This is a genomic window from Sphingopyxis sp. (genome assembly GCF_016463645.1).
Lineage (GTDB): Bacteria > Pseudomonadota > Alphaproteobacteria > Sphingomonadales > Sphingomonadaceae > Sphingopyxis.
The window spans coordinates 8441-65201 of sequence record NZ_JAEMQX010000001.1 but is presented as its reverse complement, the minus strand read 5'-3'; the positions used below and the strand labels follow the sequence as shown (position 1 = coordinate 65201).

The 56761-nt window shown below is 60.7% G+C and carries 51 protein-coding genes, 4 pseudogenes and 1 other annotated feature (1 of these 56 only partly in view); of the genes and pseudogenes, 25 read left to right on the top strand and 30 right to left on the bottom strand.

What is annotated here, in order from left to right; genetic code table 11:
• On the top strand, positions 1-236 hold the 3' portion of the coding sequence (locus tag JHC57_RS00300) for a hypothetical protein (RefSeq protein WP_215353384.1). It extends 211 nt beyond the left edge of the window; the window shows 236 of its 447 coding nt (coding positions 212-447); its start codon lies off the left edge, out of view; it ends in the stop codon at positions 234-236.
• Here JHC57_RS00300 and JHC57_RS00295 read toward each other — a convergent pair.
• Together JHC57_RS00295 and JHC57_RS00290 are read right to left on the bottom strand one after the other, a co-directional pair.
• Entirely contained in the window at positions 233-3967 is a 3735-nt protein-coding gene (locus JHC57_RS00295; RefSeq protein WP_294027739.1) for a conjugal transfer protein TraG N-terminal domain-containing protein, read from the bottom strand. The two genes, JHC57_RS00300 and JHC57_RS00295, sit on opposite strands and share 4 nt — an antisense overlap.
• 5 nt (positions 3968-3972) lie before the next feature.
• A complete protein-coding gene (locus JHC57_RS00290) occupies positions 3973-5385 on the bottom strand; it encodes a conjugal transfer protein TraH (RefSeq protein ID WP_294027737.1) in 1413 nt (470 codons plus the stop codon).
• A 99-nt stretch (positions 5386-5484) separates the two neighbouring features.
• On the opposite strand from JHC57_RS00290, the gene JHC57_RS00285 reads away from it, so the two are divergent.
• Complete coding sequence (locus JHC57_RS00285) at positions 5485-6651, top strand: ATP-binding protein (RefSeq protein ID WP_294027735.1); 1167 nt, start codon at positions 5485-5487, stop codon at positions 6649-6651.
• 11 nt (positions 6652-6662) lie between these two features.
• On the opposite strand, the gene JHC57_RS00280 is transcribed toward JHC57_RS00285, so the two are convergent.
• The 7 genes from JHC57_RS00280 to JHC57_RS00250 form a co-directional block, all read right to left on the bottom strand.
• A complete protein-coding gene (locus tag JHC57_RS00280; RefSeq protein WP_062770264.1) occupies positions 6663-7247 on the bottom strand; it encodes a hypothetical protein in 585 nt (194 codons plus the stop codon).
• A complete protein-coding gene (locus JHC57_RS00275) occupies positions 7244-8131 on the bottom strand; it encodes a conjugal transfer protein TraF (RefSeq protein ID WP_215353381.1) in 888 nt (295 codons plus the stop codon). Before JHC57_RS00275 ends, JHC57_RS00280 begins: the two co-directional genes overlap by 4 nt.
• Positions 8131-8730, bottom strand: a complete 600-nt coding sequence (locus JHC57_RS00270; RefSeq protein WP_062770252.1) for a S26 family signal peptidase — start codon at positions 8728-8730, stop codon at positions 8131-8133. The genes JHC57_RS00275 and JHC57_RS00270 overlap by 1 nt, the downstream gene beginning before the upstream one ends.
• On the bottom strand, positions 8702-9433 hold the full coding sequence (locus JHC57_RS00265) for a type-F conjugative transfer system pilin assembly protein TrbC (RefSeq protein WP_294027729.1): 732 nt from the start codon (positions 9431-9433) through the stop codon (positions 8702-8704). The genes JHC57_RS00270 and JHC57_RS00265 overlap by 29 nt, the downstream gene beginning before the upstream one ends.
• Positions 9434-9566: 133 nt before the next feature.
• The gene (gene traN, locus JHC57_RS00260; RefSeq protein WP_062770246.1) at positions 9567-10682 is read right to left on the bottom strand and encodes a conjugal transfer protein TraN; all 1116 of its coding nucleotides are present in this window, start codon (positions 10680-10682) and stop codon (positions 9567-9569) included.
• Positions 10679-12622, bottom strand: a complete 1944-nt coding sequence (locus tag JHC57_RS00255; protein WP_294027726.1) for a hypothetical protein — start codon at positions 12620-12622, stop codon at positions 10679-10681. The genes traN and JHC57_RS00255 overlap by 4 nt, the downstream gene beginning before the upstream one ends.
• Positions 12623-12964: 342 nt before the next feature.
• Entirely contained in the window at positions 12965-14044 is a 1080-nt protein-coding gene (locus JHC57_RS00250; protein WP_082813418.1) for a TraU family protein, read from the bottom strand.
• Positions 14045-14304: 260 nt separating this feature from the next.
• Here JHC57_RS00250 and JHC57_RS00245 point away from each other — a divergent pair, with 260 nt between their 5' ends.
• The gene (locus JHC57_RS00245; protein WP_062770243.1) at positions 14305-14901 is read left to right on the top strand and encodes an SRPBCC domain-containing protein; all 597 of its coding nucleotides are present in this window, start codon (positions 14305-14307) and stop codon (positions 14899-14901) included.
• A 217-nt stretch (positions 14902-15118) separates the two neighbouring features.
• On the opposite strand, the gene JHC57_RS00240 is transcribed toward JHC57_RS00245, so the two are convergent.
• The 12 genes from JHC57_RS00240 to JHC57_RS00185 form a co-directional block, all read right to left on the bottom strand.
• Positions 15119-15721, bottom strand: a complete 603-nt coding sequence (locus JHC57_RS00240; protein ID WP_062770330.1) for a hypothetical protein — start codon at positions 15719-15721, stop codon at positions 15119-15121.
• Positions 15722-15758: 37 nt separating this feature from the next.
• Positions 15759-15995 carry a hypothetical protein gene (locus JHC57_RS00235; RefSeq protein WP_162928323.1) on the bottom strand — a complete coding sequence of 79 codons (237 nt, stop codon included), beginning with the start codon at positions 15993-15995 and terminating at the stop codon, positions 15759-15761.
• On the bottom strand, positions 15992-16321 hold the full coding sequence (locus tag JHC57_RS00230) for a hypothetical protein (protein WP_062770237.1): 330 nt from the start codon (positions 16319-16321) through the stop codon (positions 15992-15994). Before JHC57_RS00230 ends, JHC57_RS00235 begins: the two co-directional genes overlap by 4 nt.
• Positions 16318-18852 carry a TraC family protein gene (locus JHC57_RS00225; protein ID WP_062770234.1) on the bottom strand — a complete coding sequence of 845 codons (2535 nt, stop codon included), beginning with the start codon at positions 18850-18852 and terminating at the stop codon, positions 16318-16320. The genes JHC57_RS00230 and JHC57_RS00225 overlap by 4 nt, the downstream gene beginning before the upstream one ends.
• Positions 18849-19457, bottom strand: coding sequence for a TraV family lipoprotein (locus JHC57_RS00220; protein ID WP_246553339.1), 609 nt, complete (start codon positions 19455-19457; stop codon positions 18849-18851). Before JHC57_RS00220 ends, JHC57_RS00225 begins: the two co-directional genes overlap by 4 nt.
• Positions 19458-19781: 324 nt before the next feature.
• Positions 19782-20522, bottom strand: coding sequence for a site-specific DNA-methyltransferase (locus JHC57_RS00215; RefSeq protein ID WP_294027722.1), 741 nt, complete (start codon positions 20520-20522; stop codon positions 19782-19784).
• Position 20523: 1 nt separating this feature from the next.
• Positions 20524-21825 (bottom strand): TraB/VirB10 family protein, encoded by a 1302-nt coding sequence (locus JHC57_RS00210; protein ID WP_082813416.1) that lies wholly within the window; start codon positions 21823-21825, stop codon positions 20524-20526.
• The gene (locus tag JHC57_RS00205) at positions 21822-22586 is read right to left on the bottom strand and encodes a type-F conjugative transfer system secretin TraK (protein WP_062770228.1); all 765 of its coding nucleotides are present in this window, start codon (positions 22584-22586) and stop codon (positions 21822-21824) included. Before JHC57_RS00205 ends, JHC57_RS00210 begins: the two co-directional genes overlap by 4 nt.
• Positions 22570-23205 (bottom strand): TraE/TraK family type IV conjugative transfer system protein, encoded by a 636-nt coding sequence (locus tag JHC57_RS00200; RefSeq protein WP_062770225.1) that lies wholly within the window; start codon positions 23203-23205, stop codon positions 22570-22572. Before JHC57_RS00200 ends, JHC57_RS00205 begins: the two co-directional genes overlap by 17 nt.
• An 8-nt stretch (positions 23206-23213) precedes the next feature.
• Positions 23214-23480, bottom strand: a complete 267-nt coding sequence (locus JHC57_RS00195; protein ID WP_054588706.1) for a type IV conjugative transfer system protein TraL — start codon at positions 23478-23480, stop codon at positions 23214-23216.
• Positions 23481-23615: 135 nt separating this feature from the next.
• Positions 23616-23930, bottom strand: coding sequence for a hypothetical protein (locus tag JHC57_RS00190; protein WP_062770222.1), 315 nt, complete (start codon positions 23928-23930; stop codon positions 23616-23618).
• Between the two features lie 184 nt (positions 23931-24114).
• Positions 24115-24798, bottom strand: a complete 684-nt coding sequence (locus tag JHC57_RS00185; protein WP_246553357.1) for a DsbC family protein — start codon at positions 24796-24798, stop codon at positions 24115-24117.
• Between the two features lie 473 nt (positions 24799-25271).
• Between JHC57_RS00185 and JHC57_RS00180 the strand changes: the two genes are divergently transcribed.
• Positions 25272-25637 (top strand): helix-turn-helix domain-containing protein, encoded by a 366-nt coding sequence (locus JHC57_RS00180; RefSeq protein WP_120694225.1) that lies wholly within the window; start codon positions 25272-25274, stop codon positions 25635-25637.
• 103 nt (positions 25638-25740) lie between these two features.
• Positions 25741-26968 (top strand): annotated as a pseudogene (locus JHC57_RS00175) (IS3 family transposase).
• Positions 26021-26135: a sequence feature (AL1L pseudoknot), on the top strand. (Overlaps the previous pseudogene by 115 nt.)
• 323 nt (positions 26969-27291) lie before the next feature.
• On the opposite strand, the gene JHC57_RS00170 reads toward JHC57_RS00175, so the two are convergent.
• A protein-coding gene (locus JHC57_RS00170) for an IS3 family transposase (protein WP_095387322.1) occupies positions 27292-28463 on the bottom strand; the annotation gives its coding sequence in 2 pieces (ribosomal slippage) (positions 27292-28199 and positions 28199-28463; 1173 coding nt in all).
• A 332-nt stretch (positions 28464-28795) separates the two neighbouring features.
• Here JHC57_RS00170 and JHC57_RS00165 point away from each other — a divergent pair.
• The 3 genes from JHC57_RS00165 (at position 28796) to JHC57_RS00155 (ending at position 31262) form a co-directional block, all read left to right on the top strand.
• Entirely contained in the window at positions 28796-29236 is a 441-nt protein-coding gene (locus JHC57_RS00165; protein ID WP_294027844.1) for a transposase, read from the top strand.
• Positions 29233-29586: an IS66 family insertion sequence element accessory protein TnpB gene (tnpB, locus tag JHC57_RS00160; protein ID WP_294027707.1), complete on the top strand. Its 354-nt coding sequence runs from the start codon at positions 29233-29235 to the stop codon at positions 29584-29586. Before JHC57_RS00165 ends, tnpB begins: the two co-directional genes overlap by 4 nt.
• 131 nt (positions 29587-29717) lie before the next feature.
• A complete protein-coding gene (locus JHC57_RS00155) occupies positions 29718-31262 on the top strand; it encodes an IS66 family transposase (protein WP_294027842.1) in 1545 nt (514 codons plus the stop codon).
• A gap of 3 nt (positions 31263-31265) precedes the next feature.
• On the opposite strand, the gene JHC57_RS22480 is transcribed toward JHC57_RS00155, so the two are convergent.
• Positions 31266-31676, bottom strand: a complete 411-nt coding sequence (locus tag JHC57_RS22480; RefSeq protein ID WP_366928518.1) for a GFA family protein — start codon at positions 31674-31676, stop codon at positions 31266-31268.
• A gap of 38 nt (positions 31677-31714) precedes the next feature.
• Between JHC57_RS22480 and JHC57_RS00150 the strand changes: the two genes are divergently transcribed.
• The 3 genes from JHC57_RS00150 (at position 31715) to JHC57_RS00140 (ending at position 34541) form a co-directional block, all read left to right on the top strand.
• A complete protein-coding gene (locus tag JHC57_RS00150; protein WP_294027705.1) occupies positions 31715-32110 on the top strand; it encodes a MarR family transcriptional regulator in 396 nt (131 codons plus the stop codon).
• Entirely contained in the window at positions 32107-33693 is a 1587-nt protein-coding gene (locus JHC57_RS00145) for an AarF/UbiB family protein (RefSeq protein WP_067182342.1), read from the top strand. Before JHC57_RS00150 ends, JHC57_RS00145 begins: the two co-directional genes overlap by 4 nt.
• A 77-nt stretch (positions 33694-33770) precedes the next feature.
• Complete coding sequence (locus JHC57_RS00140) at positions 33771-34541, top strand: NUDIX hydrolase (RefSeq protein WP_067182344.1); 771 nt, start codon at positions 33771-33773, stop codon at positions 34539-34541.
• A 338-nt stretch (positions 34542-34879) separates the two neighbouring features.
• On the opposite strand, the gene JHC57_RS00135 is transcribed toward JHC57_RS00140, so the two are convergent.
• Positions 34880-35131 (bottom strand): hypothetical protein, encoded by a 252-nt coding sequence (locus JHC57_RS00135; protein ID WP_067182347.1) that lies wholly within the window; start codon positions 35129-35131, stop codon positions 34880-34882.
• A gap of 371 nt (positions 35132-35502) precedes the next feature.
• Between JHC57_RS00135 and JHC57_RS00130 the strand changes: the two genes are divergently transcribed.
• The 5 genes from JHC57_RS00130 (at position 35503) to JHC57_RS00110 (ending at position 39775) form a co-directional block, all read left to right on the top strand.
• Positions 35503-36576, top strand: a complete 1074-nt coding sequence (locus tag JHC57_RS00130; RefSeq protein WP_067182350.1) for an NADPH:quinone oxidoreductase family protein — start codon at positions 35503-35505, stop codon at positions 36574-36576.
• Between the two features lie 123 nt (positions 36577-36699).
• Positions 36700-36984, top strand: a complete 285-nt coding sequence (locus JHC57_RS00125) for a hypothetical protein (protein WP_067182352.1) — start codon at positions 36700-36702, stop codon at positions 36982-36984.
• 57 nt (positions 36985-37041) lie between these two features.
• Positions 37042-37860 (top strand): protocatechuate 3,4-dioxygenase, encoded by an 819-nt coding sequence (locus tag JHC57_RS00120; RefSeq protein ID WP_067182354.1) that lies wholly within the window; start codon positions 37042-37044, stop codon positions 37858-37860.
• Between the two features lie 31 nt (positions 37861-37891).
• Complete coding sequence (locus tag JHC57_RS00115) at positions 37892-39211, top strand: SRPBCC family protein (protein WP_067182357.1); 1320 nt, start codon at positions 37892-37894, stop codon at positions 39209-39211.
• An 18-nt stretch (positions 39212-39229) separates the two neighbouring features.
• Positions 39230-39775 carry a 3-phenylpropionate/cinnamic acid dioxygenase subunit beta gene (locus JHC57_RS00110; RefSeq protein WP_082737145.1) on the top strand — a complete coding sequence of 182 codons (546 nt, stop codon included), beginning with the start codon at positions 39230-39232 and terminating at the stop codon, positions 39773-39775.
• A gap of 547 nt (positions 39776-40322) precedes the next feature.
• Here the strand turns inward: JHC57_RS00110 and dmpG are convergent.
• The 3 genes from dmpG to JHC57_RS00095 all read right to left on the bottom strand — a co-directional run bounded on the left by dmpG (position 40323) and on the right by JHC57_RS00095 (position 43150).
• Positions 40323-41363, bottom strand: coding sequence for a 4-hydroxy-2-oxovalerate aldolase (gene dmpG, locus JHC57_RS00105; protein WP_067186976.1), 1041 nt, complete (start codon positions 41361-41363; stop codon positions 40323-40325).
• Positions 41363-42280, bottom strand: a complete 918-nt coding sequence (locus tag JHC57_RS00100) for an acetaldehyde dehydrogenase (acetylating) (RefSeq protein WP_067182363.1) — start codon at positions 42278-42280, stop codon at positions 41363-41365. The genes dmpG and JHC57_RS00100 overlap by 1 nt, the downstream gene beginning before the upstream one ends.
• A gap of 78 nt (positions 42281-42358) precedes the next feature.
• A complete protein-coding gene (locus tag JHC57_RS00095) occupies positions 42359-43150 on the bottom strand; it encodes a fumarylacetoacetate hydrolase family protein (RefSeq protein WP_067186977.1) in 792 nt (263 codons plus the stop codon).
• 241 nt (positions 43151-43391) lie between these two features.
• Here JHC57_RS00095 and JHC57_RS00090 point away from each other — a divergent pair, with 241 nt between their 5' ends.
• A complete protein-coding gene (locus tag JHC57_RS00090) occupies positions 43392-44189 on the top strand; it encodes an IclR family transcriptional regulator (RefSeq protein WP_067182365.1) in 798 nt (265 codons plus the stop codon).
• A gap of 10 nt (positions 44190-44199) precedes the next feature.
• Here JHC57_RS00090 and JHC57_RS00085 read toward each other — a convergent pair whose 3' ends face one another.
• Entirely contained in the window at positions 44200-44988 is a 789-nt protein-coding gene (locus tag JHC57_RS00085) for an SDR family NAD(P)-dependent oxidoreductase (protein ID WP_082737146.1), read from the bottom strand.
• A gap of 130 nt (positions 44989-45118) precedes the next feature.
• Between JHC57_RS00085 and JHC57_RS00080 the strand changes: the two genes are divergently transcribed.
• From JHC57_RS00080 to JHC57_RS00055, 6 genes and pseudogenes are all read left to right on the top strand, one after another.
• Positions 45119-45961: an alpha/beta hydrolase gene (locus tag JHC57_RS00080; protein WP_067182368.1), complete on the top strand. Its 843-nt coding sequence runs from the start codon at positions 45119-45121 to the stop codon at positions 45959-45961.
• Between the two features lie 65 nt (positions 45962-46026).
• Positions 46027-47619 (top strand): AMP-binding protein, encoded by a 1593-nt coding sequence (locus JHC57_RS00075; protein ID WP_067182370.1) that lies wholly within the window; start codon positions 46027-46029, stop codon positions 47617-47619.
• Between the two features lie 47 nt (positions 47620-47666).
• On the top strand, positions 47667-49853 hold the full coding sequence (locus JHC57_RS00070; RefSeq protein ID WP_170935377.1) for a TonB-dependent receptor: 2187 nt from the start codon (positions 47667-47669) through the stop codon (positions 49851-49853).
• A gap of 306 nt (positions 49854-50159) precedes the next feature.
• Positions 50160-51410: an NAD(P)/FAD-dependent oxidoreductase gene (locus tag JHC57_RS00065; RefSeq protein WP_067186978.1), complete on the top strand. Its 1251-nt coding sequence runs from the start codon at positions 50160-50162 to the stop codon at positions 51408-51410.
• Between the two features lie 389 nt (positions 51411-51799).
• Positions 51800-52082 (top strand): annotated as a pseudogene (locus tag JHC57_RS00060) (DDE-type integrase/transposase/recombinase); the annotation flags it as partial.
• Between the two features lie 903 nt (positions 52083-52985).
• Positions 52986-53615: a TetR/AcrR family transcriptional regulator gene (locus JHC57_RS00055; RefSeq protein WP_082737149.1), complete on the top strand. Its 630-nt coding sequence runs from the start codon at positions 52986-52988 to the stop codon at positions 53613-53615.
• A gap of 181 nt (positions 53616-53796) precedes the next feature.
• Here the strand turns inward: JHC57_RS00055 and JHC57_RS00050 are convergent.
• Both JHC57_RS00050 and JHC57_RS00045 read right to left on the bottom strand, forming a co-directional pair.
• Positions 53797-54968, bottom strand: a protein-coding gene (locus JHC57_RS00050; RefSeq protein ID WP_294027687.1) for an IS3-like element ISSpma3 family transposase whose coding sequence is annotated in 2 segments (ribosomal slippage) — positions 53797-54716 and positions 54716-54968 — 1173 coding nt in all. Because the reading frame shifts where the segments join, the coding sequence is not laid out codon by codon here.
• Between the two features lie 126 nt (positions 54969-55094).
• Positions 55095-55271 carry a transposase gene (locus JHC57_RS00045; RefSeq protein ID WP_228766238.1) on the bottom strand — a complete coding sequence of 59 codons (177 nt, stop codon included), beginning with the start codon at positions 55269-55271 and terminating at the stop codon, positions 55095-55097.
• Between the two features lie 545 nt (positions 55272-55816).
• Between JHC57_RS00045 and JHC57_RS00040 the strand changes: the two are divergent.
• Positions 55817-56330, top strand: a pseudogene (locus JHC57_RS00040) (transposase); the annotation flags it as partial.
• A 42-nt stretch (positions 56331-56372) separates the two neighbouring features.
• Positions 56373-56576, top strand: a pseudogene (locus JHC57_RS00035) (IS481 family transposase); the annotation flags it as partial.
• Between the last annotated feature and the right edge of the window lie 185 nt (positions 56577-56761).

The window sequence follows — 56761 nt, the reverse complement described above, 5'->3', positions numbered from 1 at the left end:
TCACGGCGCTGCTCGTACTGGGGTTCGGATTCGTGCGCGCGTGGCTCGATAGGCCTTTCGCCGGCGACCCGCTCTCGGATGAGGAAATCGAGGAACTCGAACGTATCAAGATCGAGCAGGAAACTCTGCGGTATCCCCCAGACCATTTGCGTCCCGTAGGCGATATCTACGATCCGTTCTCGGGCACGATCTATATCGGCAATCCGCTCAGTCCCAACAACGGCTCGCGAATCTAGCGCTTCTTGTCGCTGTTATCTCCGTCGAATGGACCGTTGGCGAGATCAGTCGAGAACCGGCCTTTGCTCAAGATCGATGACTGCTCATACGACGTCATCGGGGCCGTGATGTCCGCAGTACCTCGCGCGGAATCGGCCTGACCAAGATAGCGATTCCGTAGCCCTTCCTGTCCAAGCACTTGTCGGTTCAACTCGCGGGTGAACGTCGCTTCGGGAGTTTCTGACCGCGCGGCGGCGCGTTCTGCTGCGGAAATCGCCCCGCGAACTTCATAGTTGACGATATCAAGGGAAGCTTGGGCGTTTTCACTGCTGATCCCGACGTCGCGGCTGGAAAACCCGAGGCTTCCGCCGACATTTCCCGAAGTCGCGGTTTGCGATCGTGAACCGCCTTTTTGCTTACCGCCACGGGAAGCATAATCGCTGCTTTGCGCGCTGCCGCCGATGTTGCCGCCGACAGTCGTTCCCATGGTGATCTGATCCTGTGCCGAGCGCGATATCGAACGCTGCCAACCCGTCTGCGCCATGATTGCCGACACATCGCGCTGCAGCGTATCGGCCACCTGCGGATTAAGCCGCCACTCGCCATTGCGATCCATCTCGAACCCGCCTTTGAGCCAGTTCGCCATCATGGCCTGACCCTGTTCGCTGCTCAGCATATTCTCGATCGTGTCGGGTCCGGCCTGCTTGCCGGCCTCATATTTGGTGCTGGTGTCGCTGCGCGCCGATTGCGAGAATCCCGTGCTGCTCGACACCAGCAGATCATTGTCCGCGAAACTGAACCGTGCGCGGCCGCCTTCGGCGATGGCGCCATATTGGCTGTCGTTGATGAGTCCTGCCGCCCGGAGCTGGCGCGCGACGTCGGGCGATACATTGAGATTGAGGTCGCCATTCTGCGCCATCGCGAGCTCGCGCTTGGTCATGTTGATGCCCTCGCTGCGCAGTAGGCCCTGCATGCGCGTCAGCCGCTCATTGTCGACGATACGCGTCAGCCGCTCGTTGCGTGCGCGATCGGCGATGCCCGCCGCGCCGCCCTCGGCCATGTCGACCTGGTTGCCCGCCGTGCGGCTGAGCGCCCCGATGAAAGCATCGAGCTGCGCCGCGCCGCGGGTCGACATGCCGGCAGCCGCAGCGCCTTCGGCAAATCCGAAATTATCACTCTGCCGCCGCTGCTCGCCGATCCGCGCGGCGCCGCGCACGCCCGAATGACCAATTTCGCGTTGGGCATCCAGCTTGCCCGACCGCTCGGCAAAATCATAGCCAGCCGCTTCGCGGGTGCGGCCATAGACGCTGGTACCCTCGCGCCCCGCCTGTTCGGTCGCGCCGTCGGCCGTGCCGAGCTGGACCGAGGCGTTGTAGGTTTCGAGGGCGCGCATGACCTGCGCCTCGTTGCGGCCCGTGGCGCGGGAGAGGGAGGAGATGGCGGACGAGCGCGCTTCGCCCGAGAGGGTGTTGATGAAGGAGATGCGGCGCGCGGTTTCGTCGACGGGAAGGCCGAGCATCGCTGCGGCATTGCGCTGGCCTTCATTGCTGCCGGTCCGATACGCCTGCTCGGTCGCGACATTGCGCCGCTCGACGGCCGCGACATTATCGCCGGCATAGTCGCGCCGCCCTTCCATCGCGCCGACATTGACCTCAGCCCCGGTCAGATCGTTCCGCAGCATCTGCTCCTGGTCGAAAGTGTTGGCGATGAGCTTCGCGAAGGTCGGATCGGCCGACGCCTGCGCGATCACCGTCGAGGCCTTGAGCTCGGCATCCTTCCCCGCATAGCCGTTGCGCTCGAAGTGCCGCTGCGCGCCCTGGAACATCATGTCATAGGCGCGGGTGTCGCCGAATGCTTTCCACTGGACCATGTTCTGTGCGAAGCGCGCAAAGGCGCGCTCGCCCGCCTGTCCCTCGCCGAAATAGCTCGTGCCGAGCCCGCGCAGCGCGTCCTTCTCGGCAAAATTATGGATCGCCGCCGTCGTCGCATTGGCGCGCACGGCCGCGGCGGTCGCGGGATGAGTGAGGTCGCGGCCGACGAGTGCGGGCGCGAGCCCGCCAAGATCGCGTGCGGCATCGGTCGCGCCGAGTGCGAAGCCCGTCGTTCCGCCTACCCCGGGGGTCCGATCGGCGAGATAGCCGCCGGCGGCGCCGAAGGCGCGGTTGCTGCCGAGCGTCGAGCGCTCCCCGAAATCCCCGAAACTCGATGTGGCGCTGCGCCGTGCCATCGTGCCGGTCGCGGACGATTGCGCCTCGAGCGCCTGCGCGCGGCCTTCGTGCGTCATGATCGAGGTCGCCGCCGCGGTGCCCTGGCCCTGGACGCCGAGCGCGCCGCTGGTGAAGGAGGTGAACACGTTTCCGGAGAATCGGAACACGGTGAACACGAACGCGCCGGCGAGCCCGGCGGCGGCGGTGCGGAACGACCCGAAGATCGCGAGCGCCTTCATCGCCGAGCCGGGGGCGAGCATCCAGGCATTGGCGGCGACATGGTTCGAACGCATCTCGGCAAGCACGTCCATCGCGCGGCCGAGGGTCAGCTGATAGATGCCGGCGTCGATCACCCCCCACATGGCGACGAACACGAAGAGGCCGAGCGCGAAGCTCGCGACGCGCAGGTTGATCGGGGTCAAGATAAAGAGGAGGGCGATCGGCATCATGAACAGCATGATGCCGAAGACGGTCGCGCGGATCGTCGGCATCCATTCGTTCGCGGTCGACATGGTGGCAAGCCCGCTCGAGACGACGGCGCGGTTCGCCATGACGCGCGCCGCGGTCGCGGGGCTGTCTTCGAAGAGCACGTCGCCGACGGCGTTACCGAGGTTGATGTTGGTCATCAGTTGCTGGAGCGTGAGCGGGGTGCCGAGCATCTTGTCGCCGAGCGCGCCAAGGTTCGAGCGGCAGCGCTGGAGCTGGGCGGCGTTCGATATGTCATAGCCGGTGCGTTCGCACACCTGCCGGCTATAATCCTCGAAAAGCGCCGGATCGGAGAGGCGGTCCGAGATATGCGTCCATGCCTCGGTGCAGCTCACCGTGGTGCCGCCCTTGTCGGAGGCGGTGAACACCGTGCTGAAGGTCGCCGGCCCCGCCATCGCGGCGAACGCCTGCGGCAGGTCGGTGGTGGTCCTAAACAGCTGATCGTCGTCGATGCCATAGGCGGGCGACACGCGCGCGACCGGGTAGCATTGGCGGACATAGTCCTTGATCGTCGCGTCGAGAAAGCTGTCGGTCATCGGCCCGCGCGGGGATACGGCATTGAGAAAGAGATCGAAGCTGTGCCCGCCGGCGCCGAACTCGAGCTTGGCATTGGGATCGAGCGTATTGTCGTCGATCGTCTCGGCGATCGCGCGTTCCATCATGTTGGTGACGCCGGCCACGAGCACGATCAGGTTCGGCACGTCGCCGACCGGCTGATAGGCATTGCGGACACGGTCGTAGACATGGACCGTTCCCGTCGTCGCGACGAGGCCGACGAAGAGGCCGATGCCGACGAGCGTCTGGAAGCCGAAGGCGACGATGCCCATGCCGTTGCCGCGCACGCTCGCGAGGAGCGCGCCGAGCGCGATGCCGGCGACGGCGATGATCACCACCAGCGTCTCGTAGCGCGGGTCGGCGAAAATCATCGAGACAAGGCGGAACGCGTCGACCGTCTCGTTGAACCCGTCATAGGTGTGGAAGCTCGTCTCGAGCGCCAGCGCGGGAGCGGGAACGAGCGCGAAGGCGGCGGCGAGCGTGGAAGGGAAGGGCGCGCGCATGGCGGTCAGCGGTTGGCCGCGGCGCCCGCGGCATCACGAGCATCGCGGTCGCGCTGGCGGACGAGACCGGCGTAATTGGCGGAGAGGTTCGCCTGGTTCAGCGCGGCCATATAGGATTGGCGCATCTGGGCGCGCTGGCGCAGCACCTCTTCGCGCAGCCCGTGGAGCTGCTCGATCCCCTTGGTGAGGATGCGCGTCTGGCAGATGTTGGAATTTCCCGCATCGGCCGCGCCCGCCGCCGCGGCGCCGCGCTCGGCGTTCGACAGCGCGAAGTCGAGGCTGCGGGTGAGGTCGTTGAGCATCTGGTAGGCGAGGGTCAGCGCGACGAGTTCGTCGGTGTCGCCAATCACGCTATCCTCGACGCCTTCGCGGACGCCCCACTCAAGCATGCGGTAGATCGGAAGCGTCTTCACATTGGCGACGAACTGGCGTTCCTCGGCCGTGAGCGCGGCCCGGGTGCGGATCTTCGTCGCGATCGCCTGCATCCGCTCGCGCGCGAGGATCAGCGCGCCGCGGCCCGGTCCGTCGACGCCGCAATCGGCGCCGGTCGGCGGCACGTTCAGCGCGCGGCGCCGGACGCGTCCGGTCAGGAAATCCTCGACGCCCTCGGTCTCCTGGCGCGGGCAGGCGGGGATCGCCGAGAAGAGCGGCACCTTGTCGGTCGCATCCCAGCGCATATAGACGTCGCCGACCCGGGCGCGCATGACCCCGGTCCATTCGCTCGCGCCGACCCGCGCGGCGGCATGGGCGAGGAGCGAGCCGGTGCGGAAGATGTCGGTGACCTCGCGCGGGCAGTTGGCGAGCGCGTCGCGCAGGTCTTCCGTCGGATTGTTCTGGTTCGCCTGGATCTTCTCGCGGCTCTGCTGATAGCTTTTCGCATAGCCTTCCTTGATCGACTTGTAGCCGGTCATCTCCTCGATGATCCCTGACATATTGTCGTCGCCCTTGGCGATCTGGACCATGCGGTTGGCGAGGCGGCAGTCGTTGACTTGGATCGAGTTCAGATAGTTGGTCGCCGCCTCCATCTTTGAGATGATGTTGCCCATCTTCTCGTCGAGGGTTTCGAGGAGATATTGGAAGGCGACGGCGGGCGCGGCCTGCAGGATGCTTTCCAGCTTCTGGACGAGATACTCGGGATCGAGGAAGGACATGCCGCCGAGGAACATGTCGATCCCGCCGCAGCCGGCGCGCACTTTCGGCAACGTCACGCTCATGAGGTAATCGTTGTGGACGTCGACGCGGCCCGAGAAGCCGCCCGCGGTCACATAGCCGCGCGCCTGATCCTCGAAGCTGCCGGGCGAGGTGTAGGTCACATTGTCGAACCAATGCTCGGCCCAGCTTTGGGCATGAGCCGGCGCGGCCATTCCCATAGCTGATAGCGTAGTGAGCGCAGCGATCATCTGGCGGGATTTTGGCATGACTTGCTCCTTTCAATCCTCTCGGGCCGGGTTCGCCATGATCAGCATGTTATGCAAATTAACCTTGCAAAACTGGAATAGAACTCCATAAATGCAAGGATGATTGATCGCCGTATCTCGACGGAACTGGCGGAAAGGTTGGCCGAAGTGCCAGCTGTTGCGCTCATCGGCCCAAGACAGGTCGGCAAGACCACGCTCGCGGTTGAAATCGGCGAATCCAGACCCTCGATCTACCTCGACCTCGAGTCCGATGCGGATCGCGCCAAGCTGGCGGAACCCGAACTTTATCTTGCCGGACATGCGGACAAGCTGGTCATCCTCGACGAAGTCCATCGTTTGCCGGGACTGTTCCAGATCTTGCGCGGGCTGATCGACGCCGGTCGGCGTAGAGGCCAAAGGACAGGCCGCTTCCTGCTCCTCGGCTCGGCATCGATCGATCTTCTGCGCCAGTCGGGAGAGAGTCTCGCCGGACGTATCAGCTACCTCGAAATGCGTCCGCTCGACGGGCTTGAAGTCGGCGATGATCAAATTGACCGGCTTTGGGTACGCGGCGGATTTCCCGATAGCTTCCTTGCGGCGAGCGATCGGGCAAGCCAGCGATGGCGGCAGGATTTTATCCGCACCTATCTCGAACGCGATATTCCAATGTTCGGTCCCCGCATCGCGGCCGAGACACTCCGCCGTTTCTGGACGATGCTCGCACATCATCAATCCGGCCTTCTCAATGCGGCCGAATTTGCCCGGAGCCTCGGCGTCGACGGCAAGACGGTCGCTGGATATCTCGATCTTCTGGTCGATCTTCTCTTGGTCCGACGTCTCGAGCCGTGGCACAGCAACGCAGGCAAGCGTCTCGTCAAATCGCCGCGCATTTATGTCCGCGACAGCGGACTCGTTCACACACTGCTTGGGCTTTCGTCCTACGAAGATATTCTCGGCCATCCCATCGCGGGGGCAAGTTGGGAAGGTTTCGTCATCGAAACGCTGATCGCCGCTGCCCCGGAGGGGACGAAAGCCAATTTCTATCGGACGGCGGCGGGCGCGGAAATCGATTTGCTGCTGACGCTTCCTGGCGGCGAGCTTTGGGCAATCGAGATTAAGAGGAGCCTGCAACCCAAGCTTGAACGCGGCTTTCATCATGCCTGCGACGATCTCTCGCCCGCGAAGCGATTGCTGATCTATCCCGGCCGCGAGCGCTACCCGCTTGCCGATGGCGTCGAAGTGATGCCGGTTGTGGTCGCCGGTCATGCACTTCTCGCGGAGGTATAGGCGGGCAGTGTTCATGGCTTGGCACTGCGCTGCGATGGCGCTCCCGGACTGTTCCCGACGATCCCCGTAAACTTGGAAAGCGCACGCACGCCGACAGCGGGTTTCACCCCAGTCAGCATCTTGGCGGACAGATAAAGATTGCGCGCGAGGTTCGGACTATGGTCGGTGCCGACCGCGATCGGGATGATACGGTTCGCGTCCTTCACCGGGCGTACCCAGGCTACGGGATGCCCGACCCAGGGGAGGCCGACCCGACCCGAGCGCAGCATCGCTTCGTCGGCGCCGAGCGCCCGAACCCGCCAGCCATAACGGCGTCCGAGGTCTTGGAGCTTCGGCCAGAGGTCGGCGCAGGGGAGGCAGCCCGGCGCCGTGCTCATCTCGACGATGAAGGCGCCGCCCGCGCCGCGCAACTCCTCGGCGAAGTTAGGCGGAAAGGACCGCGTTACCGGAACGCGCGCGAGCCAGACGTTCATCTCGGCCGCGCTCGCAACCGGGTGGATCGCGGCGCGCGCCGCCTGCTCGCGCGAAGGGGACTGCGCGAGCGCCGGCAAGGCGAGGCCGACGCAGAGCAGCGAGAGGAGGGCGCGCGCCTTCATGGCCGAGGTTCGAGGCTCGAGGTGACGAGATCGCCGCCGAGTGCGCGGGGATCGGTCGCAGAGACCGGCCCCGCCGACAGGGCATCGAAGAAGCCGTCCTCTTCGCCCGCGCCGGTCAGGAATTGCTCGGGCCGGATATCGCCGAGCAGCAGCCGCACCGCCTGGTAAGCGGTCTGCGAAAGGTTCGGATAGGATTCGACGCCGCTCGCGATCACCATGCGCTGGGCGCTGCCGCGGCGGATCACCATCGTCGTCGGCGTGATCTCGACCCCGAACCGCGTGGCGAGTTCGGGCCGCTGGTCGATGTCCATCAGCGTGACCTGCCAACCGGTTTCCTCGCGGAAGCGCTCGATGATCGGCCACTGCACGCGGCAGTATCCGCAGCTCGAGCGCGAGAACATCACGAGCGCGAACTGCCCGGCCTGGCCGCGAAGATAGTGCCGCCGGACCTGCTCCTTCTCGGCCCCCATCGTGGCACGCGCGTCCCCGACCATCGGGTTGGCGGACTTGGCGCTGAGTTCGGGGTGATGAAGCATCGCGACCTGGGTGACGCCGGCGAAGGCGCGGGCCTTTCGCCTCGCAAAGTCCTGCAAGCGCCAGAAATCGGCGACGGCATCGATCGTGAGCACGGTCGCGGCATAGTCGCGCTGCGCCTCGATCAGCTTGCGGATCTTCGGCGGCGTTAGGCGCGCAAGCTCTGCCATCGGCGGAATCCGGGGCTTCGCCAGCGCTTCGGGGTCCGCATCGTCATCCTTAGGCGGCGGGGCCTGATACCACCAATAGCCTTGCTTGGGTTCGGGCTGAGCCGTGCGGGAAAGCTGAGCCGCAGCGGGCACCGCAACGCCGACGGCCAGCGCGACGAGCGAGAGCAGGGAAGCGCGCATCACAACAACTTCTCCATCCGCTTGAGCTCGCCGATCGGCACCGGGCCATAATAGCGGCTGTCGAACCCGCTCGGATGGTGCGAGCCGACATAGATGGTGCCGGGCAGGATCAGCCCGTTGTCGGGACGCCAATGCTCGAGCCGCTGGCCGTTTCGCCCGAACGGTTTGCTGATACCGAGCAGCTTGCCTTCGCAGAAATACCAGCCGTCGAGCGCATTGGGTTCGAAGGTCGAAGGCTTCTCGATCAGGCTGATGCGCTCGCCGGGAAAGCAGAGCGCGAACTTGGTGACATTGACAGGTTTTGGTCCCGCGAGCGGATGCGAGAGCGTGAACATGACGAGGTCGCCTTTCGCGATCGGCCCCGGCGCGGCGCGCACGGCCCAGGCGTCGATCGACGGCGACATGACCCAAGTGACCTGTGCCATCGCCCAGCAGGCGAAAAGGCCCGAGGGAATGACGATCGCGCAGGCCTTCCATAGCCGGTTCGGGCGCGCGGGCTGCCCAAGCCCTTCACTGCCGAGCGCGACCGCCGCGCGGCGCGGCAGTCCTTTCAGCGCGATGGCAAGTCGCTTACCGAGCTTCCAGGCGTGACTGAGCATCGCGCACCTCCTCCTTTCCGCCGAGGCGGGCAATTTCTTCGAGCAGGCCGGAGAGCGCCGCGTCACCGTAAACGACATGGGAAGCGCGCGGACTCTCGTCCTCGCGCTCGCAATAGGGGAGCGCCGGATCGCCCGGGATCATCGCGAGCGCAGGCACGCGGGCGACGCCGTGCTGGCGGAAGACCAGCGGGTCGACGATCACCTGGATGTCGCGCATCACGCAGGCCGGGCCTTCGCAGCCCGGATCGAGCCGCAGCATCTCGGCGGTGAGCTTCGCCATCGGCGCCACCTTGGTCATCCCGCCCGGCATGCCGCGAAATGCGATCACGCCGCGCGCCTTCTCAACCTGCGCGGCATAGGTTCTGAGCGTTGCCGTCGGCATCGACGAGGAGACGAACAGCACGGGCACCCAGCCCTTGGTCGCTTGCGCCGGCCCCGCATCGGCGATGGCCTTCATGTCGGGCGCTTCGAGGCCGAGCGCCTGGCCGAGCCGCTTCGCCATCGCCTCGCGCTCGGCAGCGAAGCGATCCTTGCCGGCCTTGAGCGCGTCGCGCGCACGTGATTCCATTGCCGGAGACTTGGAGTGGCCGCGCAGGGCTTCGAAGGCGCGGCGGCGCTCGGCTTCGGTCGGCTCCGGCAGCTCCGATGGAGCGTGGACAGACTCGACTTTTGGCCGCGAGATTGCGCCGCGCAGCCGTTCCATCGCGGCATTGCCTTCGCGTTCGATCTCACTGCGCGCCGACGAGGGCTCTTCGGTCCCCGGCGACACCTGCGCTGTCCCGGCGCTGGGCATCCCCGCCCATCCGGCGAGCGCGATCAGCGCGGCAAGGCGCGGCCTAGCGGCCGATGGCCTGCGTATAGGCATCGATGCGATCCTTCATGTCGATCTGGATGTCGGCTTGCGCGCGGGCCTCGATCTCGTTGTAATATTCGGACAGGTCCATCCGGCTGAAGTCGAGCGCCTGGAATTCCTCGGGCGTGAACCCCCGGCAGTTCGGCGTCTTCACCGGCCCCCAGCCATCGGCAAAGGACTTGAGTTGCGGACGGCCCTGTTCCTGGATGATGCGGCCGAGCTTGGTGTTGAAGCAGCAATGGCTGCGCGATTTCTGGACGCAGATGCCGAGGATCTTCGACGAGCAATAGCTGCCGATCTCGACGCACATGCCCGAGCCGCGCAGCATGCCGACTTCCATATCTTGCTGGTCGCAGGAGGTGAGCAGGAAATCGATCATCACGTTGATCGCGAGGCTGATCGCGATCGAGGTCGGATCGATGCCGACGATGATCGCATTGGCGCCCGCGCTCGCCGCCTGGCTCGCTGTCGCCCCGGCTTGGAAGGCGGCATAGGCGGCCTTGGCGCCGGTGAACACGCCCTTGGCGATCGCGATCTTGGTCTGGGTCGATGCGAGCGACGAGCCCATGCCGTCCTTGACGATCTTGCCCTTGTCCTTGCAGCAGCTCTGGAAGCCGGTCTTGAGCCCGGCGGGGCGGCAGCGCAGCGCGCGGCCCGCGAAGATCTCGATATTGCCGAGGCAATTGCCATCGGCATCGACCGGCCCATCGGCGGGCGCGCCGGGATCGTCGATAACGGGCTCATCCTCGATCGGGTTCGCGGCGGTATCGATACAGCTATGCGGCGAGCAGGCCGGAACGCCGCCGCTCGTCGGCGTCTCGCAGCCATATTGGGGTCCAAGCGGGCACGACCAGCCGCCGCCGGGCTCGGCTGCGCACCAGGCGCGCTCGAGCGGACATTGCCATCCGCCGTTTGCTGTTCCGGTGCAGCTTGCTGTTTCGCCGGGGCCGTCGGCCTCGCCGCTGCCGTCGAGATCGGCGGCGCAAATCTGCTGGGCGTGCGCTGGCGCGGCCGCGAGCGCGCTGCCGATAGCCAGCCCCAGGACTAGCAAAAGGATCAGCGCGGCCCGGTGCGGCCAAGGGATGTCGCGCCAGCTCATCGCGCCGTCGCCGTGCAGGCGAGATCGGCGCCGGCGAGCCGGACCGTCTGCATCACCACCACCGCTTCGGGGAAATCGTCGAGACAGCCGCAGGGGCTGACGATCGTCTCGCCGGGACCCGCCGGGCAGACATTGTCGGCGCGGCAGACATGATAGAAGGTGTCGAACCCGGTCGGGTTCGTCTGCCTGGCGCCGACGACGCCATCGGGCGCGGCGTCTGCGTTCGCCTTGGGCGCCCGCGTCTTGCAGATCGCCTCGCAGGCGGGCACCGAGCCGCGGTCGGGGAGCGCGAACGGCCGCGTCAACGACGCCATGCCGCCGTCGGCGGTGCGCACGCGGTCGGCGAGCATCGTCTCGGTCGAATGGTCGATGATCCACGCGCCGCGCCTGAGATCGGGCTCGGGCATGGAGCCCGTGTCGACGACGCATTTATAGCTGCGCTCGCGGCGGAAGAAGTCGCGGGTGAGTTGGATGGTGCACGACCCGGTGCCGAACAGGCGGGTTTGGGTGAGGGGTCTCAGGCCGGTGCTGATGCCATTGCGGAAGGTCTGGACGCCGTCGACATTTTCGCTGTCGAGGCGGCACTTCGTATCGCCGCCTGTGCCCGCGCACAGGTCGACGAGCCGCTCGCTGGGCTCGCAGCCGGGCGAGACGCGGATCTCGACATCGACGAGACCCCATTGGGTCGTGAGCGGCGCGCCGCCGCCCCCGCCCCGCACGCGCGCCGATACGGTTGCGGGACCTGCCCGGAGGTCGGCCGTGAAATCATAAGGCGTATAGTTGCGCGCCGCGCCGCCGTCGGTGCGGCAATCGCCAGAAGGCAATCCAGTGGTCAGCCAGGGGCGCGGTCCGGCCGAGCTGACGATGCGGCCGTTGACGCGGCCCTGGACCCAGTCGTCGGCGCCCATCTCGACGATCTGTGCGGATATAAGCTTCGCGGGGTCGCTGACTTCGAAGCGCGCGGTGAAGATTGGCGGCGATCCGCTGCAATCGCCGTCGCCGATGATGCGATAGCGGCGACATCCCTCGCCGCAGTCGCGAACCGAATAAATGGAGCCCGACGCGGAGACGATATCGTCGTAACCGAGCGGCAGGAAGGTCACTTCGCGCTCGATCGTGCAGGCCCGGACCTGCTCGGCACGGCCCGTGCCGGCAGGTGAGCCAGCGAGCGACTGGAACAGGCTGTTCGACCGCGATGCGGCAAAAGCGTCGCCCTGGATTGCGGTCGGGTTCGCGCGATAGGCCGTCTGGGGCAGGGCGGGATCGGGGCTGCACGCGGTCGATTGCGCGCCGACATATTGAATGACGGGACCGTTCACCCGTGCGTCGGCGACACCGTTGCGCGGATCGTGGCTCGACAGCGCGCCGACCGCACCGCCGCCAAGATCTTTCAGCACCGACGGCAGATTGCCCATGACGAGGTTCGCGCCGCAACTGTTGTTGACGCAATAGCAGCCGGCGAGCGCAGGCATCTCGACTTCGGCGAGCTTGAGGTCGCCGCTGCTGTCGACATCCCATTGGAAGCTGCGGCAGTCGCTCCAGCTCCCGGGGCGGCAGGAGATCACGCCGTTGGCGCAAATCCCCGACACCGGCACGGGCAAGGTCGTCACGCTATCGAATTGGCCGTCGATATCCTTGTCGCGCGCGATGCGGACGGTAGTGATATCGCCGCCCGCGCCAGGCTGGATCAGGATTTCAAGGAAGTTCGCCGTCTTCTGGCAGGCGAGGTTCGGCGTGAAGCTCTTGCTCTTGTCGACCGTCGCGATGGACTGCCCGGCGAGGCCGGGGCTGATGTAATTTTCGAGGATGGCTTCGCTGTCGCTGCTCTTGGAGCGCGACGCCTCGGCCGCGGTGCGCGCACGGTCCTCGATCGTCTGGGCCAGCGCCACGCCGGGGAGCGCGGCCGAGATAGGCAACAGGGCAAGAAACCGCGGGGTCACGAGCGATTCCCGTCGATGGTGCGCGAGCCATGGGCCACGCGAAACAGGTCTCCCGCCCGGAAATCATCGCATCCGGGCGGGAGGAGCCGAAACGCCGCCTGGCCTTCGAAGACGGTGAGCACGGCCTTCACCTGCGAACGCAGCGGGGTTGAGGCACAGCTTTCCGCCGTCCGAGGTTCGGTGGCCGCCTCGGCTGAAGGTGGAGCGGCGCCCAAGGAGAGGGGGCAGGGCGCCGCCCCCGCCTCGCGCGCCTGCCGGCAGCCACCAGGGCTGTGGCGGGCAGACCGGGCCGATTCCGGGCTGCGCGCAAGGCGATCGGTATGCGCCGGAACCGGCGCCGCATCAGGGCGTCGAGATGCCAGCACAGCAAATCGCTTTCTCGAAGAGCATGAACTGGGCGTTGTCCTTGCCGGGCGCATGCTTGCCCGAGGTCCAGAGTGCGCCCGGGCGGCCGATGTTGACGCACTTGCCGCCCTTCACCGGCTCCATCAGTTGGAGCTTGTATCGGCTCTTGGTCCAGATGGGCTGCGGCTTGAACGAGCAGCCGTCCGCCGAATGAATAGTGAGCGCGCCCATGCGGCCCATCATGAAGGTGCCGCGCGCGGCCAGCCCTGCCCAGGCCTCGACCCGGTCGCCCATGTGGATGTCGCCGGCGACTGGATAGGTCGAGCCCCAGCTTCCCATGCACCAGAAGAGCGGATCGACGACCTTGCCGGCGGCGGCGGCCGCGCTGTCTGCCATGCAAGCGAGACCCGCCGCGGGGTTACCGAAGAGGATGCCTTCGGGCTGGATGATCGCACCCAATGTTCCCGACTGCCAGGTCGGCATAACCTCGGTCATCAGCGCAACGTCGAACCCGTCATCTTCGAGGCAAGGAAGGTCCGTGAACATGTCGAGCATCTTCCAGACCGGCGCCTGGTAATAATGCATCTGTGCAAACAGCTTGGTCGTGTTGGTGCCATCCGAGATCGACGACTGACTGCCCTGCAGGCGCCCGCCGGTCGGCATGATGTCCAGCCCAAGCGCCATCATGCAGCCGGGCTCGGTCACGACGTCGATCATCCGGTTGGGCGTCCAGAAGCTCACCTTCACGCCGAACCAGAAACTCGCGCCCTTGCGGCAGGCGCAAAGCGGCCTGGAGGCCGACTGGGCGTCGAGCGCCTTGTCGAGCTTGTCATAGCTGCCGACGCGCACGCCGCCGATCGTGATCGGGAAGATGCAGTTCCAGCGTACCTTGGTGATCGGGTTGAAGATCGCGTCCGAGGGGCATTTGGAGGCGTGGACGGGCGCTGCAGGTAACGCGATTCCGGCGAGGAGCGCGGCGGCAAGCGCGGCGAACTTCAACCGTCTCGCCCGCTTCGCGCTCGCGCCGCGCGGCTCGGTGCCGGACGGCGCGTCGAAAGGGACGGAGCGAGCGAGCATAGAATCTCCGTTGCGCCGCTCGGGGCGCGTGAAGGTCAGCGAAAGATGGAAAGGCGGTGTTCGATCCTGCGATCTGCCGGTATCTCGGCCCTATCCGCGGGCAGGAATGCAGGTCTGAACGCCCCGCAACAACGGGTGGGGCGCGAACGTGCCGACGAGAGGCGCGGCTGTTCCGCATTTGCCGGCGGAGGCTTCGGGAATCCCCGCGAACTATCCGGACTAATGACGAGTGACGATCCGCTCGAACTGGCGCCTCAGCGGTGATCACCCAGCGCGCATCGATCGTCGGCGGCCTGGAAGCCGCGTCGCTCTGGTTAGTATTTCACGAGATTGGCGTGCCGGCGCAGGAATGTCTTGTTCTCGCGGCTGTCGTCGCAATAGGTGGGAAGGTCATGACCTTCCCGGCGACTCACAAGAACTCCCGCGTCATCCTCGCGAAGCCGCGCGCGATATTTCGCACGATGCTCGACCCTGAGACGATTCCGGCGTGGCGCCTGCCGAGCGGCGTGACGGCCCAGATCGAACATTTCGACTCTCGCCCGGGCGGGGCTTACCGCATCGCATTTCAGCAATCGCGGGAGGGGCCAGAGGAGAGCGAATCGAGCAAGGTTGCCGGTGTCGTCGACGGCAGGTTCGCGGAAATTCTTCCCGACGAGCGGATCGTCGAGAGCGTCCGCTTCGACATCGCAAACCCTCCCTCGCAGGGAGAATTGTCGATCACGACCATACTCGAGCAAGTCAAAGACGGGACAAAGGTTACGATAGCGGCGGCGGATGTTCCGTCCGGGATCAGCGAAGGCGATTGTCGCGCCGGGATGGATATGATGCTCAAGAAGCTCGCCAACTTCGTCGAATAACGATCAAAAAAATGACACCCACCCGGCCGAAGCCGAATGGGTGTCAAGATGAAGATCCCTGTCCTCGTTGCCGAGGGAGAGCTCTCCTGGGTCGCAGTGCCGGGTTATGCGCTCTGTTCGATTCGGGATTGGATGAAAGCGCCAAAAGGCCAGGACGCGAAAGATTGTTCCGCTCTGGGCAGCGAGCAATGGCCAATCGTTGCGAAGGGCGCGCGGTCTATTTAATCGGACGTCGACGTTCGATCTCGAACTCCTGCAGTTCGAGCTTCTGCCCAACCTGCTCCACGATGACGGGCGCGACGGTCAGTCCGAGCCGATCCCTGATACGCTCTTCGAGGATGAAAAGCGGTCGTCCCACCTTCTCACCGAGCGCGATCGGATCGGTCGATGCTGTCTCTCCCCCGGCCAGCAATATCCAGTCGATCGGACGGGCTTGCATGATCGCCCAGCCAATATCACGCGGATGCACGACCACGAGCCGCTGCGGCAACGATACATAGGCAAGGGGATTGAAGGTGTAGCCCTTCGGGTAGAGCAGCTTGCCATCGGGCAAGCGAATTTCGAAATCGAGCGTATGAAAGGGGATGACGGTGCGCCGCCGATCCACCGCCGCGACGCCGAGGGCCGCGGATTTCATAGCGCTCCAGCCTTCTCGTGGCCCGAACCGCTCGGCGATACTCGGCGGCTGCCGCGCCGCGCGCGCCTCAATCTCGGCGAGGGCGTCGGGCTCGGCAATCGGCCAGGTCCGGCCAATGATCGACGTCTGACCATGCGCTGACGCGCCTATGAAGACGGCGGCGGCGACAAGCCCTATCGACATCCCGAACTGCAAGGCCGCGAGCCGGATACGCTGGGCGTCATGGTCCACCGCGATTTCTCCACCTGTCCTTCGGATCGACCGCGCTTTCGCCGATGACCGCGCCGATGAAGCAGCCTAGGGTCAGCAGACCGAGGAGGATGATCAGCGACCGAGGGGAAGGCATGTTCGCAGGCGCAACCAGCAGGATTGCGGCCTGCACCACGCCGAAGAGGAGCCCTGAGACCACGAGCCGGATCACGCCGGGCGACGGCGCATTGGAGAAGATGCCGTTCACCGCTGCCGACGCCCGCGCCACCGGATCATCAACCCGCTCGCGACGTTCGACAGCCAGATCAGCAGCATCCCGCTTGCGAAGCAGGCGATGCCGACCGTCACGGATGCCTGGACGACGATGTCCGTCGGCTGTTCGACAAGCAGGCCGGCGATCAGCACCAGTCCCGACATCATCACCGTCTCGATCGCGACAAGGCGGAAGCGCCAATAGAAGGCACGACGCTCGGCCTCCGCCGCGACAGCTGCCTCGAAGCGCATGCGGTCGGACGGCAGCATGGCGGCCAGATCGAGCCGAAGCTGGTCCGCGTTAGCCGCGCGCCGCGTCATGGCAGGTGCTCATGCGCGGTGGCTGGCAACGACCGCTCGCCGAGAATCTCGCGCGGGTCCACGCCCGCCAGTTCGCACACGGCTTCGAGCGGCGAACGACCGCTGCGTACCAGCGCCTCGAAAGCCGCCACATCCTCGGGCGCCGACGTGTTGATCCAGTACGAGAAGGGATCGACAACGATGCGAGCGATGCCGAGCCCGAGCGGACTGTCGATGAAGACCTCGCTGTAGTTCGGCTTGTTGTTGCGAACCGACTTCAGGAGGTCGAGAACGAACCCCGAATAATCGAGGATCTTGTTTTCGACCGCCTTGTCGTAGGTCGATCCCTGCAACAGGAACCGGGTGGCGGCATTTTCGAGGATCACCTGGCCGATGCCCCCGAACAGCAGAAGGTCGTTCATGCTCTGGAGAATGATACCGAAACTGCCCCGATATTTGCGCGCGCGGCGATAGCCCTGGGCGATGGCTTCGGCGAGGCGGGACAAATCCTGGCCCGGGTTGTTGGGCATGAACTGCGCGGTTTCGTCGCAGATCACGAATCGCGGGCGATCGCGGGCCGAGAGGTAGAGCTCTTGCGTCACCGCGTTGATCACGACCATCACGACCACGTTGAACAGGTCGGGTATGGCTTTCAGGCGTTCGAGTTCGAGCACGACGAACTCGTCCGAGCTGATGTCGAAGGTCGACGGCCCATTGAAGAAATGCCCATAGGCTCCGTCCGACCCAAAATCGCGCAGGTTGAATGCGAGTTCGCGGGCGACTGGCTTCAGATGGTCGACGCGGTCGAGGTCGGCTGCGGCAAATTGCGGATAGGCGCCGAGCCACGCACGGACGGAATCGATGCCTTCGTCGGCATGGCCCTCGTCGATCGTCCACTGGACCGCCGATTTGATAAGGTTCCATTCCGAGGTCGAGACACCCTTGCGCGTCGCGGCATTCGCCATCTCGGCGACGATCGCGACCGCCATCGCGATCGCCGACTGCTTGTCCTCGCCGTCGAGCGCAAGCCCGAGATCGAAGGGGTTGAGAACGAGCCGTTCCTCACCGACGTCGATATAACGGCCCGAACAGAGGGTGCAGAGCTTGCGGTAGCTGCCGCCGATATCGATGATGCGGATCAGCGCGTTCTGCGCGAAATATTGGCGGCAAAGGTCATTGAGCAGGAAGCTCTTGCCGGCGCCGCTTTCGGCCGCGACGATGAAATTATAATTGTTGATGCGCGGGTCGAAGAGATCGAGCGTGATGAGCTGGCCCTTGCGTCCGGTGTAGAGCAGGGCAGGGCGGCCGCCGCCGCGGAAATCGGTCTGGATCGGCGCCATCAGGGCAGTCGCCTTCACCGGCATCTTGAAATCGCGCTCGAGCATCCTGATCGTCCGGCGTTCGGGATAGAGGCCGAACGGCAGGCTCGCGGTGAGCAGGATGGGATTGAGGTAGGATTCTTCCTGCACCATCCAGGGGAGCGGCTCGCTTTCCCAGAGGCGCTTCGCGCGCGCGGCCATCTCGCGCGCCTGGTGGCGGTCGCGGCCGAACACCCAGACGCAGGGCATCACCGAGACGAAGCGGCTGTTGCCTGCCTCGTCGAGTACCCAGCCGATCTCCTCGATCTGCTTGCCGACCTCGACCGCGAAGCTTCCCGCGGCTTTCTGCGCCGAGAGGATCTGCGCGCGCTTGTGAATCTCGAACTGCGAATGGTCGAAGAGGATGTTGAGGCAATAGAGGAAGGGCCCGCCGATCTGGTCGCTGTCCTCGGCACTCCCCCGCATCCCGCCTGTCAACCGGTTGGCGCGCTCCGCGGTGACGCGCCGCGCCGGTGCTTTCGGCGTCAGGCAGCGCGCGACCTGGTTGCCGAGAAAGACTTCCGGACCATCGAACGCGAGATCGGGGCCGGCATCGATGATCTGCTTGCGGATCGGCGGCGCCGCGTGGGCGGCTGCAGCCGTGGCGTAGACGCCGGGCGCGGCGTCGAAGACGCCATTGAAGATGCGCCGATAGAAGGCGACCATTTCTTCGGGCTCGAGGCGGCGGATACCGAGCTTGGCAAGCTGCTCCTCGATCTGGCGGCGAAGGTCGCTGTGCATCGGCGCGCGCGTCTTGACGGCAAGCAAGGTCCGGAAATCGCGCACGGGGATGCCGTGAAGCGCGGCGAGACCATTTCGCCCTTCGTTGAGATAGGCATGGGTTCGCCGCGCCGAAGCCTGGATCAGCGGATCGGGCCGCGTCTTGAGATCGAGATATTGGTCGAGCGCGGGCGCGATCAGCGGGTCGGCGAAGCTGATGAGCTGGACGACGCTGTTCTCGGGGAACTGGATATTGAGCAGACCGAGAAGGGCTTGGTGGACATGCGCGAACATATAGGCCGCGGGCGTCAGTTCCCAGGCATAGCCCCAGCCGTCGTCGATGCAGAGAAAGGCTTCCTCTTCCTCGACCCACGCTACGAGCGGCAGGAAGTCCGAATAACGGTCGCGCGCGACGCCGCGATGGAGGTCGGCAAAGGTGAGGCCGCCGCCCGTTCGCGTCCCGGGCGCCTTCACGGGCGCAGCTCGGCGGGCAGCGATATCGTTGGGGCTGGCTCGGTCCCGGGCGTCTCGCGCACCTGTTCGAGCACCGGCGCGCGCGTAGCGGCCGAGACGGGCGGGACAAGATAGCCGCCGACCACCCAGGAGGGGGTTTCGAGGACCGAGTAGACGAAGCGCGGCATGTAGAGCCGGTCGGGCCGATTGCGATCAGCATAGGGGAGGATCAGCGTCCGCACGGCCTGGGCGGGCCGCAGCATCGGCGTATCGGGTGCGTCGATAAGTCCCTGGAGCTCGCGATAGACGCTGTCGCGATAGCTACCGTAGGCGCCGGTGTCGCCGCGGCCGCGGCCTACCGCGCCGCGCGAGTTCGTTTTGAGCAGAGCTTTGTCGCGGGTGACCGGCGGGTCCGAGTGCGACGCGTGGCCCAGCGCCGCATCTTCATAGGCCTTCTCGGGGTGGATGCATTGGCCGTGATCGTCGTTCTTGCAGCTGAACTTCTCACTGTAGGGCGACATCGCCGATCCGAGCGCCGTGCAGCCCGACAGCAACGTGGGGATGACAGCGAGGGATGACAGCCATGCTTTGCGAATGGGGCGATCGTGTGGGCGGCAATGCATCATGAGTCCTCCTTTGCGCCGGTGGCGCGGGGTGAGAGCGGCCGTGCGAGGGTCGACCAATCATTGTGGATTGGATGCTCGCGAACCGGGGTTAGTAATCTTTGGATGGCCGCGTTTCCGGGTCGCGAACAAGGGCAGGGGCAGGAACCTGCCGGTCGGAGGCAGCGTCGTGCTTCCCTTCCGTCGGCCGAAACTAACCGGTCAGAATTTCTTCTGTTCGCACTTGCAGCATGAAATGAGGATACCCATATCCCTGATGCCTTTCAGGCATCCTCTCCCAAAACTTCGCAGGGTCGGCGTGAGCCGGCCCTTCTTTTTGCTGCCGGCTTAGGAGGGACGGTTATGCAGTGCGTTCAATCGCGCCCGCGCCTTTGCAGCCATGAGCGGATCGACCTCGCAGCCGACATAGCGGCGCCCGGTCAACGCAGCCGCCTCGCCGGCGGCGCCGGAGCCGGCGAAGAAATCGCCGACGAGACCGCCAGTCGGACAGGAGGTGCGCATAAGGATCGCGAGCAACGCCACGGGCTTTTCGGTGCGATGGAGGCCGCTGCGCACGCTGTTTATCTCGATCACCGATTTCATGATCCGCGTGCCGTCGTCATGATAGGCGCCGGCGCCGATTGACCCGGTGTGTTTCGTCCGCGCTCGCCTCAGTTGAACCGATTTGTTTCGCGTTGTCGCTGGTACGCGCTGAACGTCGTTGTAGACGTCTCTCCAAAGCGCGTCGTGACGATAATATTGCACGATGATCTCGTGGACTCGTTTGAAGCGGTCGGCTGCAAATCCGGTTCCGTTGGCTTTGCGCCAGACGATGTCCTGGGCGTAACGCAACCCCACTGCTTCGAAACGGCCAGCGTCGGCGAGCAGATAGCGTAACGAACCGAAGACCCAAAGCGAGCCTACGGGCTTGAGCAATGCCGCGGCGAGCGCATGCCGGCCTTCGACACGCCTGTCCCAGCAGAGGGTAGTGATGCAATAAGGAGGACCGGCAATGATCAGGTCATAGGGACCATGGGCGGCCGCGATCTCGCGGCAGTCGCCGCAAAGGACGGCAGGGCAACCCGCCAAATCAGAATTTGCTTCCGGCCGTCGGCTTGATCTCGAGGGTAACGCCCTCCTGGATAACCACGACAACATCTTTCGCGGCGCCGACTTCGACGATCGGACCGGCCTGGCGCGCGAGATCGAGATAGAAATCCGTCAGCTTGTCCGACGACTTCGAAAGACCTCCGGCGATCCCAGCCTTGGCGGCGTCGCCCGCATCGAGCGTCCGCACCGACCCAAGCGCTGACGTCGAGACGTCGCCGATGGTGTTCTCGACCGTCTGGCTGATGCCGCTGATCGTGCCGGCCAGGAACGCGCGGGCAAGGCTCGCCCCGGCGCGCGTGACAACCTTGCCCGACAGCCCCTTCTTTCCGTCCGTGTCCACGAAGAATCCCTTGATCGGTTGGTCGACCACCGAGCGTTCGTCGAAATCGACGCAGGACAGCGAGACGAGCTGGACCTCGACCCGCTCTTTCGCGAGGCTGCCCGTCGCGTTGCCGATGACGAAGCATCCCGAGAGGTTTGCCTTCACATCATTGGGCAAGACCGCGGGCGCCTGGACGCGGGCAATCAGCGGCTCGGGGTTCGAAGTCGCATCGCGGCTCGCGAGCGCGTCGATCCCGGTCAGCAGCCTCGCCTTCATGAAACCAGGCGGCAAATAGATCGTCCGCGTCTTTTTTTTAGCGCTACCTGGCGCGGCCTTCCCGTCGGCCGCAGCGACCGCTCCTGGCGCCGACACGGCGGCACCGATCGCGCCGATCGTCTTTTCGACGGGTGGTGCGGGCGGGGCAGGGGGAGCGGCAGGCGGCATGGGCGGCGCCGGGATTTCGCCCGCCATGCCTTCGGCTTCGCCGGGCGCCGGCGGGTAATCGGGAATGGCGCCGGGCAGCGCGGGCGGCAGCCCCGGATCGCCATCGGGAGACGAGGCGGGTTTGCTGCCGGGGATGACCTTGCCTTCCTCAATCGCCGCGACGCGCTCGCCGAGCAGCGACTGGCCTTCGAGGATCTTCTGGAGGTCGCCGCGCAGCTTCACCTCGAGGCTGTCGCCGCGGAGCCCCGCACCCATGTCGAGCTTGGTCGCCGCGGGGGCTTCGGGCTTGCTGTCATCACCGCCCGTGCTGGCGGTGTAGAGGCCGGTGCCGAGCAGCGCGACGACGCCGGCGACGCCGAGCTGCTTGGCGCGTAGCTTCTGCTTCGAGTTCATCCTCGCCCAGCGCTCCTTGAGCGCGAGCAGGGCTGGGCCACGCTCGGGCCGCGCGGATTCAGGTGGTAGCGGCTGGCCAATCTCGCCGAGGTCGAGCGCCTCCTGTTCGGGGGCGGCGGTCATTGTCCATCTCCGCGCCGGATGACGACCAGCCGGGCGCTCTCGCCAGCTTTGAGGGAAAGCCGGTCGAGCGTCACCGCAAAGATGTCGGAGCCGAGCGCACGGTCGAGGAACTGCCGTTCCTCCAGAGCCGCATCGCTGTCGCTGGTGATGCGATATTCGGAAGCCGAGAGGCCAGATCCTTCGATCTCTAGCTGGCGGCGTTCGGTGAGTGTCGCCGACGGCATAGCCTGGATCGTGATAAGGCCTGATCGCGGTGCGACTTCGGTGAAGCTCGCCGGCACGCGGTCCTGCAGCATGGCGAGGCTGATCGAGATGGCCCGCTCTTCCTCGACCAGTGGGCCGAGCAAATCCTCGTTGGCCCGCGCGCGTTGCGGACGACCGGGTACGAGAGTCACGGTCTGGGCCGGGATATCCGACGGCTCGGCGTGAAGCGGATAGATGGCGCCATTGCAGGAGATGAAGAACTCGCTCGGTGTCGTCACATAGGTGCGGGTGACCGCCCCCATGTCGTCGATCTCTTTGACGAGGAACTTGATCCAGGCGTCCGAGCCAGCGCGCTCGACGGCGATAGCCTTCTCGGCCGAGAACTTCACATCCTCGATCTCGCCGCCGACGCAGACGATATGATTGACGTCGCGGTTCGAGAGCCGGATCGTGCTGACCTGATCGGGTAACGCGGTAATCGCCTGCGCGAATGCGGAAGTCGGCAGCAGCGACGCGGCGCAAATGAGCGCCACGCCCGTCCTAGCGAGCCTGGACATCAAAACTCTCCTCGGTGAGCGAGACCAGCCAGAAGCGGCCGTTCTCGATGGCGTAGCGAATGCGAAGGTTGCCGCGGAATTTGCGGATGACGCCGCCGATGACCCGCACCTTCTCGATGGGGACGAGGATGTCGCGGTCGGTCCACTGGACTGGCTGGTCGGGGCGGATATAGGTTGCGATCGACAGCGTCGGGTTGCCGGCAAGCTCGTCGAGGATGCTGTTCAGGCTGTCGCGCATGCTGTTGTAGGCCGACGGATGGACGATCGAGAGCAGTTCCTGGAACTGCCGATCGGCCGAATAGGCCGAATAGGTTCCGGCAAGCGCGACGATGTTGCGCGTGATCGTGCGGATATAGGCGGCTGACGGTTTCGAGCCCGTCACATAGAGATCGCCACCGGCGCCGAACGGCACGACCACGGTGCGCTGCTTCTGGTCGGAGCTGTAGATGACAGCGCCGAGCACCGCGGTGATGCCGAACAGCCCGACGATCGCGAACTTGAGCAGCCGGTTCTCCTCGAACAGGTTCGACGAGCCTTGGACATAACGGTGGATGCCGAAGCTCGCCGGCTTGCCAACCAGCGGGTCGACGGGAGCGGTTTTGCGGGAACGCGAAAACATGGGCGCCCTCATTCGTAGAAGCGGGTCTGAGTCGGACCCGGATAATGACGGAAGCGCAGCATTCCCCATCGCCACGCGAGATGCGCGAGGAAGCCGCGCGGCTGCGCGCGCTTCCACGGCAGGAAAAGGAGAAGGGCCGCGATGAACGCCCAGCCGACCAGACCGCCGACGATGACGGCGACGAAGATGGTCGTGACCACCAGCACGAACTCGTCCGATCCGAACCAGAGGATCTGGACCGGCTTGTGCAGATACTGGGGCAGGCGTTCGTCCATCGACCCTTCTCCTCCTGCTTCACAACCCCGCGTCCGCAGGCGCTGGCCACGGGGCTTTTTCCGGGAGCCATCCTCCCGGTGACCGGATTGCAAGCGAACGGTGGAACCGGAACGATCGCCTGCAATCCGATGCCGTCAGATCACCATGCCAAAGGTCTGGAGGATCGAGTCCGCCTTGATCAGGCAGACCGCCGCCACGATCGTCGGGATGCCGATCATGATGTTGGAAAATAGCCGCGACACGCCGAACAGGAAGGCGGCGACGCCGCCGACGAAGCCGAGCGGGCCCTTGACCCCCTGGTTCACGACGATGTCGTAGATGTCGTAACCGAGGTCGCCGGCGACCGGCGCGGTGAACGCATGCGCGCTCGCGGCGATGATCGACAGCAGCAGCACCGGGATGCCGATGTTGGCGACCGAGAGCGCATTGTTTCGGAGATTTTTGATCACATTACTCACTTTCTCAAAAGTCGGGCTGTCCGCTGACCTGCCTGCCGGCATCGACGAGTATCGCTGTCGGCCGACGACTGCGCTGGACGGCCCGATGGGGGCGCCGCCGCCGGCATTCCGGTGCGCCCGGGCAGGGAGCGATGATGCTCCCGGTGCTCGGGCGTCCGCCAAAAAGGGGAAGGCGTCAGCGAGGCGCATGGGCGGTCTTCGCTGAAGAGAGGAACGCCTCGATCTCGGCTTGCTGGAAGCCGGAGATCAGCTTGCCGCCGGCGATCAGTGTCGGCGTGCCGGTGATACCGGCCGAGCCGACAATCCGCGCGTGGGCCTCGACCTTGGTGCGGCCCTCGGCGCAAGTTCGGAGCACCGCGGGCGCGGCGCCGGCGTAGATAGACTTGAATGCAGCCTCCTTGTCCGATGAGCAGAGAATATGCTCGGCCTTCGCGGCCGCCTCGGGATGGATGCCGCTGACGAAGAAGACCAGGCGTCGGACCGGCTTGCCTTCCGCTGCTTTCGCCGCCCAATAGCGGTCGAGCGCGCGGCAATAGGGGCAATCGGGATCGGTGAACTCGATGATGGTCGGCGCGTTCTCGGGGCCGACAGCGAATGCGACCGCAGTGTCGATCGCCTTCAGTCGCTTCGCCGCCCCGGCCTCCTGCGCAAGCGCCGTCAGGTTGACGCCGTTCTTGTCGAAGATCGACGCGAACAGCAGATGCTCGCTCTCGGGGGCATAGTACACGATGCGGCCACCGGCACTTGCCTGGTAGAGCGGTCCTTTCACCGGTGCCGGCCCGAAGTCCTCGAACTGGAGATTGGTGAAGGTCTGGTGGAGCTGTTGCTCCGCGTCGGCAGCAGCTTTTGCCAGTGCCATCCTCTCGCCGATTTCCTGGGAATTGGCGGCGGGGCTGATGCTGAACAACGCCGCAATCAGCGGAAGGCTTGCGACGGACAAAAGGCGCGAAGAGCAATCATCGGCAAAATTGCGTAGCATGTGTCCTCCTCAGCGCGGAGTGCGCCATTCGACATTGACCGGGGCGGAGACTGGGCATGAAGACATCATTGCGCCCTGACCGCTGTTCATGTGGAGGGTGGATCGCGGTTACGGCGCGGCGGGACAAGGCAGGGGGCACCGTGCTGCCCATAGCAGGCAGGAGAGTGCAAAGCGGGTCCGCCGATGAGCGCGCCATTTCTAAACGGAGCGGGATCCGGGTGATCCCAATCTGGCGACAAGCTGAACGAAACTTTCGGTTTGCAAGCAGTTCCCGTTGCCCGGCTCACGATGGCCGATCAGCATTGCACCTGCCGAACGCAGTCAATGCTTGGCCATTTCGGGCAGGAATTAAAATGACAATCGTAACCACCAGTCACGATGCATTGCTGGCGCAACTGAAGGAATCTTCAGGTCGACGGATTGAGGGAGAACGACGACGTCAATTCCTCTCGCAACGACAGTTCGCAGCGCGGGTCGGTATTAGCATTCGGTGGCTGCGCGAAATTGAGAGTGGCAATCCGGCCGTGAAGTTGGAGGATCACTTACGCTGCGGGGCGGCGCTGGGTCTCGCGCCAAGCCACATTTTTTTCCCACTGCTTTTTCACGCGCACGGCAAGCCTTTGTCGGCTGATCCGCCACATCACAATCAGGCTGATCTCGAGTATCGCTGTATCCGTCTGATCGCGCGGCACACACAGGGAAGGCGAACAACACCTTGACAGGACTAATTACCCACGGGTTGCTTTCATTTGAAGGTACGCCCCCAACGGTTTGAAGCGTCCCGGGTTTTCCGGAGGCTCCTATTTGTGAGAAGGAGCTACGATGAGCGCTATAAGGAACAAGTTTTCGCCTGAGTTTCGCGATCGCGCGGTGCGGATGGTGGAGGAGCACCGGGGGATTACCCGTCGGAGTGGGCGGCGATGTCCTCGATTGCCGGGAAGGTCGGCTGCACGACCGAGACCTTGCGCCGCTGGTGCCGTGAGGAGGCTGGCCGACGAGCGGGACCAGCGGCGCAGGCCGCCAGCGACCGGGACCGGGTCAAGGCGCTGGAACGCGAAGTGAAGGAGTTGCGCCGGGCCAACGAGATCCTGCGCAAGGCGTCCGCATATTTTGCTCAGGCGGAGCTCGACCGCCACGGCAAATGGTGATGTCGTTTATCGACGCTCACCGCGAGGAACTGGGTATCGAGCCGATCTGCCGCGAACTGGCGGTCGCCCCATCCTCCTACCACGAGCATGCCGTCCGTCTTGCCGATCCCGGCAGGCGTCCGGCCCGTGTGCGACGCGATGACGAACTCAAGGAAGACATCAAGCGTGTCCACGAGAACAGCTTTGGCCTCTACGGCTCACGCAAGGTCTGGCACCAGCTGCGCCGCGAGGGCATCGCGGTAGCCAAGTGTACCGTGGAACGGCTGATGCGGACCATGGGGCTGGCAGGCGTGCGGCGCGGCAAGACAACGGTCACCACCGTCAGCAATCCGAAGACGCCATGCCCGCTCGACAAGGTCAATCGCGAGTTCCGCGTCAGTCGGCCCAATGCTCTGTGGGTGGTCGACTTTACCTACGTGCATACCTGGGCGGGGTTCGTCTACGTCGCCTTCGTGATCGATGCCTACGCCCGCAGGATCGTGGGCTGGAAGGTTAGCACCAGCGCCACAGCGAACTTCGTGCTGGATGCCCTCGAGCAGGCGATCCATGCGCGCAGGCCCGGGCCCGATGACGGCCTGATCCATCACAGTGACAGGGGCGTGCAATATCTGGCCATGAACTACACCCAGCGCCTGGCTGAGGCCAACCTCGTTCCGTCGGTGGGCAGTGTTGGCGACAGCTACGACAACGCCTTGGCCGAGACGATCAACGGGCTCTACAAGGCCGAGGTCATCTGGCGACAGCGATCATGGCCGAGCGTATCGGCTGTGGAAATGGCAACCCTGCGCTGGGTCGACTGGTTCAACAATCACCGGCTGTTCGGCCCTATCGGGCATATCCCGCCCGCCGAGGCCGAAGCCAATTACTATGCAGCCAGAGAGAACCTCGATATGGTCGCATGACTCAAATGAAACCGCCTCCGGAAAACCCGGGACGCTTCAGTTATGAGCGCGCATTGCTGTTCTCCTTATTCGTCGCAACCTCCGCCTCGAAACTGAGATCGTCAAGTTGTTCCATTCGGCTCGAATTTCGGCGAATGGCGCTCGCTATATCCATTGACGTTGGAGGCACGTTGTGAAGGACATCAGATCGCATCGCCGAGGTCAGATCGGCGACGGACTGCATCACCTTCTCGCCGTCTGCTTCGACAAGCACGCCATCCGTGAGGCCGGCCAACAAGGTGTCGAGAACTGACCGGCCCCCACCGAGTGGTCCGCTGGGATTGTTAGTGCATTGACGCGTCCATCGCCAGTGTTGGCCGCAGGTGGAGCGAAGCGGAACCGGCGGGCGACACTGGCGATGGAACGGCCTCCGGCGCCGGTGGTCGATATCCCAGCGAGCTGTGCGGCCGGACGGTGTTGTAATGCCGCCGCCAAGCCTCGATCAGGATCCGGGCCTCCGCGAGCGAGTAGAAGATCTCGCCGTTGAGCAGCTCATCGCGCAGGGATCCGTTGAAGCTTTCACAATAGCCATTCTCCCATGGCGATCCGGGCGTGATATACAGCGTCTTCACGCCGATCTGGGCGAGCCATTGCTGCACCGCCGTCGCGATAAACTCCGGGCCGTTGTCCGACCGGATATGCGCCGGCGGCCCACGCGTGACGAACAGCTCGGCCAGTGCCGCGAGCACGTCGTCGCTCTTGAGCTTACGCGCCACCGGCAACGCCAGGCACTCCCGGCTCGCCTCGTCGATGATCGACAGGATCCGGTATTTGCGACCATCGTGCGTCCGGCCCTCGACGAAGTCGTAGGACCAGACATGGCCGGGATATTCTGGCCGCAGCCGGATGCACGATCCGTCGTTCAGCCACAGACGCCCGCGCTTCGGCTGCCTTTGTGGCACCTTCAGCCCTTCGCGGCGCCAGATACGCTCAACCCGCTTGCGGTTCACATGCCACCCCGCATCGCGTAGCAACGCCGTCACCCGGCGATAGCCATAACGACCATATTGCCGGGCCAGTGCGATGATATCCTCAGTGAGGGCCGCTTCGTCATCCGCCCCGCGTGGCGCCTTGCGCTGCGTCGATCGGTGCTGCCCGAGCACGCGGCACAGCCGCCGCTCGGACACCGGCATCATCATTCTGATGTGGTCGATACAGCGCCTGCGGCGTGCGGGGCTCAGAAGTTTCCCCGGGCAGCCTCCTGCAGGATCAGCTTGTCCAGCGTCAGGTCCGAGATCGCACGACGAAGCCGCGCATTCTCCTTCTCCAGATCCTTCATCCGACGCGCCTGATCGGTCTTCAGGCCGCCATATTCCTTGCGCCACCGATAATAGGTCTGCTCGCTGATCGCGATCCGACGACACGCCTCGGCGGTCGTAGCGCCCTGCGCAAGCACAACCTCCGCCTCACGTAGCTTGCCGATAATCTCTTCCGGGCGATGCTTCTTGCTCGGCATTCTATATCTCCTTCGTCGTCCAAAATATCATCAATTTTGGACCACTCAGAAGGGGGCAGATCATGAACACGCCAGGCTTGCGCGAGCCTTCCAAGATAGCGCGATGGATAAGCATATGTCGAAAGATGAGATACGTGATTACGCCCCCAACGAAAAGGATGACATTCTATATTTGCTAGAAGAGGTGAACAGGACCGCTCGGCGGACGTTCGACGCTCTGATCGGTAAGCGTCCGGTCTCGGGCGTGTTGCGCGGTTCCGACATGGCGGCGATGGAGGTTTCGTTACAGGACCTCCTTCTGGAGTCCAGAAGGAGGCGAAGTGGCGAGCCGGATGGAGATTATCACACGGACGGAGCGTCGGCGTAAGTATAACGACGCGGAGAAGGCATCGATATTGGCCGAGGCCGATCGGGACGGGGTTTCCGTTCGCGACGTGTCGCAGCGGCACGGGATATCGGAGAGCCTGATCTACAACTGGCGCTCGGCGCGCCGCGAGGCGGAGCGGATCGCCAGCGAGCCGATGCAGCTGATCGCCTATGGTGCGGTGTCCGAACAAGCGGGTGGCGTTGTGACGTCAGTCCCGATTTCCGCGGCACCGATCGAGCGGCCGTTGTTGCCGACTGCGGCGGAGGAGTTGGTTCGCCCGCATCCCGGTGCCCGCCCCGGCGCGATCGATATCGATCTCAAGAGCGGTGTGCGGCTGTCGGTCGACAGCTATGTCAACGAGAAGGCGCTTTCACGGGTGTTGCGTGCGCTGCGGGACGTGCGATGATTTCGCTGGCGCCGGGAACGAAGATTTATCTCGCGAGCAAGCCGGTCAGCATGCGCCTGGGGTTCGATGGCCTCGCCGCACTGGTGCGTCCCCTGTTTTCGATCGAGCCCTATTGCGGGCATGTCTTCCTGTTTCGCAGCCGAAGCGGCGGTTATCTGAAGGCGCTCCACTGGGACGGAACGGGCCTTTGCCTGTTCGCCAAGCGGCTCGAACGGCACCGGTTCGTCTGGCCGCCGCTCATCGATGGCGGCGTCGTCCTGACCCCGGCGCAGTTCGCGCTGCTCATCGAGGCGATGGATTGGCGGCGGACCGTAAGCCCCGATCCGCCGCGCGTGCCTGAACATGTTTGAGGGGAGGATTTCTCCCGATTTCCGGGCTTTTCTGTTGGATATTATACCCGATTCTGTTAGTCAGGATCGTGCCCGCCGAGCAGCTTGACCTTCCCTCAGCTCCCGAGGATTTGCGCGCCCTTGTCGTCGCGATGCAGCAGGCGCTGGAGAGCGAGCGCAAGGCCCATTCCATCACCCGGGACGAGCTCGCCGCCGCGAAGAACGCGGTTCAACTGACCACCCTCCGGATCGAGAAGATCAAGGTCGAGCTTGCGCGGCTGCGGCGCCTGAAGTTCGGACAGTCGTCGGAGCGCCTCGACCGCCAGATCGATCAGCTCGAGCTGACGCTCGAAGACCTCGAGGCCGAGCAGGCGCAGGCCGAGTGCGTCATCGCCGACAATGTTCCAGACGAAGCCCCGCTACCCTCGTCGACACGCCCACGTCGCAAGCCGCTGCCCGATCATCTGCCGCGCGACGAGGTGATCCACGCCGCTCCTGCTTCGGATGGATGTGAAGCCTGCGGTAGCGCCATGGCCCCGCTCGGCGAAGATGTCACCGAGGTGCTCGAGTATGTGCCCGGCAGCTTCCGTGTCGTGCGGCACGTTCGGCCCAAGCTTGCCTGCTCCTGCTGCGATGCGATCAGCCAGGCACAGCCTCCCGCGCTGCCGGTCCCGCGTGGGCGTGCCGGCCCCGGCCTGCTTGCCCATGTTGCCATCGCCAAGTTCGCCGATCATCTGCCGCTCTACCGCCAGTCGCAGATATATGCCCGCGAGGGCGTAGACCTCAGCCGCTCAACCCTCGCCGATTGGGTCGGGCAGACGAGCTGGCTCCTGCAGCCCCTGATCGAACGGATCGCCGATCACGTCATGGCAAGCCCCAAGCTCCACGCCGACGATACTCCCGTCCCGGTGCTCGCGCCGCGGACCGGAAAGACGGCGACGGGTCGTTTATGGGTTTACCTACGCGACAACCGGCGATGGAGCCCAAGCGACAAGCCCGCCGCGCTCTTTCGCTACAGCCCCGATCGCAAGGGCGAGCGGCCTCGCGAGCATCTGAAGACATTCGCGGGATTCCTGCAGGCCGACGCCTATGCCGGGTTCGACCGGCTTTACGCTCCGAACCGCGCAGCCGGGGTCATCACACCCGTCGCTTGCTGGGCGCATGCGCGCCGCAAGCTCCACGATGTCTTCAAAGCCGATCAGGGCTCGGTCGCCGCCGAAGGGCTGCGCATGATCGGCGCACTCTACGATATCGAACGCACCATCACCGCCGACCCGCCCGACGTCAGGCGCCGAGCGCGCAAGCGATCCCGGCTCAAAGCATTGGAGTTTTTCGCTTGGGCCGACGGCGTCCTCGCACGCGCCTCGGCGCGATCTCCGCTGGCGGAAGCCCTTCGCTATGCCGTCAAGCTCAAAACCCAGTTGCTCGCCTACACCGAGGACGGCCGCCTCGAGATCGACAACAACCTCGCCGAGAACGCGCTCCGCGCTATCGCCATCGGCCGCAAAAACTGGTTGTTCGCAGGCGCCGACTGCGGCGGCGAGCGTGCCGCCGCCTTCTATTCGCTCCTCGAGACCGCCAAGCTCAATGGCGTCAACCCACAAGTCTGGCTCACCGATACACTCGACCGCATCGGCAATGGTCACCCCATCAACCAGATCGATCAACTCCTGCCGTGGGCATGGCAGCCAAGATAGTTGCTATTCTGCGCCTTGCTCAAATTGCGGAAGATCATCCACGATATGGTCCCATGCTGCCTTCGATCCGGTCCAGACGTGCGCGACAACCCGAACCTGCGTGTCCCGCGGAAGCGTTCCCAAACGCACACGGATGAACTCCGCGTCCCACTCCACCCTCGAGTAAACCGGCGACCCGCAGATCGAGCAAAAACACTTCCAGGCGCCGGGCGACGACTGATATTCCGAAATGAGCGCGGCTTGCCGGATCACCCTGAAATCAGATACCAGAACACGGCAATTTGCTGAAAAGGCGCTGCCATTCGCGCGACGGCAAAGGTCACAATGGCAAAGCCGCACGTCACCCAGCGTGCCCGTTATTCTGAACTGAATGGCTCCGCACAGGCAACCACCGTCAATCGCGTCTTGTCCCATGGAACAGCAATAACTCCCCACAACAACTCGCGCCACTCATGATGGTCCGGACGCTTACTCTGATCGTGGGGCTCGACCTCAATCAAACACAATGGCGGATCATCGCGTCCTTGTTGAGGGAACCTACGCTAACACAGACCGAGATTTCTCGCCTGCTCGAGCTTGAATCGGCGACGATAGGACAGGCTGTCGCAGTTTTGGTTGAAAAAGGTTTGATCGAGCGAGAGCGGGCGGCGCACGATCGAAGAGTTTGGAACCTCCACCTCACCGAGCAAGTAAGAACCATCTGGCCAGAACTGCGCGAAGCGGCTGATCGACTCCACGAAATTCTCTGGAAGGAAATGTCTGCGCCTGAAATCGACCTCCTGCGTACGATGCTTCGAAAAGTTGCGGAGAATCAGAAGCAGGCTGACACTTGCGAAGAAAGCCGATGAAGCATGATCTGGAAAACAGTGTCGGTGAACTGACGCGGCTAGCAGAACTCGGTCAGATTTTCGCCCGGCACGGTCTGAAAAATCTCGGAAGCTTATTTGGCGTTATGCCGGTTTCGGAGAAGGAGCCAGATACCGAGGACTTGCGTCCTGCATCGGTGGTGGCGCTGTTGCGCGATGTCGGCCCTGTCGGAATAAAGCTTGGCCAGCTCCTGGCGACCAGAAGCGATCTGTTTACACAACCCTGGATTTCCGCGTTCGGCACTCTCCACGACCAGGTGGAACCGCTGCCGTTCGATAAGATCGAACCGGTGATTGTATCGGCTTGGGGCAGCGACTGGGAATGTGAATTCGCCGCTTTCGAGAGAAACCCGATCGCCTCAGCCTCTATCGCGCAGACTTATGTCGCAACCCTGCTGGACGGAAGCGAGACTATCGTGAAAGTCCGCCGACCCGGCATGGCGCCCAGGATCGAGGCGGACATGAGGCTGTTGACACGGCTCGCGGGCCTCGCCGAGCGTCGGTCAAGCGACATTGCCCGCTATCGACCCGTGCAGTTCCTCCAGACATTCGCCAAGAATTTAGCGCGGGAGATGGACCTGGCGGCAGAAGCACGCGCTTGTGAACGGATTGGCGGTTATCTGGAGATGCTTGGGGTGAAGACCCCCGCGATCCACTGGCAACTTACAGGCATGACGATCAATGTGCAGGAAGCCCTGGTCGGAAAGCCTGCGTCGCGGCCCCCGGCAACTGGTCAGGGAGATAATGCCCGGTTCGCGAAGCGCTATGCCGATGCGGTGCTACGGATGATCCTTCTCAACGGAGAGTTTCATGGCGACCCGCATCCCGGCAACGTCTTCTGGATGGAAGGGAACCAGGTAGGCTTCATCGATTTCGGCTCGGTCGGCTTTCTCAGCGGCGCGCGGCGTCAGGAAATCGTCCGCCTGATTTTTGCTATCGCGAACGATCAGATAGACAAGGTGGCCGATCTGCTGCTTGACTGGGCAGGCAATCCACTCGTGGACCGCGCGCAATTGGCGATGGATCTGGATGAGCTGATCGAGGAATTTCGCGGCACAGCTCTTGCGGGGATTGAATTCTCGGCAATCTTCGATCGGGTTTTCGGATTGTTGCGCGAGTATCGCCTCGTATTGCCGCCCGACCTCGCTATTTTGCTGCGCACCCTGCTGACCGCAGAAGGCTTCGTTCGCTCTTTGGCGCCGGACTACAATATCGCCGAAGAAACGAAGCCGATCGTGATGCAATTGTTTGCCGAGCGATTTTCGATCGGAGCCGCGCGGGATCATTTGGCCAAGGTCCGCAGTGGGCTGCTTGATTTCTCGGCATCGCTGCCCGAGCTAATCGAGAACGTTGCCTCGGTCGCTCGATCAGGTACGATTCAGGTGTCCATCGACCCAGCCAGCCTGAACCATCTGACGCGGGAAGAGGACCGCAGCACCCCCGTCAAGGGTCCGGTGGTCGCCGCATTGATCGTCTCTGCCGCATTGCTGGCCGACCAATCGTTGTTACTGGCAGGCATTGTTCTGGCTTTCGCGGGAATAGCACTCATTCCTAGATGGAACTGATAAGACCATACGCGTTGAACGCTTAGATCACGGCCGCCCGGCACCGATATTGGCTACATCAAGGGAGAAGAGTGGAAATGACCGAACAGAAACCAGCCGAGGCGGTGCCTGCCGCCACCATGCTGCTGGTGCGGGATGAACCGGAGTTTCAGGTTCTCATGGTGAAGCGACATCATCAGATAGACTTCGCATCTGGCGCACTGGTCTTCCCCGGCGGGAAACCCCACTCCGATGATTCTCTGGAGGAATGGGCCGCTTACTGCGACGGGCGGGATCAGGTCGATACGACCCAGAGAATTTTAAAGATCGCTGCGATCCGCGAAGCTTACGAGGAGGCTGGCATTTTGCTGGCGGTCAACCGCGATGGCAGCCCTTTCGAAGGGGCCTGTGACCCGGACAGCCGCCGGGCAGTCGAACAGGGGGAAAGATCGTTCCTCGATGTCGTCCGGGAGTCCGATGTGATCTTGCGGCTCGATAGCCTCACCGATTTTGCCCGGTGGATTACCCCGGTCTTCATGAAGAAGCGGTTCGACACCTGGTTCTACGTCGCTCGAGCCCCGGAACGCCAAATTGCCGCGTGCGATGGCTATGAGACGGTAGATGCCGAATGGCTGTCACCAAATCGTGCTCTGGAGATGGGGCAATCGGGCGAGCGCACGGTCATTTTCCCGACCCGACTGAACCTGGAACTGTTGTCCAAGGCGAACAGTGCTACGGACTGCGTAGATCGCGCGCAGGCGCGCACGATCGTGCCTGTCCTGCCGTGGGTCTTGCAGCGAGATGGCAAGAATATCCTGACCATCCCGGAGGATGCAGGCTACGGCCCGGCAAGCGAGGTTATAGGATGAATAACGCCGAGACGATCGATCGTCTCGGCAAGAGGGGACCGGCTACCATCGTTTTGTAGCCCCGTCGCAAACCGTGTCACCTAGCTATGCGCCTGGCTTATTAGGGTTTATTGCTGTCTTGCAGGATGTTCGTTCGAAAATATTCCGGTCGGAACTCAGGAATCGCCTTTCAGTCTCTGTCCTGTTATCGCAATGAAACAGCGAGCGTTGGGCCAGATAGGTCTAGCAGCAGCATCATTAGACCTAAGAGAAGCCGAGCAAACAAGCTCCAAGGACCGAGATGAACCAGAACATCCACGAAATTAAAGTGACGCTGATCTACTGCGACTACCGGCATGTTAGCTGATCTGCACTCTTCTAATTGGCCCGATTTCTATTTTTGAATTGGTTAAGAGAGTGACGGAATGGTGAGGAAGCACCATCTGAAAGAAAACATCGCTAAGCTGCGAGTAGTGGAGATTGTTCGGGTGCAGGGCGGAACGATCGCGGATCTGTGCCGCGGGATCGGTGTCGGCGAGCCGAGCCAATATCGCTAGCGCAAGGGGAATGCCAGCCTCAAAATGGATCAGGCGCAGCTTCCGAAAGAGCATGCAAAGGAATCCCCCGGTTGCAGCGCGCGGCGTCAGAACTCACGCTATACAATCTGCTCCTTCTGGGAGGTGCAAGGTAATCATCTCAGTCTCTCGCTTCGACGATGGCGCATCGGACAGATCCGGCGAATGATACCTGTATAAGCGAATGACTACTGCTTGACCTTGATACAGCACCGCCGGGTCTCACAGCTCGTTTCACTATCGGCCTTGTTCCAGGGAAGGCGTGACACCGCCACGGCTGCCATCCCGTTCCGCCACGTTCCACCAGCGGACCGTATTGGTGCCAGAAGCAGACTTGTAGAAACAATCGGTGCGGACCACTCAGTGCGGCCGGTTTTTAGGCCAGAGGGGAAAAGGCTCGGAAATTCATGCGAGCCATTGCTTTTATGCCCCAATTGCAGTCTTGCCGCAATCTCCATACCTATGCGAATGGTAATTTGCGGACACGGGAGTTTGAGTTGGAAACCATGAAGGCTTGGATCGTCAGGAAATATGGCAATCCGGAGGAGATGGTCTTAGGACAAACTGCCATGCCGAAGCTGGGGGAAGGGCAAGAGAATCGGGCGGACACTCTGGTCAAGATTGACGCTGCAGGTCTGAATTTTGCGGACGAAATCGCGATTGCAGGAAAATATCAGGATCGGATAAAACCGCCGTTTGTGCCAGGCAACGAGTTGGCGGGAACGGTCGTCGAGGCAATCCCGGGTTCTCGATTCTCTCCCGGTGACAAGGTCGCATGTCAGGTCCGCAGTGGTGCCTTTGCACAATATTGTGGCGTCGCTTCTGACCGTCTGATGGCGATAGGAGACTTACCAGCCTCGGTGGCCGCCGCGCTTCCGGTTTCCTACACCACTGCCCATGTCGCCCTTTTCGAAAAGGGTAATCTCAAGAAGGGAGATACGGTCCTAATCCATGCGGCGGCAGGCGGATTGGGCATCGCTGCCACTCAGCTTGCAAAAGCAGCGGGAGCTCGCATCGTTGCCACGGCAGGCGACGAAGACAAGCGGCGAATCGCTAAAGAGAATGGGGCTGATCATGTGATCGATTATCGTCAATCTGACTGGTCCGAGCGAGTAAGAGCTCTGGCACCAGATGGGGTCGATATCGTCATGGATCCGGTCGGCGGCGAAACTTCGGAACAGAGTCTGCGTCTTCTGGCATGGGAGGGCAGGCTGTTAGTATGCGGCTTTGCCGGTGGGACGGTTCAGGCGCTCAAGGCGAACTACATGCTGGTTAAGTCCGCCAGTGTGCACGGTGTATACTGGAGCTTCGACCGCTCGCCGGAAGCGATTCGCACCATACAGCAGAAGCTGGTTAATCAATGTGCCAGAGGCGAAATTCGCCCCCTAATTCGGGATGTGTATCAAATGGATGAACTCGTTTCAGCAATGGAGTCGCTGCGCTCTCGCGGAACGGTAGGTAAAGTCGTGATTGCCATGTAGCAGCAAACGGTCTGATTGGGCCGGCTCAGCGACCTCGAAGGCAAAACCATACTCTTGCGTATTGACTTTTCGACCCGAAGATCCGATTGAACGATATCTGAGGTGCCGGAAGGGACGTGACAGATGAGTTTTGGAGCCGTCGAGCAACTGTTTTACGACGTGAGTACCAAACGGAATTCCCGCGCAGCGTTTCGCGAGGATGCCACAGCTTTCGCAGAGAAGTACGCCCTCAGCGAGCTAGAACGCGACATGGTCTTGTCCATGAATGCCGAGGGACTCTTCGAGTACGGCATTAACCCGATGCTTCTGATGGGCTTCTGGACAAGCGTAAACGGACCGCAATCGATGCCGGATTATCTGTCCCGCGTTCCGACGCTGACGTCACAGCTCGAGACGGTAAGCGAATGAAGTGAGAGGCCGGCGGCAGCGAAGCGCTTACCCGTCTATCTTTAGGAGAGTTTCAAGATGGCCGAAATAGTCGGCGGCTTCATCATGCCGCATGATCCATTGTTGTTTGTGAACCCAAAGAAGAAAGAGCGCGACCACCTGATTGGCGCTTATTCGGAAATTCGCGACAAAGTAAGCAAGTCCGGCGCGACGAAGGCGATCATCTTCGGCGCGGACCATTATATTCTCTTCGGCCCTCGCTGTCTGCCACAGTTTCTTATCCCGACAGGCGAGCTTCATGGTCCCATTGACCGGTTGCCCGGTGTTGGAGATTCACCGATCGCCAGCGATCCGGGTTTCGCAGAGTATTTGGTCGGCCATGCCCATCAAAGCGGCTTCGACGTGTCTGTGGCGCGCGACTTGGGGGTGGATCATGCAATCGGGGTGCCCGCCCAGCTTGCCCTTCCGGCCGACGGGTCGGTCAAGACGGTTCCCGTTTATATGGCGAGTGGCGTAGCGCCGTATGTTCGTCTCCAAAGGGCATATGATTTCGGACGAATGATTGGCGATGCCATTGCGAAAATGCCCGTAGACGAATCCGTAGTGTTGATCGGCAGCGGAGGGATCAGCCACTGGGTGGGCACCGGAGAAATGGGGCGCATCAATTCCGAGTTTGATCGGAAGGTCCTCGACTGCATCGTTTCCGGCGATGCGACCCCTCTCCTTTCAATGACAGACGAGGAAATAATGCGCGAAGGCGGCAACGGTGGAATGGAGATTCGTCATTTTCTTGCAGTGATGGGTGCTCTGCCGGCGGGCCGAGGCGAAGTGCTCGCTTACGAAGCCTGGGATGGCGGCGTTACCGGCCTCGGCTTTGCGGAGATACTGCCCGCCTGAACGGGTCGGGTTCGAATAGCTGGAGAATGACATGACTGAATCGCTCTTGAAGCCGGATAGTAATGCAAAATTGGCTGCGGGCATCGAGGAACTCGTCGACGCCGAAGCGGGAAATATTGACCGCCGGATCTTCTGGGACGAATCTATCTACAACCTGGAGCTTGAACGGATTTTTGCGCGATGCTGGATTTTTGTCGCGCATGACACGCAATTGCCCAATGTTGGCGATTTTCTAACGACGACAATCGGTGAAGATGCGGTCATCGTGTCGCGTGGCGAAGACGGCAAGATCCACACCTTTCTCAACTCCTGTACGCATCGAGGTAATCGCGTGTGCTTTGCAGAGGCGGGCAACTCCCGGCGGTTCACATGCAATTTTCATGGCTGGTCCTACGGTCTCGACGGTAGCTTGAAGAATGTCAGTCGCCCGCAGTCCTATAGTGGAAAATCGAACCTCGATAAGTCCAAGCTTGGCCTGCACAAGGCGCGTGTCGAAAGCTATAAGGGGATGCATTTCGCCTGCTTCGACCCGGAGGCCCCGTCGCTTGAGGAATATCTAGGCGAATTTCGCTGGTATCTAGATGTGATCCTCGACAATGACGAAGGTGGTATCGAGTTTATCGATGGCAACATCAAATCTCGGCTCAAATGCAATTGGAAATTCCCGGCAGAGAACTTCGTGGGCGACTCGTATCACGCTCCCTGGACGCATAGCTCAGCCTTGATCGCAATGTTCGGAAAACAGCCGACCATGCGACCTGACCGTTCTTATCATGCCAATGCGAACGGCCACGGCTGGGAGTTTGGACTGGATTTCATTGGGAACGCGGCAACGCTCAATTCACCGCCGATTATCGACTATCTGCGTGAGCAGGAGGCGAAATTTGCCGAACGTCTGGGGAAGGTTCGCAGCAGGATGGTAGGCGCTCTAAGCTCCGCTAACGTCTTTCCCAATCTTTCCTTCCTGGCAGGTCACAACACTTTTCGGACATGGAACCCCAAGGGTCCAAGGAGCACGGAACTTCACACCTGGGTGTTCCTGAACGCAAATGCCCCGGAAGAACTCAAGGAAGAATATCGCCGCGGGGTAATGTTAACCTTTTCTCCGGCGGGTGTGTTCGAAATGGATGACGGCGAGAACTTCGAGAATTGCACGGCGGTCAATGTAGGCGTGGTGACCCGGCAGCAACAGCTTCACTTCGGGATGGGCCTCGATTCGAAAATCGAACACGAGGAACTGCGCGGCAATGTTTATCAAAGCCAGATCAATGAAGCGAACCAACGGGCCTTCTACCAGCGCTGGGCAGATCTGATGGGTGCAGAAACCTGGGCCGACGTTCCTGTCCGTTAGAAATATTCAGAGGTAAATGTGAAGACTCTCGAACAAACCACCCGGCGCGATCACTGCTCTGTGTCAGCCGAGTTACTTTTGGAGATACAGCAGTTTCTGTATCGAGAAGCCCGTTTGCTCGATAACGAGCAATATGATGAATGGCTAGAATTGCTGACGGACGATATCCATTATTGGGTACCAGGAGTGCAGGCCCGCTATCGAAAGGATGAGGCGAAGTTCAGTTCCGAACGAATGGCCTATTTCGACGACGGCCTCGAATATCTCAAGATCCGCGTGGCACGCGCCAAGCAGCCGTCGGCATGGGCCGAAGATCCACCCACCAGGCATTTTCACCTGATCGGCAATATCGAGGTCTTACCTACTGAAGATTCTAACGAGTGGACGGTCCATTCTGTGATCCTCAACCATCGTCATCGGACTGAAGACGATGAAATGGAACTAAAAGCCAGACGCGTCGATACAATCAGGCGGAACTCAGAAGGTCTGCTCCAACTGGCGCGCAGGAAGGTCATCTTGCAGGAAACTGTCTTGCAAGCAAAGAACATCAATACGTTCCTTTGATTGTGTGAAGGCCCTTCTGCTTGCCCGCAACTGGGCCGAATCTGTTGCATAGGCCTGGCGGCGTAGGTTGCCCGAAAGTACTCTTGCCGCTGTTGCTGACGGCCTCTTGGCGGCTGCCACCGTGCGGGAAAAGTGGCTCGGAACGATGTAGAGAAGCAGGTGTCGTTTCTGGCACCGCAGCTGATCGGAACACCCCACGGCCTTGACAATTCCGCAATGTCAGGATCGGCAGCGCAAGATAGTGTGGATTGCTTCGCTATGGCCGGTCTGCCCTTTCGGGAGAGAAAACGAGACTTGGTTTCAATGAGGTGACAGTCGATATAGCGCCGATAATCAGGGAGTTCGCGATTTTGGCGGGTCGGAGCCTTTGCCAAATGGTCGGCAGGATACGACCCCAGGCAGAGTTCTTAGCAAAGCCTGCGGTGATGAGGTTGTCCGCTCCCTGTCGCGTGGGTCCGAGGACTTCTCGTCCAATTTGGCCTCCCGACAAGGAGCGACAGCAACGCCTTTCGTAACTTCGTTCTGTTTTGAAGTGCTTGAATCGCCGTCAAACCAGATCGCGTTCCTTGGCCATCGAGAGCGCGGTGTCTTCGATCATGTCCTCCTGACCCCCGATCATTTTCTTGCGAGCCAATTCCATCAAGATATCACGTGCAGACAAGCCGTACTTACGTTCGGCTTCTTTGGCCTGATACAGGAAGGTTGAGTAGACCCCTGCAAAACCGAGCGTTATGGAATCCCTGTCCGCACGGGGCGGCTGAGGCATGATCGGCAAAACCCGATCCTCTGCTACGTCCATCAGCTTAAACAGATCCACCCCGGTTTCGATGCCCAATCGCTCTCCGACGGCAGCCATCAGTTCGAGGGGTGTATTGCCAGCGCCAGCACCCAATCCGGCAGCCGAACCGTCGATGCGGTCCGCGCCCGCGGCTACAGCAGCCAGCGAATTGGCGACTCCCATCCCGAGATTGTGATGAGCGTGAAATCCGATCTCGGTTTCGTCCTGCAAAGCTGTGCGAAGGATGGTGATGCGATCGGTAACTTCATCAGGCAGCATGTAACCTGCCGAATCAACACAGTAGATTGTTGTTGCTCCATACCCTTCCATCAACAGCGCCTGCTCAACCAGGTGCTCGGGCGGCGTCATATGCGCCATCATGAGAAAGCCGACTGTATCAAGCCCAAGTTCCCGTCCCAGGCCAATGTGCTGTTCGGTAACGTCGGCTTCGGTGCAATGCGAGGCGACATGAACACATCCTGCCCCGCAATCGGCGGCCATCCGCAACTCATCCAGAGTGCCAATGCCCGGAACATGGAGTACCGAGATAGTCGCCTTTTTCACTACCTTGGCCACTGCCGAGATATATTCGCTATCCGAATGGAGTCCGCGACCGTAATTCAGGGATGATCCTCCCAACCCGTCACCGTGAGTGACCTGGATCAACGGCACCCCTGCGTCATCAAGCCCGGAAGCGATATCGACCATCTGATCCAGCGTGATCTGATGCCGCATGGAATGCATGCCGTCGCGCAGACACATATCATGCAGCTTGAGCTTTTTACCCCTAACCTGTTCTTCGAGTGTCATCATGCGTTCTCCTTCAATGGTGAGAGTTCAAGTCGGCCATCAAGGATGTCTTGTGCAAACATTTCGGCCGTGCGCGCTGCAGCGGCAGTCATGATGTCCAGATTTCCTGCATATTTGGGGAGAAAATCGCCAAGTCCCTGCACTTCCAGAAAGATCGAGACTTTGCGCCCCTCGAAAATTGGCCCGTTCTTCAATTGGTAGCCGGGGACATATTGTTGCACAGCAGAAATCATCTCGTGCACGGATGCGGTGATCGCTTCCTGATCCGGCTCGTCGACTGTTTCGCAATAGACGGTGTCACGCATCATCAGCGGAGGCTCGGCCGGATTGACGACCACGATAGCCTTGCCTTGCGCTGCACCTCCCACTTTCGCGACTGCCGCAGAAGTGGTGCGCGTGAACTCGTCGATATTCTTCCGAGTACCCACTCCGATCGACTTCGACGCGACCGTTGCGATTATCTCGGCGTAATCCACGCTTTGAACATTGCTGATGGCGGCGACCATCGGAATCGTGGCCTGACCCGCGCATGTGACCATGTTGACGTTCATTGCCTTACGGCCTGCCAGATCCTTGAGATTCACCGGGGGAACGCAAAGCGGGCCAAGGGCGGCGGGCGTCAGGTCGATCATAAGAATGCCCAGCTCGTTCAGCTTGCGGCTGTTTTCGGCGTGGACATAGGCCGAAGTCGCATCAAACGCGATGCTCACTCCATCCTCGATCGCGTGAGGCACCAGCCCGTCAACCCCTTCAGCAGTGGTCTTGAGGCCCAGTTCCTTCGCGCGGGCCAGACCTTCGGATCCGGCCTCAATACCCACCATCCAAACGGGTTCGAGAACTTCGGAACGAAGCAGTTTGTAAAGCAGATCGGTGCCGATATTCCCCGGCCCGATTATTGCGCATTTAATTTTGTCCATCCGAGCATCCTTACTTTGTCACTAGAGTGCGCCGAGGTCTGTCACCTCGCTGCTATCCTTGCCGAAGCACGCGATTGGCTAAGAAAAAATCATGCGACAGGACCCAAGCCCGTCGCTGAGGTTAAGTTGCAGCGTGTCACCGCTGGATATGTCGATCATCGGACCAAGTGCTCCGGAAAGGATTATTTCGCCCGCCCTGAACGGCATTCCAAGCTCGCCAAGCGTATTGGCCAGCCAGGCGACAGAGTTAAGAGGGGAACCCTGAACAGCGGCGCCGATCCCGCTCGCAACCTCGACTCCATTACACTCGATTGTCATGGCCACTTTTGCCAGATCGATCTCACGGGGATCGACCCGCTCGGTCCCTATCGCGAATATTCCGCACGAGGCGTTATCCGCGACTGTATCCTGAATTCTGATATCCCAGTCTTGAATGCGGCTATCGACGATCTCGAAACAGGCAGTGACATATTCGGTCGCCTCCAGTACATCGGCGGCGGTCACGCCAGGCCCGTTGAGATCATGTTGCAGGATGAACGCAATTTCGCCTTCTGCCTTGGGTTGGATGAGTGATTTGTGATCTACCGTAGCGCAATCGGGAACCAGCATTCGATCGGTCAATTGTCCGAAATCAGGCTCGAACACCCCGATCATTTCCTGCACCACTTTGGAAGTAACGCCGATCTTTTTGCCGATGATCTTTTCGCCAGCTTCCAGACGGCGCGCGACCATTCGTTCCTGGACGCGATAGGCGTCGACAATATCTATCTCCGGATGGCGATCCCGCAGATTGGAAACCGTTCGGCCCTTGATCAGTGCGCCGTAGAGTTCATCACCCAGGGAAGATATTATTGAACTTTCGAGTGGCATTGCCTTAAATTCTCCCAAACGTGCGCATCGAAACGCCCTTGTATCTTTTGCCGATCTCGTCTCCTGGCCACCATCGAGCAATTCACCGCCCGTCCAATCTGAGCAGTCAGCGAATCCGGCACGGTTCGAAAACGGCGTCTTCAATCTATGTTTGTGTCTGTGCGCTATCGTTTGGCACCCTGCCAAGCTTGACCGGCGGCAATTGAGGCCTAGAGCCTCACTCTGTGAGAGGAGCGACAAGATGAACGATGCATCCAGCACATCGGTTGTCGAGCGAATACTCGACCTGATCGGTTGCCTTTCGTCGGCGCCCAAGACGGTAAGGGAAATCTGCGAACATACCGGCATTCCCGTTTCTACAGCTCACCGGCTCTTGAGGCCGTTGGTCGAGCGCAAATTTGTAATCCGGCAACGTCGAGGATTATACGCTCTCGGCATCGCCAGCGTGGAAATAGCGGTACGTGCGGATATCGATTCGATTATTACCACTGCAACCCGGCCCATTATGGCAGACCTCGCCAAGACTTGCAGGCGTACGGTGCATCTGGGCGTCTTTCGTGACAATCTTGTACGCTATTTGGTCAAGGCCGAATCCGGGTGCCGACGGTCTCCTTCTCGGGAGGAGATCGAGCTCGAGGCTTACTGCACAGCGATTGGCAAGGCCCTGCTTGCTCAACTGGAACGGGACAGGCTTGAAGACTATCTTGCCTTGGGCGATTTCGTTCCTCTTACGGACAACACAATATTCGATGTCGATGACCTGAGACAAGAAATCAACGGCGTACGCCGACAGGGATGGGCGATAGATCGAGGGGAGATGTATCCAGAGCTGCGCTGCCTCGCGGTGCCGATACGGGGCAGGACCGGCCTGTTGGCGGCGGTGTCAGTCACCGAGGTCTGCAACGACGTTGATCCCGAGAAAGCGGAACAGGATTTGCTGACGCTTTTTCCGCGCATCGTTGAAGCGGCAGAGGCAGTTTCCGATGTTTTGCGAATGCCAGGGGACGAGGTTCGCGAGAAGCGAAGTAACAAGACTTGAAGTGCTCGGCCTAACCCATTCGCGAGATCAATCCGCCATCGCTGACCAGGATCGTTCCATTTAGGTTTACTCCATCTCTAGGTGACGCGAGAAGCACATAGCATCCGGCATGATCTTCCGCCTCTGCCGCCCTTGCCAGTGGCGATGCCTTCGCCACCATTTCAACTGTGCGCTGTTCGGAATCGAGACGACGCGATGCGCTCTCCAGTGTGTCCAATCCCGAAAGGCCCGTGACAGTCCCGCCAGGAGCAACGCCGTTAACGCGGATTTGCGGCGCCCATTCATAAGCAAGTTGATAAACTATGCCCCGCAGTGCGAACTTGCTGGCAGTGTACAATGTGCCACCGCCGCCAGCTCTGAAACTAGCATTGGAGCAGGTCACTATCAGAGAGCCCGTGGATTTCCGCAACGCATCTGCGGAAGCTCGCGCCAAGAGCAAAGTCGACAGCACATTAATTCGGAACAATTCCTCGAACGCTGCCTCCACGTCTTCCATTTTCATGCGATCTATACGCTTGTACCAGTCGTAAACGCCGGCGTTCGCTATCGTGGTGTCCAGTTTTCCGAATTTTTCCTGCGCAAGTTCGACGCCCGCTTCGCAGATCGCAGCCTCTGTGCAATCTCCCGCGAGGACAGAGCACCGATCCCCCAAGTGATCCGACAAATCCGCGAGAGCGTCGGCATTGCGATCCAACGCAACTACATTCGCTCCTTCCTCGACGAGACGTATCGCCACTGCCTTGCCGATACCTGAAGCCGCGCCAGTGATTAACGCTGTTTGGCCCGAAAGTTTTCCCATCAATTCTCACCCTCTGGTTTTTTGTCTATTTCACATCAACCATCCATACTCCAGCGTATTGACATCTTCCAAGGTCCCTCGCAACAGACAAGGAAGAAGAATTTGGCGAAATGCTGCTTTGGAGAGAGGTATGCCCGGTAATACGGAGCTTCCCGATATCGGGTTGTCGATAGACGTCGACGGTATCCAGACAAATTATCACGATTGTGGAGAAGGTGACCCCGTCATCCTCCTTCACGGTTCGGGTCCGGGCGTGACCGCCTGGCAAAACTGGCGAGGAATCCTACCAAAACTTGGGGAAACGCACAGGGTTCTGGCCCCCGACATCGTGGGCTTCGGCTTTAGCCAACTGCCTGAAGGAGAGAAGCCGGGCATCAAACTGTGGACGCGGCATCTGGCGGGCTTTATAGAAGCCCTTGGCCTCGACCGCGTAACGCTGGTCGGCAACAGCTTCGGTGGTGCCCTCGCGCTGGGAATGATGGCTTTTCATTCCGACAAGGTGCGCTCGCTTATTCTTATGGGCACACCGGCTGGTGAGTTTGAGCAGACGCAGGGATTGGCGGACAGCCGATCCTTCGAGCCCAGCATGGACGCCATGCGCGCTATGATGAAGGCATTCCCATACGATCCGTCAATAGTTACCGACGAGGCAGTGGCCGCGCGCCTGCGTGTGGCGGAAATCGCCAGCGGGAAAGAGACAATCCGCAAGCTGCAGCCTGGCGCTGATCAAGCATCGAAAGGTCCACGAATCGTCAAGGGCATTCCGCTGGAGCAGTTGAAAGCTATCGATGCGCCAACGCTGATTCTGCACGGCCGCGAAGACAAGATGATTCCATTGCATGTTGCAGTGCGAATGCACGAACACCTCAAGCGCTCCGAGATGCATGTCTATGGTCAATGCGGCCACTGGGTCCAGCTAGAGCGTGAGCATCAGTTTCTGGACCAAATACGCGCATTTCTCCGTCGCAATTGAAATCCTCGCTAGCCGTATTTCTTGGCCGCAAAATCCTTAACACAGTTTCCGGCGAAATGGTATTTATGCAGATGTCGAAAACCAGAACCGAGATACTTCGTCGTCTCAGTGAAGGCGATCGAGCTTTCCTGCGCGAAGAATATAGTGATGTCGTGACCATGTTCTGGGACGCGGTAGAAGCTTGTCCTGAAAAGCTGGCACTGATTGAGGGAGATCGAAAACTCTCATACGAGCAGTACGGTTCTGCGGTTGCAGGTCTCGCTGCGCGCATTGGCGAGATTGTCCCGCCATCAGGCCGTGTCGCGATTTCCATCCCGAATTCTATCGAGGCAAACGTCGCCATTTTCGCTGCATTGAGCGCTGGTGCCGAGATTTCGATGGTCAATGCCGAATATACGCCGCGCGAACTTGGAGTGTTGTTCGGGATTGCGGAGCCCGATCTCGTTCTGGCGGGTGGACAGAACGCCACGGTCGCCGGTGCCACCGCCGGCAGCATTGGTAAACCACTAGCGATCGTGGGCGAGGGCGGCATTGCGATCGAGCAGTTGCTGGAAACGCCGCCAGAGCGGCCGGGACTCGAAATAACGGGCGAAAGCCCCTGTATAATCATGTTTACGGGTGGATCGACGGGCGCACCGAAGGGTGTCCGGCGCTCTCAAAGCTCGGAAATGAGCTGCATCAAGGCAATGCAAACCGCTTGGCCTACTCGCCTATACGAAGAAGTCTGGCTTAATGTTGCCCCCGTCAGCCATGTCTGGGGCCTGCACATGGGGTGCTTCAATCCTGTTTATGGGCGCGCTCCCCTCGTAATCGTTCCGCGCTTCCAGCCAGACGTCACGGCAGGTCTGATGGAAAAGCACAGGGTCAGCGTCTTCAGCGGTGGTCCGGCGGCTATCTATCAGGGACTCCTTGCAGCCCCTGATGCCGACTTATCTGCGCTGTGGCTGTGCCCTGGCGGCGGTTCGGTATTCTCTCGGCAAACCCTTCTGCGTTGGGAGGCCAAGACCGGCCTTCCGATACTCGAGGCATTTGGCATGACAGAAGGCGGCCCACTGACGGCGCAACCACTCGACGGCTCGCACAAGTACGGCACTGCTGGCCTCCCATTGCCCGGTATCGAGGTGGCCATTGCTGCGCTCGATGGAAGTGGCAAGCGGCTGGATCCGAATGAGAACGGTGAAATTTTGATCCGCGGAGAACGTGTCATTGAGCAATACATGGGCCTTCCACCATGTGCAGATGACGGATGGCTCCCCACCGGGGACATCGGATGTTTGACTTCGGATGGTTTTCTGACAGTCGTCGACCGCAAGAAAGACATGCTCATTGTTGCGGGATTTAATGTCTATCCCAGCGAGATCGAGGAAGTAATTTCCCAAGTTCCGGAGGTCACGGATGTGGCTGTAATCTCAGTGCCTGACGATCGCAAGGGTGAAGTGCCCTTTGCTTTTGTAGCAATCGACCAGGGGGCCGGGATTACTGAAAAGACACTCCTAAATCACTGCGCCGAGCACCTGACCAACTACAAGATTCCGCGAGCAATCGTCTTGCTTGACGAGCTTCCAAAGACGCCCGCACGCAAGCCGGACAAAAAGAGGCTCGAGAAACTGGCTAGAGATTTTTTGAGGAAGCAAGGCAATAAAATTACTGCAAAGTAATACAGGAATAGATTGCTAATTTTATTATGCCAAATTGGGGAGGTTTTATGAAAGTATACTTTTTAACAACGGTGGCTGCGCTGCCGGTTTTGCTCTGCCCGGCCGCAGCTTTTGCGCAGGGTGCATCTGAGGATCAAGCGGGCGAGTTCGCAGGAGCGACCGAGGCACAGGCTGAGGAAGGCAATGGGACGATTATCGTTACCGCCACTCGCCGTGAGGAAAGCCTGCAGGAAGTGCCAGTCGCGGTGACGGCAGTTTCTACCGAAGCGCTGACGACATCCGGCGTCGAGCAGGTCCGTTCACTCAACCAGCTTGTGCCCGGATTCAATGGCGGGCGCAATCAGAACGTGATGCAGCCCAGTATCCGTGGCGTAGGATCCAGCGGCACCTCAGTGGGTGATGAATCGAACGTCGCCGTGTATGTCGATGGGGTGTACCAAGGCGATCCTTATTCGACACAGATTGATCTCGTCGAAGTTTCGCGGGTAGAGGTATTGCGCGGACCGCAAGGTACGGTATTCGGTCGTAATGCGACCGGCGGTTTGGTTAACGTCGTGACGCCGGATCCGCAGTTCGCGCCACGGGCCTGGGTAAGGGGAAGCTGGGGCCGACTGCGCGAAGACTCGAACAATTTCGACATCCGCGCCTATGCAACCGGCGGGTTGACAGACTCGATCGCTGCCGATCTGGCGGTACTGTACCGAAATCAAGATGGATACGCGACTGACTTGGTCAGCGGCGGCACAGTCGGCGATACCGAAATTGCTTCCATCAGATCCAAGCTGTTGTTTCAACCTAGCGACGATGCTGAGTTCGTTCTGACGGTTGCCTACGTCGATACGCACGAAGAAACTGCGGCGACCGCCCAGCCTTTTGAAGGCAACACCCGTGGCGCACAATTCGCCGGAGCGATCATCTCTGACGAGCCTTGGGAAATCTCGAACTTCGCCTTTGGAACACCGGGCTTGTCGGAATTCACCCGTCTCGATCTTGCGCTGAAGGGGCAGATTGATCTGGGCGGAGTTATGCTTGAATCGACTAGTTCTTATATGAAGACGCGCGTCCATCAGATCGCAGATTCCGATGCCACCAACATCCTCCTTGGTGAAACGAACATGCGGGTAAAGCCCGACACATTCACGCAGGAACTTCGTCTGATTTCGGACAATGCCAGTCCGTTAAGTTGGACTGCCGGCGTTTATTACTACCAGCTTGAGGGCGAGCAGCCGCTCATATTAATAAATCGCCAGGATACGGCGACCCCTGTTACGCCGATCACGATTGAACCTGAAGTCAAGAACTCTTCGATAGCGGCATTCGCCGAAGGAACCTATGAGTTGGCACCAAGGCTTTCGGTAACTCTGGGCGGGCGGTTCACCACTGAAACACGAAAGTTTTCTCAACGGATTAACGGGAATCAGCTCTTCTCCGATGCAGAAGAAGATTTCGATAAGTTTACCTATCGGGTGGCTGTCCAGTATGAAGCTTCACCTGACCTGAACCTTTATGCGACCTATGGGACAGGCTTTAAGAGCGGCACGTTTAACACGTTCAGCGCTTCCAGCGTTGCTGTCGAACCCGAAACCATCGAAGCACTGGAATTCGGCATCAAATCCGATCCATTCCCATGGCTACGCGCAAACCTTGCGACCTTCTATTATACCTATGACAATCTGCAAGTTACCGCGCGGGCGGCGGACAATTCCTTCGTTCTTCAGAATGCTGCAAGCGCGGAAATCTACGGCGGTGAGCTTGAACTTTCAGCAGAGCCCACGCGAGGCCTCAATCTGAGAGCTGCCCTGGCTTACACGCATGCCACCTACGATGAATTTGAAAGTGCGCAGGTGTTCATTCCTCAGCCCGGTGGGGGAAACATGGTTGCCTCGGCTGACGCATCAGGAAATCAACTTGTCCGTACGCCAGAATTCACTTTGACGCTGGGTGGTCGCTACACTTTCGATGCGTTTCAGGGTGAAGCATTTATCGGCGGCAACCTGTTTCATTCGAGTGAGGTTTATTACGACTACCTCAACATTTTCGGTCAGGATTCATATGAACTGCTTTCAGCCGAGATCGGCTGGATTAGCCCAGATGATGATCTGACATTCCGGGTTTACTCCAAGAACCTTACGAATGAAGCGGTGGCTCAACAGATCTCACCGGGTCCGCTCGGGGCATACATCATTTATGAGCGCCCACGCGAAATAGGTGCAAGTGTAGAATTAAGATTCTAACCTGACGGCTGGAGGGAACGCTGAATTAAAGTCAAGCTGTACTCTCCAGCATCACCTCGATTGGGGTCACGTCATTGGAGTAGGCGGTCTACTCACGCATTGCCGTGATTGCTGTAGGGGCGCTACATGTCCGGACCAGGCGGGGCTGGTAATACCAGAAAGCGCCCCATCCATGAACTATGACCGAAACGACGAGCCCCACAGCTCCGGCAATTGCACCGAGACTTCTCGGCTGTTTTGCCAGATGCCGAAATTTGAGCATCAGACGGGATCGAGCGTCCCAATCATTGAGGAGGACCGGCGTTGATTGATCGTTTCGACGTGCTGATTGTTGGTACTGGGCACGGTGGCGCCCAGACTGCGCTGGCGCTCCGCCAGAATGGCTTTGAAGGCACCATAGCCATGTTGGGGCGAGACAAAGAACCACCCTACGAACGACCACCTCTATCTAAGGAATATCTCGCGCGTGAGAAAGAGTTCGAACGCATCCTGATTCGCCCCGTCAGCTTTTGGAAAGACAAGCAGGTGCGCCTGATGCTTGGTAGTGAAGTCGTCGCGGTTGATGCCGATGCTCGCACCGTTGCGTTGCAGGATGGCCGAACGTTTGGTTATGGAGAGTTGGTGTGGGCCGCGGGCGGCTCACCACGCAAGCTAACTTGCGAAGGCGCTGACCTCCAAGGCATCCACTCCGTGCGCGACAAGGGGGATGTTGACGCAATCACGGGCCAACTCGGTAACGGAGCGAGGCGGGTCGTGGTGATCGGCGGCGGCTATATCGGACTAGAAGCGGCAGCCGTGCTACGCAAACTTGGCTGCACTGTCGTGTTACTCGAAGCAATGGAACGCGTATTGGCCCGCGTCGCGTGCGAAGCGATTTCCCGGTTCTTCGAGGCACAGCACAGAGTGCACGGTGTGCAGGTTCGACTCAATACAGTGGTCGACTGCATTCAAGGGGATGGTACCAAAGCCACCGGCGTGAAGTTGGATAATGGTGAAGTTATCCACTGCGACATGGTCATCGTCGGCATAGGCATTGTTCCCGTCGTCGAGCAACTTTCCGCAGCTGGCGCCGATACGCCTAATGGCGTGGCCGTCGACGAGTATTGCCGTACAAGTCTGCCGCATGTCCACGCCATCGGCGATGTCGCCCTTCAAGCCAACAGTTTTGCCGATGGTAAGATGATCCGGATTGAGAGTGTGCAAAACGCCGGTGGGATGGCAAATACAGTTGCGAAAAACCTGTGCGGAAGCCAAGTTCCTTATTTAGCGACCCCTTGGTTTTGGTCCAATCAATACGACTTGAGGCTACAGACGGCTGGCCTATCTGCAGGCCATGACAAGACCGTTCTACGCGGTGATCCGTTCAAACGAAGCTTTTCGGTGATCTACCTAAAACGGGGTAAGGTCATCGCACTCGACTGTGTAAATGCGATGAAAGACTACGTCCAAGGCCTTAAGCTAGTGGAGGCAAGGGCAGAAGTCGCGGTCGAGGCGCTGGTTGACTCTGAGACGCCGCTGAAGAATCTCATATCGGTTCTGAGAGGTGAGAAAAAGTGAAAACTCACGACGACTATTGTGAATGGCTACATCGTTTTCTCCCAATCGATGACTGATATCAAAGTATTAGGGATAATTATAATTGAACGCAAAGGTGTTGAATGGGGCGAAGGTGAACGAAAGCCTCAACCGAGAAATGGTCGAAGCGACATATTCCGGTGGCGAGCATGAAATGGCTGATCCCCGGATACCCGGGGCCGGTCGGCCCGTTGACCTGCACTCAACCTGGCTCGTTTGAATCCGTCCGATAACGCGGTTGGCCGCGCAACGGTTGTCTCGGCATTTGATACACCGGATGCTGATTAACGTAGCTCCCAAAATTTGCTCGGGAAAAAATCAAAGTCAAACCGCTTCGTTGCGCATGTGTTCGGTTGAAGTGTTGGGCGCCTTCGCGTCTGTCACCTGTGATCGATCCGCGGTTCAGCTACCGGGGGAAGATGTGGTCGCAACGCCTGAAAAGGCTTGCCAGAAGATCGACTATCCAAAGACGATACGGGTGGACAATGGCAGCGAGTTCATCTCGCGAGACATGGATCGGAGGGCTTACCAGCGCGGTGTTACCTTGGACTTCTTTCGCCCTGGTAAGCCCGCAGATAACGTGTTCATCGAAGCGTTCAACAGCAAGCAACGGGTGAATGCTTGAACGCGCACCGCTTCCTGTTGCTGGGCGAGAGCGGTGCCGCATCGATAAGCCGTTCGAGCCTGGGCTCCTGAGCGGGGGCGACCGCATCCTCAACCACGACGAGGCCGGAAACCAGCGAAGGCTGTGCAAGGTGCTTGCGAAAAGCTGGAGGCGTAACGTAGACACTACGACGAAGAGCGACCGCACAGCGCGATCTGGAATATCCCTCCGATCTTGCTGCCAAACTCAGCCGGTGCGACCAACCCACCGGACCTGAGCCAGGTGGAAAACTCCAGGCCCGCGTGGTCCAAGGTTCGGTAGGAGTATAAGCAACCGAATGGCTCTAATCCCAACTGGGGGACAGCCGGGGGTCTCGTCAGCTACCTTCATGAAAGATGATCACAAAAGGCGGGGCGTGATCCCTCCAAAAAATTGCGTTGGTGTTTCCAGGAGTCGTTTCAAGTCTCCTGCGATTCGATAGTATGCCGCCAACGAGCTCGTTTCGTCTTGATTTATCTCACGTGGACCCAATAAACCAACCGGGCTATCAGTGGCCAACCGTTGCCAGCCCCCATGTTGCCCATAGCTCTGGCAAGGCGACCTCGTGAGCTGATCAAAAGCCGTCGGATATTGAAACAGACTGGGTACACAAAGGCAGAACGGCAACTTCGAGCCTCAGAAAGGACCATATGGGAAAAATTGCGCAAGTGCCCCCTCTTCGCCGAGTGGTTACTCTCATCTCAACCATACAGGGGATCTGGGCCCCAAATCGGGCGGACCTCAACAATTCACTTGTTCACGCAATCTTAGCTCATTCTGCGCAATACTAGAAATGCACCGGACTTCGTCGCAGTCGTCGCAAAGTGGGGTGAGTCGACGCGTTGCTTTAAAGTTTATCTCCTGCACGAAAACGCGTTTTGGGTGTAATCTTACCTATCGAACCAGCGGATATCATGCAACCTTGGCTGGGCACGAGATTAGATATTGGGACATATATGCTTAACGATAAGGGTAAGAGTGGCGATTCTAAGCAACTATCGAAGGACGCATGGCTAAAACACACCCTCAAAACCATTGGCGAGGTGGGTGTCGCTAATATTCAAATAGAATCCCTTGCTAAAGATTTAAATGTTACAAAGGGTAGTTTTTATTGGCATTTTAAAGGAAGAGACGCACTTTTGAATGATGCCCTCTCATATTGGTACGAAACTGCAACAAGGATAATTGGTCGTGCCGCCAATCGCAGTTTCAGCGATCCTATTGATCGTCTAAGATATTTTTTCAGTTTAGCATTTAATCAAAGGTACGATGTCCCTGGTGGACCGGTTGAGCGGGCCCTGCAAGAATGGGCCCGGGTTTCTGAAGCGGCATCAAAAACAACCCAACGTGTCGATCAAGAACGGATTCGGTTAATTGCAGATGCCTACATCGAACTTGGAAAAAGCGAAGTCGATGCACGTCGAATTGCTACTATGGCTCTTGGTCAGATAATTGGCCTAAACGTTCTTTCGCGATCCGAACCCAGGGAAGATCTTACTGATTATAATAAAGCATTTCAAATTATGTTCCTTACCTCGGGATGACAGCGATTCAGCAGTCGTTGCTGGGGGATCGAAATGGCCGGCAACCGTGGTCACGCTCAGTAGTCCGCTCTGAATGACTGACCGGCTGACGCCCGTAGCTTCAAGCGGAGGGGCTGAAGCCATTTTTGTGGGTACGCCGGTCAAAATAGTGACGTGACCCCCTGGTTTCCACCAGCCGGGATTAGAGCCCAGCAGCTTTGTTGCGCATGAGCGCGGTGTAAGCAATGGCCTGCGCAGCGGAGCCCGAAGGGCGTAGCTGCGCAGGCCATTGCTTATGCAGTTCGGCGGCGAACGCCGCCGGTGTCTCATATCCAAGGGCCGAGTGTGGCCGCGACTGGTTGTAATCTTCGGCCCAGGCCGCGATCACTGTGCGGGCATGATCGAGGTCGAGGAACAGCGTCTCGTTCAGAAGCTCATCACGCATTCGGCCGTTGAAGCTCTCGACATAGCCGTTCTGCATCGGCTTGCCGGGTGCGATATAATGCCACTCGACGCCGACCTCACCGCACCATGCGAGCACCGCGTTCGATGTCAGCTCGGTCCCATTGTCGCTGACGATCATCCCCGGCCTGCCGCGTTCCTCGATCAGATCGCTGAGCTCGCGCACGACCCGGCGCCCGGAGATCGACGTATCCGGCACCGCGCGCAGGCACTCCCGCGTCACGTCGTCGACGATGTTGAGCACCCGGAACCGCCGGCCTGACGCCATCTGATCATGCACAAAGTCGAGGCTCCAGCGCTGGTTCGGCAGCGCAAGCACGGGAGCGGGAGCCCGCGCACCGATCGCCCGGCGCCGGTTGCGTCTTCGTCGGACCATCAACCCTTCTTCCCGATACAGGCGCTGGGTCTTCTTCCTGTTGATCATCACGCCCTCCCGGCGCAGCAGGATATGCAGGCGTCGATAACCGAACCGACGACGCTGCTGCGCCAGATCGCGCAGCTTCTCCCGAACCTCGGCATCGTCACCCCGCTGCGACCGGTAGCGCATGCTCTTCCGATCGGCGCCTGTGACACGGCACGCCCGCCGCTCGCTCATCCCATGGCAAGCCTGGAGATGCGCGACCGCTTCCCGCTGAACGGCGGGCGTCACCATTTTTTTGTGAGAAGATCCTTCAGCGCCGCATTGTCCAGCATCGCGTCCGCAAGCAGCCGCTTCAGCTTCGCGTTCTCATCCTCGAGCGAGCGGAGCCGCTTCGCCTCCGACACCTCAAGACCGCCATACTTGGCCTTCCAGTTGTAGATCGTCGCTTCCGACACCCCATGCCGCCGCGCCAGCTCGCCGGTCTTCGCCCCCGCCTCCGCTTCCTTCAGCACACCAATGATCTGCTCTTCTGAAAACCTCGTACGCTTCATCTGTCCGTCCTTCCTTCAAGGCCGGACTCTAATCAACGGTGGAGGAAAATCAGGGGGTCACGTCAATAGCGCTTGAAGATGTCATTGGGTGAAGTTGCCGGAGGTGGTCGAGAGGTAATCGCGTTGTCAAAAGCGCTGTTCCGAGTAGCGCTTGCGCATGTTTTCGAACTCCTGCTGGATTTTGCGCGAGGAGCGCCCCTTGGCCTGGCGCACGAAATCAGCGACCGAGAATTGTGGTGGGATTTTGACGAACATATGCCCGCAGTCGCGGGACAAGGACCAGTTGCTAATCTTCGCGCCCATTTGGGGCAGACCTGGCAGATGATTTCGCGCAATCCCAGTCGGACTTTGCCGTGCAGTACCCCGAGAGATACTTGGGTGCCTAGACGAGGTGGTGGCGATCGTGAAAAGTTGTGTGGCCGCCGACCGAAGTCGGAAGGGTAGCTCCCCGGGCGCGACACTAAATTTATGATAGGTGAAAATAGTTCCGTCCCTATTATCGCCTCTCGGGTGAGGGCGGAGGAGCCGCATCTCGACTCAGCTATTGCAGCAAGGAATGATGGACGTCTCATTAATCTCGATAGCGCCTCCAAGCTGAAATATACGGTCAAGGCAGGCTATGTCTTACGAGGGCTTGCCATTTCGCTGGCGTTTGAAACAACGATCTGAAGCTTCGCAGTAGTCCGCGCGAAATGAGGGGTGCCATCGTAAGGCAATGCAAACGTTGGACGAAACGCCTGCATTGAGTGAAGCTGTGAGGCTGTGGCCGAGTGTGATGTGGCCCCCTGATTTTCCTCCGATCTGGACGAGAGACCGGCCCTGTTGGAAGGACGGACGAGACGAAGTGACTGAGGTTCACCGAAAAGCAGATCATTGGCTTGCTTAAGGAGGCCGAAGCTGGAGCGAAGACCGCCTATTTGGCCCGTCGATATGGTATAGCGGAAGCGACGATCTACAACTGGAAGTCGAAGTATGGCGGGCTCGAGGTTTCGGAGGCTCGGCGGCTGAAGGAACTCGAAAGCGACAACGCGAGGTTGAAGCGTCTGCTGGCCGATGCAATGCTGGACAAAGCGGCGCTGAAGGATCTCCTGGCAAAAAATTCTGCCGCCGGGCGCGAAGCGCGAAGCTGTGGCTCATCTCCGGGACTGCCATGGGATGAGCGAGCGGCGGGCGTGCCGGGTCATCGATACCGATCGCAAGGGTGTGCGGTACCGTTCCACGCGGGACGTTGACGCTGAGCTTCGCGAAAAGCTGCGCGAACTGGCCAACCAGCGTCGCTGGTTCGGCTGCCGCCGCCTGCATTTCCTGCTGCGTCGGGAGGGGATCATGATCAACCGGAAGAAGACCCAGCGCCTATATCAGTAAGAGAGACTAGCAGTCAGGTGGCGACGCGGCCGCAAGCGGGCTACCGTCAAATCCTTCCATTACACGTCGATCAATGAACTGCGCCGCCATGTCCGCGACTGGCTCGTCGCTTACAACTTCGCCAAGCAGTTGAAGGCTCTGCGCTTCAAGACAACCTACGAGGCCATCGAAGAGCTCCGGAAATCCAAGCCAGATATCTTCAATATGAAACCACTCCATCACATGCTGGGACTAAACACCTAACAGTCCACGCGGACCACTCGGTGGGGGCCGGTCAGATTCGAGGGGCAGGAGCCAATGTGCCTCCCATATCGCTCGCGCGAGACGCAAGTTTCCGCAGTGCGCACGCCGGACGTATCTCACACCCATTCCTCGCCCAAGACTGCAATTGGCGCATGAAATCGGCGTCGGAGGGCCTGCTACTGGCC

Excerpts from the sequence above, each read along its gene's own strand:
- JHC57_RS00275 (WP_215353381.1), bottom strand. The coding sequence starts at position 8,131 with ATGCGCGCTTCCCTGCTCTCGCTCGTCGCGCTGGCCGTCGGCGTTGCG.
- JHC57_RS00210 (WP_082813416.1), bottom strand. The coding sequence starts at position 21,825 with ATGACCGCCGCCCCCGAACAGGAGGCGCTCGACCTCGGCGAGATTGGC.
- JHC57_RS00085 (WP_082737146.1), bottom strand. The coding sequence starts at position 44,988 with ATGGGAAAACTTTCGGGCCAAACAGCGTTAATCACTGGCGCGGCTTCA.
- JHC57_RS00075 (WP_067182370.1), top strand. The coding sequence starts at position 46,027 with ATGCAGATGTCGAAAACCAGAACCGAGATACTTCGTCGTCTCAGTGAA.
- JHC57_RS00100 (WP_067182363.1), bottom strand. The coding sequence starts at position 42,280 with ATGGACAAAATTAAATGCGCAATAATCGGGCCGGGGAATATCGGCACC.
- JHC57_RS00270 (WP_062770252.1), bottom strand. The coding sequence starts at position 8,730 with ATGCTCAGTCACGCCTGGAAGCTCGGTAAGCGACTTGCCATCGCGCTG.
- JHC57_RS00045 (WP_228766238.1), bottom strand. The coding sequence starts at position 55,271 with ATGGGCGCGAAGATTAGCAACTGGTCCTTGTCCCGCGACTGCGGGCAT.
- JHC57_RS00180 (WP_120694225.1), top strand. The coding sequence starts at position 25,272 with ATGACAATCGTAACCACCAGTCACGATGCATTGCTGGCGCAACTGAAG.
- JHC57_RS00185 (WP_246553357.1), bottom strand. The coding sequence starts at position 24,798 with ATGGCACTGGCAAAAGCTGCTGCCGACGCGGAGCAACAGCTCCACCAG.
- JHC57_RS00140 (WP_067182344.1), top strand. The coding sequence starts at position 33,771 with ATGACCGAACAGAAACCAGCCGAGGCGGTGCCTGCCGCCACCATGCTG.
- JHC57_RS00070 (WP_170935377.1), top strand. The coding sequence starts at position 47,667 with ATGAAAGTATACTTTTTAACAACGGTGGCTGCGCTGCCGGTTTTGCTC.
- JHC57_RS00135 (WP_067182347.1), bottom strand. The coding sequence starts at position 35,131 with ATGCTCTTTCGGAAGCTGCGCCTGATCCATTTTGAGGCTGGCATTCCC.
- JHC57_RS00165 (WP_294027844.1), top strand. The coding sequence starts at position 28,796 with ATGGAGATTATCACACGGACGGAGCGTCGGCGTAAGTATAACGACGCG.
- JHC57_RS00265 (WP_294027729.1), bottom strand. The coding sequence starts at position 9,433 with ATGGAACGGCTGCGCGGCGCAATCTCGCGGCCAAAAGTCGAGTCTGTC.
- JHC57_RS00195 (WP_054588706.1), bottom strand. The coding sequence starts at position 23,480 with ATGGACGAACGCCTGCCCCAGTATCTGCACAAGCCGGTCCAGATCCTC.
- JHC57_RS22480 (WP_366928518.1), bottom strand. The coding sequence starts at position 31,676 with ATGGGACAAGACGCGATTGACGGTGGTTGCCTGTGCGGAGCCATTCAG.
- JHC57_RS00200 (WP_062770225.1), bottom strand. The coding sequence starts at position 23,205 with ATGTTTTCGCGTTCCCGCAAAACCGCTCCCGTCGACCCGCTGGTTGGC.
- JHC57_RS00230 (WP_062770237.1), bottom strand. The coding sequence starts at position 16,321 with ATGACGCGGCGCGCGGCTAACGCGGACCAGCTTCGGCTCGATCTGGCC.
- JHC57_RS00285 (WP_294027735.1), top strand. The coding sequence starts at position 5,485 with ATGATTGATCGCCGTATCTCGACGGAACTGGCGGAAAGGTTGGCCGAA.
- traN (WP_062770246.1), bottom strand. The coding sequence starts at position 10,682 with ATGAGCTGGCGCGACATCCCTTGGCCGCACCGGGCCGCGCTGATCCTT.
- JHC57_RS00155 (WP_294027842.1), top strand. The coding sequence starts at position 29,718 with ATGCAGCAGGCGCTGGAGAGCGAGCGCAAGGCCCATTCCATCACCCGG.
- JHC57_RS00145 (WP_067182342.1), top strand. The coding sequence starts at position 32,107 with ATGAAGCATGATCTGGAAAACAGTGTCGGTGAACTGACGCGGCTAGCA.
- JHC57_RS00290 (WP_294027737.1), bottom strand. The coding sequence starts at position 5,385 with ATGCCAAAATCCCGCCAGATGATCGCTGCGCTCACTACGCTATCAGCT.
- JHC57_RS00055 (WP_082737149.1), top strand. The coding sequence starts at position 52,986 with ATGCAACCTTGGCTGGGCACGAGATTAGATATTGGGACATATATGCTT.
- JHC57_RS00080 (WP_067182368.1), top strand. The coding sequence starts at position 45,119 with ATGCCCGGTAATACGGAGCTTCCCGATATCGGGTTGTCGATAGACGTC.
- JHC57_RS00125 (WP_067182352.1), top strand. The coding sequence starts at position 36,700 with ATGAGTTTTGGAGCCGTCGAGCAACTGTTTTACGACGTGAGTACCAAA.
- JHC57_RS00120 (WP_067182354.1), top strand. The coding sequence starts at position 37,042 with ATGGCCGAAATAGTCGGCGGCTTCATCATGCCGCATGATCCATTGTTG.
- JHC57_RS00095 (WP_067186977.1), bottom strand. The coding sequence starts at position 43,150 with ATGCCACTCGAAAGTTCAATAATATCTTCCCTGGGTGATGAACTCTAC.
- dmpG (WP_067186976.1), bottom strand. The coding sequence starts at position 41,363 with ATGACACTCGAAGAACAGGTTAGGGGTAAAAAGCTCAAGCTGCATGAT.
- tnpB (WP_294027707.1), top strand. The coding sequence starts at position 29,233 with ATGATTTCGCTGGCGCCGGGAACGAAGATTTATCTCGCGAGCAAGCCG.
- JHC57_RS00150 (WP_294027705.1), top strand. The coding sequence starts at position 31,715 with ATGATGGTCCGGACGCTTACTCTGATCGTGGGGCTCGACCTCAATCAA.
- JHC57_RS00205 (WP_062770228.1), bottom strand. The coding sequence starts at position 22,586 with ATGTCCAGGCTCGCTAGGACGGGCGTGGCGCTCATTTGCGCCGCGTCG.
- JHC57_RS00280 (WP_062770264.1), bottom strand. The coding sequence starts at position 7,247 with ATGAAGGCGCGCGCCCTCCTCTCGCTGCTCTGCGTCGGCCTCGCCTTG.
- JHC57_RS00295 (WP_294027739.1), bottom strand. The coding sequence starts at position 3,967 with ATGCGCGCGCCCTTCCCTTCCACGCTCGCCGCCGCCTTCGCGCTCGTT.
- JHC57_RS00250 (WP_082813418.1), bottom strand. The coding sequence starts at position 14,044 with ATGCTCGCTCGCTCCGTCCCTTTCGACGCGCCGTCCGGCACCGAGCCG.
- JHC57_RS00220 (WP_246553339.1), bottom strand. The coding sequence starts at position 19,457 with ATGATGCATTGCCGCCCACACGATCGCCCCATTCGCAAAGCATGGCTG.
- JHC57_RS00090 (WP_067182365.1), top strand. The coding sequence starts at position 43,392 with ATGAACGATGCATCCAGCACATCGGTTGTCGAGCGAATACTCGACCTG.
- JHC57_RS00130 (WP_067182350.1), top strand. The coding sequence starts at position 35,503 with ATGCGAGCCATTGCTTTTATGCCCCAATTGCAGTCTTGCCGCAATCTC.
- JHC57_RS00240 (WP_062770330.1), bottom strand. The coding sequence starts at position 15,721 with ATGTCGATAGGGCTTGTCGCCGCCGCCGTCTTCATAGGCGCGTCAGCG.
- JHC57_RS00115 (WP_067182357.1), top strand. The coding sequence starts at position 37,892 with ATGACTGAATCGCTCTTGAAGCCGGATAGTAATGCAAAATTGGCTGCG.